This window comes from Planctomycetota bacterium (assembly GCA_035384565.1).
GTDB lineage: Bacteria > Planctomycetota > PUPC01 > DSUN01 > DSUN01 > DAOOIT01.
In genome coordinates this window covers 1-44,677 of the sequence record DAOOIT010000049.1, presented here as the reverse complement: position 1 = coordinate 44,677, position 44,677 = coordinate 1, and the positions used below count along the sequence as shown (strand labels likewise).

At 68.7% G+C, this 44,677-nt stretch carries 31 protein-coding genes and 1 rRNA gene; 10 read left to right on the top strand and 22 right to left on the bottom strand.

Going from position 1 to position 44,677, the window contains the following annotated elements:
- The 4 genes from PLE19_16985 to PLE19_16970 form a co-directional block, all read right to left on the bottom strand.
- Nucleotides 1-354: ribosomal RNA gene (locus PLE19_16985) — 16S ribosomal RNA — on the bottom strand; the annotation flags it as partial.
- A gap of 700 nt (nucleotides 355-1,054) precedes the next feature.
- Complete coding sequence (gene lgt / locus PLE19_16980; GenBank protein ID HPD16651.1) at nucleotides 1,055-1,891, bottom strand: prolipoprotein diacylglyceryl transferase; 837 nt, start codon at nucleotides 1,889-1,891, stop codon at nucleotides 1,055-1,057.
- A 27-nt stretch (nucleotides 1,892-1,918) separates the two neighbouring features.
- A complete protein-coding gene (locus PLE19_16975) occupies nucleotides 1,919-3,283 on the bottom strand; it encodes an MFS transporter (protein HPD16650.1) in 1,365 nt (454 codons plus the stop codon).
- A 182-nt stretch (nucleotides 3,284-3,465) separates the two neighbouring features.
- Nucleotides 3,466-5,202 carry an MFS transporter gene (locus PLE19_16970; GenBank protein HPD16649.1) on the bottom strand — a complete coding sequence of 579 codons (1,737 nt, stop codon included), beginning with the start codon at nucleotides 5,200-5,202 and terminating at the stop codon, nucleotides 3,466-3,468.
- Between the two features lie 411 nt (nucleotides 5,203-5,613).
- Here PLE19_16970 and tatC point away from each other — a divergent pair, with 411 nt between their 5' ends.
- Nucleotides 5,614-6,738: a twin-arginine translocase subunit TatC gene (gene tatC, locus PLE19_16965; protein ID HPD16648.1), complete on the top strand. Its 1,125-nt coding sequence runs from the start codon at nucleotides 5,614-5,616 to the stop codon at nucleotides 6,736-6,738.
- 92 nt (nucleotides 6,739-6,830) lie between these two features.
- Here tatC and PLE19_16960 read toward each other — a convergent pair whose 3' ends face one another.
- Nucleotides 6,831-7,703: a sugar phosphate isomerase/epimerase family protein gene (locus PLE19_16960; GenBank protein HPD16647.1), complete on the bottom strand. Its 873-nt coding sequence runs from the start codon at nucleotides 7,701-7,703 to the stop codon at nucleotides 6,831-6,833.
- A 23-nt stretch (nucleotides 7,704-7,726) separates the two neighbouring features.
- Nucleotides 7,727-8,821, bottom strand: coding sequence for a Gfo/Idh/MocA family oxidoreductase (locus PLE19_16955; GenBank protein ID HPD16646.1), 1,095 nt, complete (start codon nucleotides 8,819-8,821; stop codon nucleotides 7,727-7,729).
- A 167-nt stretch (nucleotides 8,822-8,988) separates the two neighbouring features.
- Here PLE19_16955 and PLE19_16950 point away from each other — a divergent pair, with 167 nt between their 5' ends.
- Nucleotides 8,989-11,256: an NPCBM/NEW2 domain-containing protein gene (locus PLE19_16950; GenBank protein ID HPD16645.1), complete on the top strand. Its 2,268-nt coding sequence runs from the start codon at nucleotides 8,989-8,991 to the stop codon at nucleotides 11,254-11,256.
- Here PLE19_16950 and PLE19_16945 read toward each other — a convergent pair.
- From PLE19_16945 to PLE19_16925, 5 genes are all read right to left on the bottom strand, one after another.
- Nucleotides 11,243-11,854: a DUF1080 domain-containing protein gene (locus tag PLE19_16945; GenBank protein ID HPD16644.1), complete on the bottom strand. Its 612-nt coding sequence runs from the start codon at nucleotides 11,852-11,854 to the stop codon at nucleotides 11,243-11,245. The two genes, PLE19_16950 and PLE19_16945, sit on opposite strands and share 14 nt — an antisense overlap.
- 85 nt (nucleotides 11,855-11,939) lie before the next feature.
- Entirely contained in the window at nucleotides 11,940-13,226 is a 1,287-nt protein-coding gene (locus PLE19_16940) for a Gfo/Idh/MocA family oxidoreductase (GenBank protein ID HPD16643.1), read from the bottom strand.
- A gap of 161 nt (nucleotides 13,227-13,387) precedes the next feature.
- Nucleotides 13,388-13,903, bottom strand: a complete 516-nt coding sequence (locus PLE19_16935; protein HPD16642.1) for a hypothetical protein — start codon at nucleotides 13,901-13,903, stop codon at nucleotides 13,388-13,390.
- Complete coding sequence (locus PLE19_16930; GenBank protein HPD16641.1) at nucleotides 13,878-14,390, bottom strand: zf-HC2 domain-containing protein; 513 nt, start codon at nucleotides 14,388-14,390, stop codon at nucleotides 13,878-13,880. Before PLE19_16930 ends, PLE19_16935 begins: the two co-directional genes overlap by 26 nt.
- 4 nt (nucleotides 14,391-14,394) lie before the next feature.
- Nucleotides 14,395-14,979 carry an RNA polymerase sigma factor gene (locus PLE19_16925; protein HPD16640.1) on the bottom strand — a complete coding sequence of 195 codons (585 nt, stop codon included), beginning with the start codon at nucleotides 14,977-14,979 and terminating at the stop codon, nucleotides 14,395-14,397.
- A gap of 928 nt (nucleotides 14,980-15,907) precedes the next feature.
- Between PLE19_16925 and PLE19_16920 the strand changes: the two genes are divergently transcribed.
- Complete coding sequence (locus PLE19_16920; protein ID HPD16639.1) at nucleotides 15,908-16,969, top strand: Gfo/Idh/MocA family oxidoreductase; 1,062 nt, start codon at nucleotides 15,908-15,910, stop codon at nucleotides 16,967-16,969.
- A gap of 140 nt (nucleotides 16,970-17,109) precedes the next feature.
- Nucleotides 17,110-17,919, top strand: a complete 810-nt coding sequence (locus tag PLE19_16915; protein ID HPD16638.1) for a redoxin family protein — start codon at nucleotides 17,110-17,112, stop codon at nucleotides 17,917-17,919.
- A 123-nt stretch (nucleotides 17,920-18,042) separates the two neighbouring features.
- Here the strand turns inward: PLE19_16915 and PLE19_16910 are convergent, their stop codons facing one another.
- The 6 genes from PLE19_16910 to PLE19_16885 form a co-directional block, all read right to left on the bottom strand.
- Nucleotides 18,043-19,101, bottom strand: coding sequence for a hypothetical protein (locus PLE19_16910; GenBank protein HPD16637.1), 1,059 nt, complete (start codon nucleotides 19,099-19,101; stop codon nucleotides 18,043-18,045).
- Between the two features lie 55 nt (nucleotides 19,102-19,156).
- Nucleotides 19,157-20,515 carry a TrpB-like pyridoxal phosphate-dependent enzyme gene (locus PLE19_16905; protein ID HPD16636.1) on the bottom strand — a complete coding sequence of 453 codons (1,359 nt, stop codon included), beginning with the start codon at nucleotides 20,513-20,515 and terminating at the stop codon, nucleotides 19,157-19,159.
- A 115-nt stretch (nucleotides 20,516-20,630) separates the two neighbouring features.
- Nucleotides 20,631-24,416, bottom strand: a complete 3,786-nt coding sequence (locus tag PLE19_16900; protein HPD16635.1) for a discoidin domain-containing protein — start codon at nucleotides 24,414-24,416, stop codon at nucleotides 20,631-20,633.
- 52 nt (nucleotides 24,417-24,468) lie between these two features.
- Nucleotides 24,469-24,702 carry a zinc ribbon domain-containing protein gene (locus tag PLE19_16895; GenBank protein ID HPD16634.1) on the bottom strand — a complete coding sequence of 78 codons (234 nt, stop codon included), beginning with the start codon at nucleotides 24,700-24,702 and terminating at the stop codon, nucleotides 24,469-24,471.
- 12 nt (nucleotides 24,703-24,714) lie between these two features.
- Nucleotides 24,715-25,206: a 3-isopropylmalate dehydratase small subunit gene (locus PLE19_16890; protein ID HPD16633.1), complete on the bottom strand. Its 492-nt coding sequence runs from the start codon at nucleotides 25,204-25,206 to the stop codon at nucleotides 24,715-24,717.
- Nucleotides 25,207-25,255: 49 nt separating this feature from the next.
- On the bottom strand, nucleotides 25,256-26,518 hold the full coding sequence (locus PLE19_16885; protein HPD16632.1) for a 3-isopropylmalate dehydratase large subunit: 1,263 nt from the start codon (nucleotides 26,516-26,518) through the stop codon (nucleotides 25,256-25,258).
- Nucleotides 26,519-26,635: 117 nt separating this feature from the next.
- On the opposite strand from PLE19_16885, the gene PLE19_16880 reads away from it, so the two are divergent.
- A complete protein-coding gene (locus PLE19_16880) occupies nucleotides 26,636-27,226 on the top strand; it encodes a hypothetical protein (protein ID HPD16631.1) in 591 nt (196 codons plus the stop codon).
- Between the two features lie 27 nt (nucleotides 27,227-27,253).
- Here the strand turns inward: PLE19_16880 and PLE19_16875 are convergent, their stop codons facing one another.
- Complete coding sequence (locus PLE19_16875) at nucleotides 27,254-28,375, bottom strand: MFS transporter (protein HPD16630.1); 1,122 nt, start codon at nucleotides 28,373-28,375, stop codon at nucleotides 27,254-27,256.
- Between the two features lie 141 nt (nucleotides 28,376-28,516).
- Here PLE19_16875 and uvrC point away from each other — a divergent pair, with 141 nt between their 5' ends.
- Entirely contained in the window at nucleotides 28,517-30,388 is a 1,872-nt protein-coding gene (gene uvrC / locus PLE19_16870; GenBank protein ID HPD16629.1) for an excinuclease ABC subunit UvrC, read from the top strand.
- A gap of 470 nt (nucleotides 30,389-30,858) precedes the next feature.
- On the opposite strand, the gene PLE19_16865 is transcribed toward uvrC, so the two are convergent.
- The 4 genes from PLE19_16865 to PLE19_16850 all read right to left on the bottom strand — a co-directional run bounded on the left by PLE19_16865 (nucleotide 30,859) and on the right by PLE19_16850 (nucleotide 38,399).
- A complete protein-coding gene (locus PLE19_16865) occupies nucleotides 30,859-33,162 on the bottom strand; it encodes a HEAT repeat domain-containing protein (GenBank protein ID HPD16628.1) in 2,304 nt (767 codons plus the stop codon).
- A gap of 320 nt (nucleotides 33,163-33,482) precedes the next feature.
- The gene (locus PLE19_16860) at nucleotides 33,483-35,069 is read right to left on the bottom strand and encodes a tetratricopeptide repeat protein (GenBank protein ID HPD16627.1); all 1,587 of its coding nucleotides are present in this window, start codon (nucleotides 35,067-35,069) and stop codon (nucleotides 33,483-33,485) included.
- Nucleotides 35,070-35,107: 38 nt separating this feature from the next.
- Nucleotides 35,108-36,508, bottom strand: a complete 1,401-nt coding sequence (rsmB, locus tag PLE19_16855) for a 16S rRNA (cytosine(967)-C(5))-methyltransferase RsmB (protein ID HPD16626.1) — start codon at nucleotides 36,506-36,508, stop codon at nucleotides 35,108-35,110.
- A 208-nt stretch (nucleotides 36,509-36,716) separates the two neighbouring features.
- On the bottom strand, nucleotides 36,717-38,399 hold the full coding sequence (locus PLE19_16850; GenBank protein HPD16625.1) for a hypothetical protein: 1,683 nt from the start codon (nucleotides 38,397-38,399) through the stop codon (nucleotides 36,717-36,719).
- A gap of 310 nt (nucleotides 38,400-38,709) precedes the next feature.
- On the opposite strand from PLE19_16850, the gene PLE19_16845 reads away from it, so the two are divergent.
- Genes PLE19_16845 through PLE19_16830 form a run of 4 tightly spaced genes read left to right on the top strand, consistent with a single transcriptional unit; the run spans nucleotide 38,710 to nucleotide 44,627 of the window.
- Nucleotides 38,710-40,869, top strand: a complete 2,160-nt coding sequence (locus tag PLE19_16845) for a glycosyltransferase (GenBank protein HPD16624.1) — start codon at nucleotides 38,710-38,712, stop codon at nucleotides 40,867-40,869.
- Between the two features lies 1 nt (nucleotide 40,870).
- Nucleotides 40,871-43,939: a GDSL-type esterase/lipase family protein gene (locus PLE19_16840; protein ID HPD16623.1), complete on the top strand. Its 3,069-nt coding sequence runs from the start codon at nucleotides 40,871-40,873 to the stop codon at nucleotides 43,937-43,939.
- A complete protein-coding gene (locus PLE19_16835; protein HPD16622.1) occupies nucleotides 43,936-44,223 on the top strand; it encodes a hypothetical protein in 288 nt (95 codons plus the stop codon). Before PLE19_16840 ends, PLE19_16835 begins: the two co-directional genes overlap by 4 nt.
- Before the next feature lie 14 nt (nucleotides 44,224-44,237).
- Complete coding sequence (locus tag PLE19_16830; protein ID HPD16621.1) at nucleotides 44,238-44,627, top strand: secondary thiamine-phosphate synthase enzyme YjbQ; 390 nt, start codon at nucleotides 44,238-44,240, stop codon at nucleotides 44,625-44,627.
- The last annotated feature ends 50 nt before the right edge of the window (nucleotides 44,628-44,677 follow it).

Sequence of the window (44,677 nt, the reverse complement as noted above, 5' to 3'; positions counted from 1 at the left end):
AGTCTGGGCAGTGTCTCAGTCCCAGTGTGCGGGGGCACCCTCTCAGGCCCCGTACCCGTCATAGCCTTGGTGGGCCGTTACCTCACCAACTAGCTGATAGGCCCTGAGCCCCTCCTCGAGCGGCAGGCCCCTTGCGGGGTCCCCACCTTTCCTCCCCGGCCATGCGACCGGGGAACGTATCCGGGATTAGCCCGCCTTTCAGCGGGTTATACCGATCTCAAGGGTAGGTTACCCAGGTATTACTCACCCTTTCGCCACTTTACTCCCCGATTTTCACCGGGTTTCTCGTGCGACTTGCATGCCTAATCCACGCCGCCAGCGTTCGTTCTGAGCCAGTATCATACCCTCCATTGAAAGGCTCAGCACACGCGCCGACACGTTTTGTAGCGTGTGGTCGTGTAACTGTCTTTTGAGCCGTTCGAGCTTCCCAAAAGGGCAGCTCCACAACCTCACACCACGGGGCTACCGACTTGTCAAAGATCAATCGCCGGCCAGAACGTTGTTCTCGCCAGCGCCTCACTAGTATAGCATTTCGAACAGCATTGTCAAGGGCTTTTTTTTCACCGCTTGCCTGTTTTTTGCCTCCTCAGGGTTCACCCATCCTGCCCTGGCAGCCGTCGGAGAGCGCTGGACGGGTCCCGCGCCGCCGGCGATGGCCACACCATAACCCTATGTGGCGCAACGCCGCGCGTTTCCCGCACACCCCCCTCACATACCTGCTCATCCCTCAGGTGAGCGGGAATGGCCGGAGCTGCGAGAATCGCCGATTCTCGCCCTTCCACCCATACTTGCTCACTTCCCTCCTCACGGGGTTGAGCAAGTATGGGCAGCCTCCGCCCGTCAGGCACCGGGCAGCGCCCTGCCGAGGAACCGCCGGGGCAGCAAGGGGACACCCGCCCCACGCCCTGTCCCAGGCCACTCGAGCAGGATCGCCAACCTCGGAGGAACCTGTTTCCTCGCAGGCCGCCGGAGGTCGTGGTGGCATCGGCATGCCCCACACTGGCAGGGCTTGCGCGCGGACCTCCAGCCGGAAGCCCGCTGCCGCCACGGCGGGTCACTCCGGAGAGCAGGCGGCGCGCTCGCCACGCAGCCGGCACCACAGGATGATTCCGATGCCCACTCCCAGGATGGCCAGCGCGCCCACCTGGCCAGGGTTCAGGCCCAGGAGGACCGACTCGGTATCGCGTCGCACGAACTCGACCCCAAGCCGCGACGCCGCGTTCAGCACGCACACCAGGCCGAAGAGCTCCCCTTGCCGACGCTTGTAGGGCGTGGCAACCACGATGAGAGCGGCGATCATGAACAGGCTCGCCGCCTCGTAGAGCTGCGTGGGATGAACGGGCAGCGAGGCTCCTGCGTTGTCGGCCAGGCCGTACTGCCGCACGTGATCGAGGAACGGCGCGCTCCCCACGGGCGCACCATCCTCGTTGAGGACGGCGGGGAAGCGCACCTGGAGCGGGAAGCTGGTGGAGCAAACGCCGCCGAAGCAGCACCCGTTGAGGAAACACCCCAGGCGTCCGAACGCCTGCCCCAACGCGATGGCGGGAGCCGCCGCGTCCGCGATCCGCCACACGTCCTGCCGCGTCAGGCGCAAGTACACATAGTCCGCCACAGCGGCGGCGATCAGCCCGCCGTAGAACACGAGGCCCCCCTTCCAGACCTCGATCAGCACCCACCACGAGTCCTTCGGGTCGCGATAGAGGGCGAACCACAGGATGCGCGAGCCGACGACCCCCGCCAGAATGGACAGGAGCACCAGGTTGCCGATGACGTCGGGGTGGACTCCCTCGGCCTTCGCCCTGCGCGCCCCGAGCCACCAGGCCGCGTAGAAGCCCACGGCGAGCATCACGCCGTACGAGTGGATGAACGGGAAGATGAGCGTCGGATGCATGGGGTCTCGCCAAGGAGCGCGGGTGCGTCAGGCGGGCGCGCCGCCCGCGCCGGAGGCCGACGAGAGGATCTCCTGCCTGTAGCCGCCGCGCGACTTGTCGTAGAGGAAGATGCCGCCGAACACGAGCAGGAGGACCACGGATAGGGCGGCCACGATCCGGAACGTGGTGCAGGCGGCAATCCGCCGCGCCTCCCTCACCGAGGCCCTCTCGGCTTCGGACAGGGCCGCCGCCTTCTCCTCGCTCACACGGCCATCCACCACCACCTTCGCGCTCACGGCGGGGGGCAGGTTCTTGAGCGTATAGTGGTCGTGCAGTTTGCCCATGCCCGGATTGGTGACGTAGCTCAGGAACAGCCCGGCCGCCGCGCCGAGAATGCCCAGAAGAAACGCCCCGCCCTTCGGGAATCGCTCGGACGTGACCCCGAGCATCGTGGGCCAGTAGTAGGTCACGCCCACCCCCCACACGGTGGAGGCCAGGAGCACCCCCAGCCAACTCGTGGAGTAGCTGAGCCAGACCAGCCCGATCCCGGAGAGCACGCTGGACGCCACCAGGATGCCGTTGGGCGAAATCCACTTGGCCAGCGTTCCCGCGAAGAAGCGCAGCACGAACATCAGGCCCGAGGTGTAGACCAGGAGCAGCACGCCCCGGATGCCAATCATGTCCTGGATGAACACGCCGACCCAGAGGTTGGGCCCGAGTTCGATGGACGCCGTGAGGAGCATGCAGAACACCAGCACGAGGAACATCGGGCGGAGGGCCTCCTTGAACATCGCCCCCGCAGAAACCCCCGCCTGCACCCGCTCGGTCTTGGGGAACTTCTGGCCGAGGATCAGAAAGGCGTAGATGGCGACAGGGATGAGCACGAAGGCCATCTTGATCTGCCAACTGATGTTCACCAGCCCTGTCGGGGCCTTGGCGAGGACAAGAATCTCGCTGAAGCCGTAGGCCACGAGCCCGCCGATGATCAGCCCGCCCGGCCACCACGCGTGAAGCACGTTGAGCACGTGGGTCTTCTGGTCGGGGTACATGGTCGCGGCGAGCGGGTTGATGGCGGCCTCGATCAGGTTGGTGGCGATGATGAGGAAGAACCATCCCGCGGCGAGGCTCCAGAAGCCCTGGGCGAAGAGCACGGTGCCCACGCCCGCCACGTGCGCCGCGCATGAAATCCACAGGGCCGTGCCGATGCCGATGAAGTCAAGGAGCGCGCCGCCGACGAACTGCACGATGATCCCCGCGAACCCGCCGAGCGACACGGCCGCGCCCACTTGCGCCATGGTGAGCTGGAACGCGCGGGCGTAGTCGCCCATGATGTCGGTCCGGATCGAGAAACACATCGCGTTGGCCACGAGGGCCACGCAGCTCGCCACGAAGAGCCGTCGCCGGTTGTCCAAGGGCGCTCCCTCGAAAAGAGGCGCGTTCAGCCGCGACCCAGCCGTGCGCGAAGTCTAGCAGACGAGCCTGGCGCATGCAAGCGGGGTCGCCGCCGCGTGTTGCTGCCATGTCATGGGCAGGGCCGCCGCTCTGCGAGGGAGCGGCGGCCCTGCCTGGTTCGAACCCTGGCGCGAGCGGGCGGTCAGTGTCCGCCCTTCTCCGCCATCAGGTCAATTGCCTTGTAGCCGCCCTTGCTCATGAAGTAGAGGATGAGCCCGAGATAGCAGGCGGCCATGATCGCCGGCAGCGTGGCCACGCGGCCCATGACGCTGCGCTTCGAGTTGGTGATCACCTCGTCCAGCAGCGCCTGGTCCTTGGCGACGGCCGCCTGGTCGTCCTTCGTGATAAAGGCGCCGGCGTCGGCCAGGGCCTTGTGCATGACCTCAAAGGACTTCTCCTCGACGTCGCCCGCCTTGCGCACCAGGTGGTCGTAGGCGTTGCGGACGAGGGTCTGGTACATCGGGTCCTGGGCCAGCTTGGCCTCGTCGGCGCCCTCGCGCTTGGCGAAGAGGGCCAGCTTGTCGCTGATCTCGTTCACCTTCCTCTGGTCGAGCGACTTGTAGTGGCCGAAGACGCTCCGCTTCTCCTCGCCTGCCATGAGGCGGGCGTGCGCCTCCTTGTTGCTGGCCAGGAGCTTTCTGTCAATATTCGTGTCCTGCCAGTAGCCCAGGAGTTGCGAGCCAAGGATGCCGACGCCCAGCATGCCGCACCCGCTCACGGCGTTCAGGGTGAGGGCGCCGCCCCTCGGGAAGCGCTCGGCGCACAGGCCCAGCGTGACCGGCCAGAAGAAGGTCTTGCCGATGCCGTACACGGTGGCGGCGATCAGGATGGTGACGCCCGCGGCCTGCGACAGGAAGAAGAGGCCGATGGCGGCCAGCACGGCGCAACTGAACAGCACGCCGAGCGGCTTGAGGGCGCGCTCGATCGGGCCGATGCAGAACCGGAGCACCATCATGATGATCTGCATATACATGAGCAGCAGGCCGCCGGGGAGGCCGAGCTCGCCCATGGGCTTCTTCATCAGGTCGGAGACCCACGAGTCGATGCCCAACTCCGTGGTCGCAAGCAGGATCATGACGAACAGCAGCAGGATGTACATGGGCCGGCCGAGCGACCGCGTGTACGCGAAGTACGCCAGGGTAATCACCACGATGGCAATGGTGAACGGCAGCGAGGGCAGCAGGTCGGTGATGCTGCCGTTCTGCGTGAGGTTCTCGAGGCGGAAGACGCGGTTGAGCTCCATGCAGATCATGTAGACGACGATCAGGCACCCGATCGCGCCCGGCTCGGCCAGCATCTCGCGGTACGACACGCCCGCGACGACGCGCTCGGAGACGGGGAACTTGGCCTTCAGCAGCAGGAGGCCGTAGATGACCACGGGGATGAAGATGATGGCCACCTTCACCTGCCAGGTCATGTCGATGAGCAGGATGGGGATGCCGGCGAAGACCATGCCCGCCGGCCATCCCGCGTGCAGGATGGTGAGCATCTTGGTCTTCTGCTTCGGGTAGGCCGATGCGATGGCCGGGTTGATCACGGCCTCCACCGTGCCGGCGGCCAGCCCGTTGAGGATCGAGCCGGCGTAGAGCCACCAGTAGTCCTTCGCCGTGATCAGCAGCAGCGCCGAGAGCGCGTGGCAGGCGAAGGCGAAGATCATGGACTTTCCGTAGCCGATCTTGTCAATCACCAGGCTGAAGAGCACGATGCTGAGGCCAAAGGGCCACATGCCGGCGCCGAAGATCTCGCCCTTCTGCGTCTCGCTGAGGCCGAAGCCCACCTGCCAGGCATCCATGCACAGGATGCGGATGATGAACGCGAACGACGTGGCCACGAGGGCCGCAAAGCACGCCACGAACAGCACCGAACGGTGTGCCGCCACGGCGCCTTCGTCTGGGCTTTTTCCTGGTTCCGCCACTTTCGCCATCCTCCGTAGCAGTGGAGCGCTGGGCCTGCGGCAGCCGTCTCGCCCGCATCGCCCCGGCCCATGGCTCCGACCCACGAGACTGCCTTACGACGGGCCGCCCCCGCCGTTTCGGGCCGACAGTCTAGCACAAGCCGCCGCCCTTTGCAAGCATTCCGTCGCTTGACTCCTCCGCGGCAATCCGATAGCATGAAGTAGGGTGGAGAAGCCGTTTCCTCCATCAGAACCAGGACGCTCCGTCGCCCTGCGACCCGCGGCGCGGCTGCTATCGGAGGCCCCGTCCCGCCCACCGGCGCCCTGTGCTGGCGGCGCGACGGCGACGCCGGCCCGTCGCACGGGTGACGCTGCCCCGCAACGGAACTCAGCCCGATGCCCGACGACCCCTTCGACGACGCTACCAATGAGGAAGACGAGTTCGGCATAGACCCGAAGCGCATGACCTTCCTCGAGCATCTGCTCGAGCTGCGCTGGCGCCTGATGATCTGTATCGGCACCGTGGTGCTGGCCACGATCGTCTTCTTCGTGGCGCTGCGAGGCACGATCTTCGAGTGGCTCAGGTACCCCATCGTTCGCGCCTGCCAGATCAACGGCAAGATCAATGCCGAGGACCTGATTTTCGTTCGCACCCCCACCTCGCTCTTCATGGCCTCGGTCTACTACTGCTTGCTTGCGGCCGTGGCCGTGACCATCCCCGTCACGGTCTGGCAACTCTGGGCCTTCGTGGCCCCGGGCCTCAAGCGCAAGGAACGGCGCGTCATCGGGCCGGCGATCGTCTCGGCCATGGTCCTTTTCCTGGCCGGCGCCGCGTTCGCCTACTACGTGGTCATCCCCATCATGCTCCAGTTCTTTCTCCAGGACACCCAGTGGATGGGGGCCAAGCCGCTGTGGGATATTGCCGAAACCGTGAAGCTCGAAGCCCTGATGATGCTGGTGCTGGGGGTGACCTTCGAGATGCCGCTCCTGATCGTCGCTCTCACGAAGATCGGCATCGTGTCGCCGCGGTTCCTCTCGAAGTACCGCCGGCACGCCATCCTGGTGATCTTCATCATCGCGGCCCTCATCACGCCGACGCAAGACCCTGTGACGCTTGGACTTGTGGCCGGGCCGCTCGTCCTGCTCTACGAACTGGGCCTCCAGGCGTCGCGCCTCTTCAAGCCGCGACGCGCGCGGTGGGACGTTCTCGAGGACGAGCCGCCGCCGCCTCCCAAGGCCCCCGAGCCGCCGCCCCCGTCGCCCGATGTGCCCAGCGCGCCGCCCGACCAGGCGCCTCCTCCGCAGGACGTGACCGGCGAGGGCGAGCCGCTCTACGAGGACCAGACCTATCACGCGGGAAGCGAAGTGCAGGAGGAGCCGTGGGCGCCAGAGGCCACAGAACCGTTGCCTGAGGAGCATGCCCCTGCCGCCGAGCCGCAGGAGCCCGAGCACAAGCCTCAGCCGGAGGCCGAGCCGGCGCCGCCCGCGGAAGAGCTGCCGCCAGAGGCGATGATGCACTGAAGAAGAAGCCGCGAGCCACGAACTGCGAGCGACGACCCTCAGGAGCCGGGCGATGTTCCTGCGGCTCGCGGCTTGTGGCTCGCCGCTCGAAGCTACCTTCCCGCCCTCACCTTCCCGATAATCCGCTGCATCTTCTCGAGGCAGATCGTGCTGGCCTGCTCGGCGTTCGACGAGTAGTCGGCGCCGCCCGGCTTGTCCACCTGCTCCTTCGACAACGCCACGGGCCGCCAGTGCGTCTCCAGCGAAATCCAGCCCTCATATTCGTCCTCGAACAGCGCGGCGAACTGCCCGTCGTAGTCAATGTCGCCCTCGCCGATCGGGCAGCACTCCTGCTCGCCCTTGGCGTTGGGCTTCGAGTCCTTGATGTGCACGTGGACGATGCGCGGCTTGATGGCCTCGTAGCCGTCGGGATAGGGCGTCTCGGGGTCGTCGGCGTCGTAGAGCACATTGCAGGGGTCCCAGATGGCGGCCACGTTGTCGGAATCGAGGTCCTCCAGGAAATCGGCCAGGCGGCTGCCCGTGCCGATGAAGGTCGAGGCCTCGTTCTCGATGCCCAGCAGGATGTCGTTCTCCTCCAGAATCTTCACAACCGGCTGGAAGAGGTCGAGGATGCGTTGCTTGTTATAGGCCCCTTTGCGCCAGAAGGTGAAGCCGCGGACGAGGCGGATGCCGAAGGCATGGGCCAGCTCGCCGCACTTGCGCAGAATCTCGTGGTGCTGCGCGATCTCCTCCGGGGAGTCCATGTTGCACTTGAAGAAGGGGGCCGCGATCGAGCACACGTCGAGGTCGGCCTCGGCCAGCATCGTCTGCATTCGCCTGACGTCGGCCGGCGGAATGTCCTGCGGCGCCTTGTGGCCCCACACGCTCCTCACCTCGATGCCCTGGAGGCCGAAGCGCTTGCACACGGCGATCACGCGGCTGAGGTCTTGAGACACTTCGTCGCTGAAGACGGCTTGCTGGAACATCGGCTTCGTCTCCTGTTCACCGGTCACGAGGGGTGGATCGTCTTGTCGCCGGGCCTGTATCCCGGGTTCAGCGGCAATGCCACACGCTTGCCTGTTTCGGCTGACTTGTAGGCTGCCAGCACGATCTCCACGCTCTTCCGCCCCTCGCGTCCATCCACGAGCGGCTTGGTGCCGCGCTCGAGGGCGCGAACGAAGTCGGCGAGCTGGCGGCGGTGGTTCTCGGGGCTGAAGGCCATGGGGTCAGAGGCCCCGCTGCCCATGTCCTCCGCGCCGACCTTGCCGGCTCGGATGAGTTCGTCGCGCTTCCGTTCGCGCCGGAACCTCCAGAAGGCCAGCCTGTCTTCCTCGAGGATGGCCGTGCCAGCGTCCCCCGAGATCACGATGCGGCGGTCGAGGCCCGGCCAGGCGGCCGTGGTGCCCTGAATGACACCGAGCGCGCCGGAGGCCCACTCGACGGCCACAATGGCCGCGTCGTCCACTTCGATGCCGGTGTGGGCCAGGCACCCGGCCACAGCCGACACGGCCTTCGCCGGGCCCATGTACCACTGGATCAGGTCCACGCTGTGAATGGACTGGTTGATGAGTGCGCCGCCGCCGTCGAGCTTCCAGGTTCCGCGCCAGCCGCCGCTGTCGTAGTAGCTCTGGGCGCGCCACCAGCGCACATAGGCGTCGCCGATGGTCAGCTTGCCGAAGCGGGCGGCGTCCACGGCCTTTCGCAGTTCCTGGGCGGCCAGGCCGAAGCGGGAGGGGAAAATGGTCGCCAGTTGCACCCCCGCCTTTTCGGCGGCGGCGATCATCCGGTCGCAGCGGTCAAGGGCGATCTCGAGCGGCTTCTCGACCACGCAGTGCTTGCCCGCGGCCATCGCCGCGAGGGCAGGCTCCATGTGCAGGCCCGACGGCGTGCAGATGTTCACCACATCCACATCGTCGCGCTCGAGCATCCTGTGGTAGTCGGTGTACCAGGGCACGCCGGCGCGCTCGCCGCAACGCTGGGCGCTGGCCTCGAACACGTCGCACACGGCTACGAGCCGCGCATTGCTCAGTTGCGAGATCGCCGTGACATGGTGCGCGCCCACGGCGCCGCATCCGATGAGGGCAAAGCCATACTTCCTGGCCATCAGCACAGGTCTCCGGGGGGTCGTTCGAAAGGCGCCGGCCTGCGGGTCCGACACGCCGATGGTAGCTGAAACCCGCCAGCGCGTCAAGCGCGCTTGACGCCGCTTCCAGGCGAATGCTACCGTATCCGCGTGCGACACCGAGAGTCGAGGGAATCGCCACGGCAACCATGCCCGCAACTCGAAGGAGGCGCGCCATCCTGCCCCTCGCCATCCTCGCCACGCTCGCGCTCGCTGCGTGCCTGTTCGCCGCCGTCCGGCTGTGGGCGCATCGCGGCCTGCGCCGCCGTCTCGCCGAGGCCGCGGAGGCCGTGGAGGGGCTCGCCGACCCGATGGTCCGACGCGACCTCAAGGCCCACGCAGCCTACCTCGACGCACGCCTGGGTCGGTTGCGCTTGCGCGACGTTCTCCTCGGCCGCCTCGATGACGAGGTCATCCGCGTCCACCAGGCCAGCCTCGGCAGGATCGCTGCCCCCCACCTCCAACCCGGCCACCACGTCCTCGTCACCGTGTCGGCCCTCGATGGCGCCGAGCTGCCCACCTCGGTGGCCGTGCCCGAGGGTTGGGACGGCCAGACCCCGCTGCCGCTCGTCCTGGACCTTCACGCGGCGGGCGTGCGCGAGATGGCCGATTGCTTCCCCGTCCGCCCCTATCCCGGGGTGCTATGTATCACGCCTCTGGCCCGCGGGAGCCACGACTACCGCGGGCCGCAGATGACCGCCGTCGAGGAGTGTCTGGCCGATGTGCGGCGACGCTACCCCGTTTCGACGCTGCTCGTCACCGGCGCTTCGATGGGCGGCACGGGCGCCTGGCTCTTCGCCCAGAGGCACGCTGGCGAACTGAGCGGCCTCGCGCCCTGGATGGGCAACGCCGACCCCGACGCGTGGAAGGGCCTGTGGGAGGACGACGAGCGCTCGGTCCTCTCCCCTGCCGGCCGCGCCTGCGAGCTGGCGCAGCGGGGGAGAATGCCGGTCGCCCGCGTGGGGCAACTGGCAGGGCGGCCCGATCTGCCCATCTACATCGGCCACGGCGTCGCCGACACCATCGTGCCGGTCGCCCACGGCGACTCCATGGCCGCCAAGCTCAAGGCATTGGGAGCTGGCAACTTACGCTATGACCGCTTCGACGGCGTCGGCCACGGGGGCTTCCCCGTCACCCGCGACGAACGCATCGCCTGGCTGCTCGCGAACCCGCCCGCCGAGCCGGGGGAGCTCGTCGCCGTCATCCCACCCCTCACATTTGTGGCCGACATGGCCGGGGCGCCGCCGCATCGGGTCATGGACCCGCTCCAGGAGGCGCGCCTCCTCATCCGCGACGGCCAGTTCGCGGGCGGCCAGAACGTCGTCGCGGAACACACCGATCGCGGTCCCAGCAAGTGGCGCTATCCCGGCCCGGCGGGCTTCGCCTTCGAGAACCCCTTCCGCATCGTCGTGCCGGAAGATGCGCCCGACCATTTGGCCGCCTGTGCCGCCCAGTTCGCAGCCACGTGGAAAGAGAGATGGGGCGGCACAGGCATCTTCCCAGTGACTCCGACAGCGGCAGCGCGCCCCCACACAGTCATCGCCCTCGGGTCGCCTGCCGAGAACCCCGCGGTGAGGGCGGCGCTCGACGGTCTCAACATCGCCGTTGCACCGGGCTCTGCGCGTCTCTTCGGCCGCCAGTTCACAGGGGATGACATCGGCCTTATCCTGTTGCTCCCCAATGCCTTAGACCCATCAGCCGCCACACTCGTCGTCTGGGGCTCGACGCCCGAGAGCTACAGGCAGCTCTGGGGCCGCTTCGGCCACGTGGTGCATCTCGAAGGCGACCGCGGCCGCTGGTACTTCGACTACGCCGTCTTCGACCGCAAGACGTCCGGCCCAGATTCCTTCCTCGCCATCGGCTGGTTCGACCACGAATGGCGCTTCGACCCGCAGCTTCTCTTCGAGGGCAGCGCCGAGCTTCGGGCGGCGATTCCCGGCGGCCACTGGGCGACCGAACCATCGAGAGATGGCCGCCTGTGGCTCTCAACCCTGCCACCCGACAGGCTGGAGTCGCGTCGCGGCCCCCTCGCCTTCGACCGCTCGGCAGGCGTGGACGCCGGCCCGCTGGTGATCCAGGGGCAGCGGTTCGAGCGGGGCATCGGCATGATTCCGCCCGCCACGGCGGCTTGGAGCCTCCATGGCCGCTTCGCCCGCTTCCGGGCGCGAGTGGGCCTCGAGCGGACGGGGATGAAGTACCCCCTCCGCTACGCGAACGAGCGCGTGCGGTTCGAGGTGTGGGCGGATGGCGCGTGCGTTGCTGCTTCGCCCGTCCTCTCGGCCACGGACGGTCTTTTCGAGCTGACCGCCGACATCCGCGGCGCCGGCCAGATCGAGCTTCGCGCCGTCAACGCCACGAAGTTCGTCTGGCATTTCGGGCCGGTGGGCTGGGGCGAGGCCGAGCTTACAACTCCTTGATCCGCAGGTTGCGGAACTCCACGCGGCAGCCGTGGCCCATGAAGCCGATGGGCGCCTTGGCCCGCTTCGCCACTTCCTCCAGCCCAGGCACGGTCGAGATATCCACGTCCACGATCACCTGGCCGTTCACCGTGACGGTCCACTGGGTGCCCTTCACCTTGATCTCCTCGGTGTTCCACTCGCCGGCGGGCTTGGTGGCGCCGCGCTTGGCGGGGTACTTGCAGTAGATCGAGCCGTGGTACTGGCAGGGCTTGAGGTTCTTGTGGATGTCGGCGTAGTCGTCGAGAATCTGGATTTCGTGCCCGCGGATGCTGACGCCATTGTTGCCGCCGGGACCGAACCTGAACTCGAAGCGGAAGATCATGTCGCCGTATTCTTTGGCGGTCATCAGGTTTCCGCCGCCCTTCTGCTGGCACACGAGCATGCCGTCCTCGGCCGTGTAGCCTTCGACAGAGCCCTTCCAGCCGTCGAGCGACTTGCCGTCGAAGAGGCTCACGAAGCCCTCCTCAGCCGCCGCGGGGCCTGCCTTGGGCTCCTCGCCTGCCCACGCGGCCGCTGCCCACGCGCACGCCATCGCCGCAATCGCCATCCAACGCATCGTCCCATCTCCTAAAAGCAGGCCCGGCCCCGCGGCGGTTTTCCCACATCACCGCGGGCAGGGTCAGGGGTTGCGCCGCAATGCTTCACGCCGGCAGCGTCCACGGCTGGCGATAGACGCGGCCGAGGAGGCGGTTGGCCTCGTCGTCGCCGGTGAACTGCTTCTTCGTCTCGTCCCAGTGCAGGGTGCGGCCGCCCAGGAGCAGGCTGATGCGGCCGAAGAACATCGGGGTGGTCATGTTGACTGCATAGGGCAGGTTGCTCTCGGTCAGGCCGCGGGTCTTGATGCAGTTGAGGAAGTCCACGTGGTGGCCGGGCGACCGCGGGAGCCACTTGGGGATGGAATCAACGTCCTTGACCCTCTCATTGCCGCCGATGGAGAGCCAGCGCTCGCCGTAGTTGCAGGTGAGCCAGCCGTCGGTGCCGTAGAAGGTGCAGGCCATGCCCCAGCCACAGTTCTCGGGGGTGGGCGGGGTGGAGCTGGTCCAGTAGTATTTCAGGCCGTCGGGGAACTCGAGGTCAACGTCAATCGTGCGGGGGGCGTCGGCGATGCCTTCCTTCTGGAGTTCGCCGCGTGCGGTGATGGTCTTGGGCGTGGTCTTGATGTCGGCGGCCCAGAACCCGATGTCGGAGATGTGGCACCAGAAGTCGGCGTAGTGGCCGCAGGAGAAGTCGAGGAAGGAGCGGAAGCGGAAGTGGACGTGTCCTGGGTCGTATGGGCGCCAGGGGGCTGGGCCGAGCCAGAAGTCGTAGTCGAGGCCAGGCGGCACCTGGGCGTTCGGCGTGCGGTCAATGCGCCCCACCCCGCCGCTGCTCCAGACGCGGAGGGTGTGGATTTTGCCGAGGATGCCGGAGCGGACGAGTTCCACGACGCGGTGGTAGTTTTCGCCGGCGTGGATCTGGGTGCCGAGCTGGTAGACGCGCTTGTAGCGGGCGCCGAGGCGCAGCATGGCCTGGGCCTCGAGGTAGTTGTGGCACAGGGGCTTCTCGGCATAGACGTCCTTGCCGGCCATGAAGGCGTGGGTGACGATCATCGCGCGCCAGTGGTCGGGCGTGGCGGTCGAGATGGCGTCAATGTCCGTGCGGTCGAGCACCTGGCGGAAGTCGCGGTAGCCCGTGCACTCGGTGTTCTTGTAGCGGTCGTGGACCTTCTGCACGTTTCTCCTGGCGTTGGCCTCGTCCACGTCGCAGATGGCGATGACGCGCGCCTGCGGGGAGCCAAGGAACCAGTCCACGTGCCCGCTGCCCATGCCGCCGACGCCGATGTGGCCGGTGACGATCTGCTCGCTGGGCGGCGCGGCGAGGGACCATCGGGGCACCACCAGGGCCCCCAGGCCCGCGGCCGTCCTCGTGAGAAATCTGCGTCGGTTCATCGCCTATGCCCTCGACAAGGGGTGGTGAGCGTCCGCCTGCGTGTCCTGCGGTCCAGGATGTTAGGCCGTTTGCCTCCGCTCGTCAAGCGCGGAAGGGGACGTGCCGCGTCGGGCCGTGCCGGTGGAAAGCCCGCGGGGCAGCGAACAGGGCCACCACGGCCTCACGGCTTGGGCGGGGCCTCGCCCGCCTTACGGGCCGAGACGCCCATGAGGATGCCGGTGGCGCCCTTGAGGCGCTGGAGGAAGAAGGTCTTGTCGTACGAGACGCGCATCGGGCTCACGAGGATTGGCTTGCGGCCCTCGTCGAGCACGCGGCAGCCCAAGCGTACGCGGTCGGGGCGGGCCTCGTCGGCGCTCGGCCTGATGGCCAGGGACTCCTTCTCGGGAAGGGCGAACAGGGCCTCGGTGCCGAAGCGTGTGGCCTTGCGCTCGTCGCTGACGAGGGTGTACTTCGCGTAGGCGAGGTTGAGGCCCTCGAGCTGCTTGCGGATGTCGCGCGGAGTGCGGGGGTCGAACTCGGGGCCGGCGGCCCGCCCGGTCGCCTCGATGACCACCACGTGAAGCTCTATCTCGGGTTTGCTCCCGGGCTCGGATTCGCCCCCCCCCACGGGCCCGCAGGCCGCAAGGCCGGCGAAACACACGGCGGCCACTCTAGAGAGCACTGCCGTTCGGCGCATGCGCAGGGGCCTCCGAGGAGGAGACGGGGCAGACCGTGATCAGCGTGACGTCTGAGTCGGCAGAGTACGACACGGAGGCGGCGAAGCCGGCGCCCGCCTCGATATCCTCGACGATGCATTCCCGCGCGGGTTCGGCCGGCCGGGCCGCTGGGCGCGGTCGAAGGGCGACAACGCCTCCAGCGATGGCCACGCACGCGGCGGCCGCTGCCGCGAACACGGCCACACGCCGCCACGGCGAGCGTTGCGCGACACGATGGCCCGGCGCAATCCGGGCGGCGATGCCAGCCCAGGCGCTGCGCCACTCGGCCGGCGAGACGGCCGGCGTCGGCAACTCCGCCACCAGGCGGTCGAGCGCGCGAATGGCAGCGGCCTCGCGCGCGCAGGCGTCGCAGGCGGCCAGATGAGCCTCGACAGCCGCGGCCTCGGCGGCATCGAGCTCGCCGTCCGCATAGGCCCCCAGTCGTTCCTCGGGCGGGCATCGGTTCATCGCGCTAGTCCTTTGCGAGCCAGTGTAGCAGGCCGCGCAGGCGTTTCCGGGCGTAGTGCAGGCGGGACATCACGGTGCCCATCGGGCATCCCGCCACCTCGGCGATCTCCTCGTACTTCAGGCCCTCGGCGGCGTGGAGCAGGAACACCTGGCGGTGCTCGGGCGAGAGCTGCGCGAGCGCCGCCTCGATGGCCACGCCCAATTCCTCGCGCTCGAGGCCCTCGCTGGGCGACGGCGGGCCGCTGCGTTCCGGCACCCGCAGGTCGCTGCTCACCGCCCCCTCATCGAGTTCGCCCGCCTGCCGCACCTTCGCCTGGCGCAGGTGGTCCACACACGTGTTCCAGGCCACGCGGGTGAGCCAGGTGGTGAACTTCGCCTGCCCCTTGAAGGCCGGCAGGGCGTCGAAGACCTTCACAAACACGTCCTGGCAAAGATCCATGGCGTCGGCCTGGTTCCGGACGAGGCGGTACGCGATGCGAAACACCCGCTCGCGGTGCCGCTCGTAGAGCACCGCAAAAGCGTCGCCACCGCCTGCCAAAGACCGCTCGACCAGTTCCTCGTCCGAAACATGGCTCGCGCCCGCACTCATGCAGTCTTCCCACTTAGTTGGACGCACCAGGCGTCCAGGTATTCAGACTGCGAAGCAGAATCGCCGCGGATTATAGCCCTCGCGCACGTCGCGGTCAAGGCGAACCATTGCCCCGTCTGAGCCGGGCGGTATGTCAAGCTGTAACCTACATCATGCCAAGCGTTTAGCACGACAATGCTACATTCCCTTGGCGTGCGTGACGTAACCTCTTGTCCACACGGGAGATAAGCCACGACACCATGTCATTCCGAGTGAAGCCCCCGTTCCGGCGGGCGGAGCGAAGAGTCTCTCGCGGGTTGCGCCCGCAGTCGGTGGCTTGACTCCGTGCCCGGACGCAAGCCGAAGATTGGCTCCTCAGGGTCTGGCGATCCTGGCTCGACTGAGCTGGTGCAGGGCCTGAGCATGCCGGTTCCTGGCGGGCCTGGCGGTTCCTCGGGAGGGCTCTGCCGAGCGGCTGGCGGGCACCGCCTGTCCATGCTGTATCAACCCTGTGAGGAGGGAAGTGATACAGCATGGGTAGATGGGGGAGAATGGGCGATTCTCGCAGCTCCGGCCATACTCGCTCATCCGCGCGATGAGCAAGTATGGGGGCGGGAATGGCCGGAGGGCGTAAGGCGTTGGGGCATAGAGGGTTATGATGCGGCCCCCGCCGGCGCCGCCGCACCGCTCCCACGCTCCTTACTGGCGGCTACATTGAGGATCGCCAAACCCTGATGAGTCCAGAGATTCTGCGACCTACCCTCAGGATGACACCTTCCTGCGGCCGGGGGCGGGGAAGGTGGCCTTGTCGTAGCAAGGTTAACCACGCCATTGGATACGGGCCGTTCGGCATGCCGGCCAGCCCCCGCTCGCGGACGGGTAAGGCGATCGCGGGCCGGAGCTTGACTTCACCAGTCGCGTCGGCTATAACCTTAGAACTGAGTGAGACATGGGCAATTGCTCGGAGGACTCTCCCCTGAACAGGCCTCTTCGTTACGCCGTGGTAGGGTGCGGGCGCATAGCCCCCCTGCATCTCGCTGCCCTGGCGGCCATGCCCGAGGTGCGCCTGGCCGCCACGTGCGACATCGTGGAGGAGCGTGCACGCGCCGCCGCCGAGCGCTTCGGAGCCGGGCGCTACGCGACCGACTATCGCGATCTGTTCTGTTCCGGGGGAGTCGACGCGGTGTCGCTCTGCCTGCCCCATCACCTCCATGCGGACGCGGCCATCGCAGCCGCGGAGGCGGGCATCCACGTCTTCTGCGAGAAGCCCATCGCCACGACGCCCGCCGACGCCGACCGCATCATCGCCGCCTGCGACCGCGCGGGCGTGCGCCTGGGCGTCTGCTACCAGAACCGCTATAACCTGGCCTCGCGGGCGCTCCGCAAGGCCGTGGACCACGGGCGCTTCGGGCGCCTCCTCCAGGCGGGCATTACGTTCCAGAACCGCAAGTCGCCCGACTACTACGCCCCTGGCGACTGGCACGGCCGCTGGGCCACCGAGGGCGGGGGCGCGCTCACCACCCAGGCCATTCACACCATGGACCTGATGCTCTGGCTGATGGGGCCGGCGGCCTCGGTGCAGGCGAGGATGGCCACGCTCGTGCATGCCATCGAGGTCGAGGACACGGCGGCCGCGGCCATCGAGTTCGCCAGCGGCGCCCTGGGCACCGTCGTGGCAACCACGGCGGCCCACACCTTCTGGTCCCAGCGCCTCGAGGTCACGGGCACCCACGGCAAGGCCGTGCTGCTCAACAACCGCATCGTCGAGTGGGACTTCGCCGACGGCGCGCCGGACCGCGCGGCAGTCACGGCCATTGACGAGTTGCGCGAGACGCCCGACGAGCGCGGGCGCTACGGCCCCGGCCACGAGCGCATCCTGCGCGACTTTGTGGGGTGCCTGCTCGCGGGCCGTCGCTTTGCCCTCGACGGCCGGGAGGGCAGGAGAATCTCCGACCTTCTCTGGGCAATCTACGAATCCGGCAGGACGGGGCAACTGGTGCGGCTTCGGTGATCGGTCGGCCCGGTCCGACCCATCAGGCCGGTTAGACTCGTCCGACTCGCACGAATCCGATTGATCTCCGCCCCCGGAAGTGCTATATGAGTGGGAAGGGCTGGAGAGTCCTATGACCCGCTCAAAGGAGGGCTCGTCAGATGATGCCTCGTGTGATGCGTTGCGTCGTGCTCGCAGTGATGCTAGCGCTGCTGGCCCCATCGGTCGCCCAGGCGCTGGACGTGGGCGACCCCATGCCCCCCATCAGCGTCAAGAAGTGGGTTTCCAACACGCCCGTCACCGCCGCCAGCGCGAAGGGCAAAGTCGTGGTCGTCGAGTTCTGGGCCACCTGGTGCCCGCCCTGCCGTCAGTCCATCCCCCACCTCAACAAGCTCCACGAGACCTATGAGAAGAAGGGCGTGGTCATCTGCGGCATCACGCAGGAACAGGAGAGCACGGTCACCGACTTCATGAAGACTGTGCCGATGAAGTACCATGTGGGCATTGACACGGGCTCCACGGGCGGTGTCTACATGAAGGGCGTATCGGGCATCCCGCACGCTTTCGTGATTGACCGCAAGGGCAAGGTGGCCTGGCAAGGGCACCCGATGGCGGGGCTGGACGACGTGCTGGCCAAGCTGGCCGCCGAGGGCGGCGGCGCCGTGAGCGACGACCCGCTCGAGGCCGCCCTGGAGCTGAGCACGGGGGCCGACCTGTCGCAGCGCGACCTGCCCAAGGCGCTCGCCCTGGCCCGCAAGGCTTATGAGGCCTCGGGCCGCAAGGATGCCAAGGCGCTGGGCGTCCTGGCGCGCGTGCACTATGAGATGGGGCACCTGCCCACTGCCGTGGAGGCGGCCCTCGCCGCCGCGAAGCTCGCGACAGGCGACGACGAAACCGAGCTCAAGGCGGCGGCTGATTTCTACAAGAAGGAACTCGAGCGCCGCCGCGAGGACCCCGCGGCGAAGTTCTGACAGCCCTCCGCCTGCGCGGCGGGCATCTCCCCACCGCAGGATGGCCTCTCGCGCCCAAAGCAGTGGGCGCAGCAGGCAAGGGTTGCTCCGCCGCGCCCACGCCGCGCTGCATCGCGCGCGCTCTCAGAAGGTCTTGCCCACCGTGAACAGGTGCAGGGGGCCGTGCCCGAACGCCTTCTTGGCCCCTTCGCCATAGTCGTGCATGTAGCCGTAGTCTATGCGGCACTGGCCCGGCAGCGTGGTGCCCACGCCACAGGTGGGGCCGTTGTCGTACCAGCCGCCGCGCAGCGAGATCGTCACGTCTTTGGCGACCTTGATCTGGTGTTCGACGCCGGCGCTGTCAATGGCGTAATGGGCGTCCACTCCCTGCCCGTGCGCTGCGCCCGTGGTGTACTGGACCATGAGGGTGGTGGACTTGAGAACGCGGTAGGCGGCGCCGAGGGTGAGCAAGTTGACGTGGTAGTTGCTCTCGAAGCGCCCGGGCACGCCAAGGTAGGTGGCGTGGAGCTTGTCCTTGATGTGGGTGAACTCGGCGCCGATGGACGCCTCGTCGGTGGGCTTGTAGAGTGCGCCGAGGCGGATGCTGCCGATCTGCGACTGGCCTCGGCCGTGCGCCACGCGGGTCGTGCCGCCCATGCCGTCGGGCATGGTCAGGGTGACTTCCGACGGGTCGTTCGGGTAGCCCGCGAAGCCGAGGGCCAGCTTGCCGAAGCCGTCGGGAATGGGCACCTGGACGCCTGAGGCGATGCCGATCTGCTGGCCCCAGAGCTCGGTGTTGGCGCCCATCATCTTCGAGGGGTCACGGTCCCGCGTGTGCAGGTAGAAGCCCATGAGCTTCGTGGAGCCGCCCAGCATCGGGGTGGGGATGACGACGCTGGAGTTGTAGATATCGAGGTCGGGGCCGCGGCGGAAGTCCAGGTTGCCATAGCTGGCGGAGAGGTCAATGCCCTTGAAGAAGCCGAGTGCGGCGGGGTTGTGGGAGTCTACCCCCTCGAGCGCCACGGTGGCGCGGCCGAGGCCGAGCGCCCGGGCCGAGGGGGGGTAGTATGGCAGCACGATGTCGAGCGTGCCCCGTGTGGCCCCCGCCAGGCTGGCATTGGGCGCGCCCGCGATGGCGAGCCGCGCCGCCCCTGCCCCCAGCGCCGCCGCCAGCAACAGCCTGAGCGCCATGCTCCGCTTCATCTTGCACGCCCCCTCACAAGAGTGTTGCGGCTCCGCCCGACGCGCCCCGAAAGGGTCACTCGACCACGGGAACGTCCTTCATCGCCTCCTCGATTTCGTGCTCGGGGTACTCGAAGTCCTCGAGCTTCTTGGCGAAGTACTGCTCGTAGGACGCGAGGTCGAAGTGGCCGTGCCCGCTGAAGTTGAACACGATGGCCTTCGACTGGCCGGCCTCTCGGCACCGAATGGCCTCGTCAATGGCCACGCGGATCGCGTGCGATGTCTCGGGGGCGGGGATGATGCCCTCGGTGCGCGCGAAGAGCACGGCGGCATCGAAGGCGGCGTTCTGGTGGACGGCGACGGCCTCGACCTGCTTGGCCTTGACCATGAGGCTCACGAGCGGCGCCATGCCGTGGTAGCGCAGGCCGCCGGCGTGGATTCTGGGCGGCACGAAGCCGTGGCCGAGCGTGTGCATCTTGAGCAGCGGCGTGGTTTTGGCCGTGTCGCCGAAGTCGTAGCGGTAGCTGCCGCGCGTGATGGTGGGGCAGGCCTTGGGCTCGACGGCCACCATGCGGATCGCCTTGCCCGCGGCCTTGTCGGGGTAGAAGGGGAAGGCGAGGCCGGCGAAGTTGCTGCCCCCGCCCACGCAGCCGATCAGGATGTCCGCAGAGTCGCCTGCCCGTTCGAGCTGCTTCTTGGTCTCGAGGCCGACGACGGTCTGATGCAGCAGCACGTGGTTGAGCACGCTGCCGAGCGAGTAATTCGTGTCGTCGTTGGTGGCGGCCACCTCGATGGCCTCACTGATGGCCATGCCCAGGCTGCCGGGGCAGTCGGGGTCCGCCGCGAGAATGGCGCGGCCGGCGTTCGTGGTGTTGCTGGGGCTGGGGAAGATCGTCGCGCCCCAGGTCTGCATCATCAGCTTGCGGTAGGGCTTCTGCTCGTAGCTGATCTTCACCATGTAGACGAGGCACTCGAGGCCGAAGAGGTTGCAGGCGAACGAGAGCGCGCTGCCCCACTGGCCGGCGCCGGTCTCGGTCGAGAGGCGGCGGATGCCTTCTTTCTTGTTGTAGTAGGCCTGGGCTACGGCGGTGTTGGGCTTGTGGCTGCCGGCCGGGCTCACGCTTTCGTTCTTGAAGTAGATGCGGGCGGGGGTGTTCAGGGCCTTCTCGAGGCGCCGGGCCCGGTGCAGGGGCGAGGGCCGCCACAGGCGGTAGATGTCGAGCACCTCGCCGGGGATGTCAATCCACCGCTTCGGGCTCGCCTCTTGCTCGATGAGACCCATCGGGAAGATGCGGGCGAGCGCGGAGGGGTCAATGGGCTGCTTCGTGGCGGGGTTCAGGGGGGGCGCTGGCGACTCGGGCGCGTCCGCCATGATGTTATACCATGCCGTGGGCATGTCCTTTTCGCTGAGCAGCACCTTCGTTTCGTCCGCCAAGGCTCTCACCTCCTGTGTGAAGTCGGGGCTGGCTTTGGGTGTATTCTGGGGATTTGGCACCAAAAGTCAAGCGGCACAGCCAGAGCGGGCGCCGGCCCCTCCTCGCCGGCACGCCTCAGGGAGCGGGGCGCGCGGCATGCGCCTCTTGCGCCTGCAATGCCCTGAGGTCGCGGCGCGGGAGCGCCCAGGCCCGGCGCGCCGCCGCTTCGACGAGTTCGCGCACCGCCTTGTAGTCGGGGTCGCTCGTGTCGCGGTACACCGCGTCCTTGCACTTCGCGGTTCCGCCGGCCTCCCTGGCCAGGGGCGCGGTGAGGAAGAGGCTGGCGGCGGGCTGGCGGAGCGCCACCCAGTCGAGGCGCGACACCTGGGCGGGTGCGTGGCAGGCGCCGCAGCGCTTCGCGTGGACCGTGGCGATCTGGTCGGCCAGTGTGCGGTCGGCCGCCAGGTCGTACGGCGGTTCGGGCTGGCGCTTGTTGATGAAGCCATCGTGGTACGGGCCGTTGGCGTCAATCCAGGTGACCAGACGCAGCCAGTCGTCCTGCGGCAGTTTCACGCGTTCGGTGTGCGGGGCCCTGCGCAGGACGGCGATGAGGTGGCTCTTGTGGGAGCCGAAGGCCAGGGGCGGCGTGACCTTGGCGTCGTCGCCCACGTTGGAGCGTGAGATCAGCTTGGCGGCGAGAATGGTGTCGTAGGCGCGGTTGTGGCGGGGGGTGAGGCCGCCCGAGAAGTCGAGGCCGCCCGCGGGCTTGAGCCCGGCGTGGCAGGCGACGCAGTGTCGGTCGAAGACGGGCTGCACATCGCGCAGGAAGCTGATCGGCTTGTCGGCGCCCCATGGCGGCGGGGTGGGCACTACAGGGTCGCGGCGCATGGCGAGCGGCGTGGGTGTGGGCGGCGGCGCCTTCTCCCAGGTGTGGTGGCAGCCCGTGCACGAGCGCTGCTCGCCGCTCTGGAAGCTGATGAACGAGCGCATCCGCCGCAGCTCCATGTGATTCTCGTCGAGGAGCTGGAAGTAGACCGCCGTGTCCACCGGCACCTGGAAGAAGGCCGAGCCGTCGCTCTCGACCGGCACGGTGCCCAGGATGCGCACGGGGTTCCAGTTGATCATCACGCCCTTCACGTCGGGCTCGTAGCGCTGCCCGCCATAGGTGTTGCAGTAGGGCCAGCCGAGCGGCTCGGCGATGCGGATGTAGCGAATGGCTGTGGGGTCCACGCCGTCCACGCCCAGGGCCACGTCGTTCACGGCGCACACGGCGTAGGGCTTCGCGGGGTCCGTGTTGTCGGGCAGGATCGGCGGCTTCTGGCGCGGCCGCAGCGGAATCGGGATCGAGCACGAGATCGCCGGGTCGCGGTAGACCAGTTCCTTCGTGCCATCCACCCCGATCAGATAGAGCGCGTAGCCCGTGGCATCCGTCTCCTTGCCGTAGGTGTACGACGCGAGGAAGTGGGCCTCGGAGAGGGGCCAGGGGGTCATGTAGAGGCCGCCCACGCCGCGCACCCCGCCCCCCGGCACAGGATTGCCCGACATGCCGCCCTCTGGCGGCCGCACGCCCGGGGTGACGATGTGAATGCCATTCGGGTCGTTCATGCCGGCCTGCGGCTCGATGAGGATGACGGGGCCGGCGGGCAGCGTGTGATGCCCCGTGGCGATGCCCACGAGCTTGTGCGAGCCGGGGACCGAGCGGCATTCCTCGACGGCCCACGGCTCATTGAAGTGCTGCTTGAACAGCGCGTCGGCCCCCGTGCCGTCGGGCCGCACGTACCAGAGCGACTGAATGTGCGCCCAGCCGCGCTCGTGGTATTCCCAGCGGGTGTAGCCGATCGTGCCGTCGGCGAGCACGTGGGGCAGGTAATCGCCGTCCTTGGTCACGGTGAGGCGGCGGATGCCCGAGCCGTCGGGCCGCATCACGTAGAGGTTGCACGAGGTCTCGTCCTTGTCCAGTTCGTTGCACTGGAGCGAGTAGCCGCAGCGCTCGGAGACGAAGACGATGTCGCCGCTGGGCAGATAGCAGGGGTCGAGGTCGCTCCACTCGCCCTGGGTGAGCTGGCGGAGGCCCGTGCCGTCAATGCCGATCTCGAAAATGTGGGTCGGCTCCTCGGAGCGGCGGAGGTCGAAGCTGGTCGCGCGGTTGAGCCAGCCTGGCGGCGGCTGGTCGCTCCTGGCCTTGGCGTAGCCGAACACCACGCGGTCGCCGCCATACCAGAGGTCCATGCCGTGGACGTGTCCCGGCCCGAGCCGGCCGTTGAGCAGGTTCCGCACCTCGCCGGTCTTGAGGTCGAGGACGCAGATGTCGCCGCCGGGCCGCGAGACCCAGGGCATGTGGTTCAGGCACACATCGGGGTAGCTCTCCTGGGTGAAGCGCTTGATGAACAGCAGCTTGTCGAAGTCGAGTGCGGACCTCATCGCGGCCTCGCGGGCGAGCCATCGGGCCTCGCGATAGAGAGCGAGGCGCGCGGCGGGGTCGCAGCCCTTCTCCCTCTCCTGGGCGGCGAGGGCCTCGGCGCGCGTGTGGACCTCGGCCAGGCCTGAAGGCGCAGCGGCGCCGGAATCGGCCAGGAGCCGCTGGGTGCGGGCAAGGACTTCCTTGACTGGGTGGACGAAGAAAGCCTTGCCTTCGTGGAGGCGGATGCCGGCCTGGCTCGCGGTGAGGACGATGGCGGCGGGGCCTTCGCTCGCGACCTCGAACTCCACGGGGCCCGCCCACGGGCCGTCGAGCTTGCGGCTCAGGAAGGTTCGGCGCTGAAGCTGGTCACGCTCGAGGACGAGCACTTCAGCGGTGACCTCGACCGGCGGGGTGAGCGGCGCGGCGGAACGGATTTCGATGTGGACGCGGTTCCTGCCGAAGCCGAGGTGGGGCAGTTCGTGCCAGACAAGCTGCCAGTCGCCGCCGACAACCAGCGCCACCTGTCCGCCTGCGTGGGCGAACGTGCCCCCCGCCTCGGAGAGGGGCACGGCGAGTTCGACCGAGGCCGCGCCGTCCCTTCGCGCGACACTCCCCTGCCCCGCGGGCACGGGCGCGCCGTTCAGCGCCACGGCGTCGCCGGCCAGCGTGACCCGGTGCTTGCCCACCGCGCACAGGCCGGCGAAGCCTGCCTGCTTCGCGCCGCGCGACCACTGGCTCAGGCTGCTCTGGCTCGCAGGCCGCTTGAGCGCGAGGTTCTTCGCCGCGTCGTCGGGGCCGTAGACCTCGACCTCGTCGAGATGGAAGTAGATGGGCGCGTCGCTCCTGATCTGAAGGCGGATGAACCGTGCCCTGACGCCCTCAAGCTTCACCTCGAGCGGCGGCTCCTTGCTGCCGAGGCCGCCGAAATGATTGCCTTTGTTGTCGTGGCGAAGGGTCCACTTCTGGCCGTCGTCGGAGGTCAGAACCAGCAGGTTGTCCGCGTTGTGAAGGCCGGGTTGGTAGTCGAGGCGGTTCCAGACCACGATGCGGGCGACGGCCACGGGCGAGCCGAGGTCCACCTGCCACCAGGGATTCGGCTCCTGACCCGTGTGGAACGCATACTTGCCGTCCTTCACGCCGTCCACGGCGCCGGCGGCGTCCTCAGCGGTCGGGTCAGAGGCAGGCGCCGAGGCGGGCACGGACGCGGCAAGGAAGAGGCGTTGGCCATCGTGACAGAGGAGGAACCGTTCGGCGCCGGGCACGTGCGCGGCGGAGGCCCAGCATGGGTCGCTCAGATCGCCGTCCAGCTTGGGAGGCGCGCTGCACCTGGGCACGGCGAGGCGCGGCAGGTCCGCCTGGCCGGGCTTGGCGGCGAGGAAGGGCAGGAGATCGGGCCTGAGGATTTCGGCGAGGCGGCAGTCGTCCTGCTTCGCCCAGTCGGCCTCCACCTGCTCGCGGGTCGGCTGCGCCGCGCGAAGCGAGGCGGCCAGGAGGATGCAGGCTAGGCTTGTTCGCCACATCGCACGTGGCCTCCGAGGCTGGGCCTCCCCGCGGGTTCGAACCCGCGGGAGGTCAGCCCTCGAGCATGGAGCACGAGCGCTTGTTGCAGCGGCCGAGTTCCTGGCAGGGGCTGGCGTCGCGGGCGCAGGGCGTCGAGGCCCCGCGTACGATGCCGGCCACGGCGCCGATCACCCGCCGCACGGGCCGGCCGCACTCGGGGCACTTCTTCACAGGTGCCTCGCTCATCCGCTGCTGTCGCTCGAAGGCGTGGCCGCAGGCGTCGCACTGGTAGTCGTAGATCGGCATGGCGTGTCTTCCCTATTTACTCCGGAGGCGTCGTTTGGCAAACTCGACCAGGCCGCCGGCATCGAAGATGGCCCGCATGAAGTCGGGCATGGGCTCGGCGCGGAAGGTGCGGCCGGTCGTGAGGTCGCGGATGATGCCGCTCGCGAGGTCGGCCTCCACCTCGTCGCCGGCGGCGATGGCTTCGGCCGCCTCGGGGCACTCGAGCAGCGGGAGGCCGATGTTGATGGCGTTGCGGAAGAAGATGCGGGCGAAGCTCTTGGCGACGACGCACGCCACGCCCGCGCCCGTGAGGGCGACCGGGGCGTGCTCGCGCGACGAGCCGCAGCCGAAGTTCTCGCCCGCCACCACCACGTCGCCCGGCCTCACCCTCTTCGCAAAGTCGGGCTGGTCGCTGCCCTCCATCGCGTGCGAGCCCAGCTCCTTGGGGTCCGTGGTCACGAGATACGGAGCGGGGATGATCGCATCCGTGTTCACGTCATCGCCGAACCTGAACGCTCTGCCCATTGGTCTTCGCTCTTCTCAATCGGCAATCGGAAATCGGCAATCGAGAATGTCACAGTTCGTCGGGCGAGCCGATGCGGCCGAGGACGGCCGAGGCCGCGGCGACCGCGGGATTCGCCAGGTAGACGAAGCTCTTGAGGTGGCCCATGCGCCCCTCGAAGTTGCGGTTGGTGGTCGAGACGCAGGTTTCGCCCGCGGCCAGCACGCCCATGTGGCCGCCCAGGCACGGGCCGCACGTGGGCGTCGAGAACACGCCGCCCGCCTCCACGAACACCTCGTCCAGCCCCTCGGCGATGCAGCGGCGATAGCCCTCGAGCGACGACGGGATGACGATGAGCCGCACGTCGCGGTGCACTTTGCGTCCCTTGATCACCGCGGCCGCCTGGGCGATGTCCTCGTACCGGCCGTTGGTGCACGAGCCGATGAAGGCCTGGTCAATCCGCACGTGGCGCAGCTCGCTCACGGGCTTCACGTTGCTCGGCAGGTGGGGGCAGGCCACCTGGGGCTCGAGGCTCGTGACGTCGAACTCGTGCGTCTCGCGGTAGGCTGCGTCGGGGTCGCTGGCGTAGACGCGCGGGGGCCGGCGGGCGCGGCCTTCGAGGAAGGCGGCGGTCTTGTCGTCGAAGGCGATGATGCCGCTCTTGCCGCCGGCCTCGATGGCCATGTTGCACATCGTGAGGCGCCCGTGCATGGGCAGGGCCTCGATGGCCTCGCCCGTGAACTCCATGGCGCAGTAGAGCGCGCCCGCCACGCCGATGCGGCCGATCGTGGCGAGAATGTAGTCCTTGCCGCCCACCCACGGGTTCCGCGGCTGGCCGTGGTAGACGAACTTGAGGCTCTGGGGCACCTTGAGCCACGTCTGGCCGAGGGCGAAGATGACGCCCACGTCGGTCGAGCCCATGCCCGTGGCGAAGGCGCCGAGGGCGCCGTTGGTGCACGAGTGCGAGTCGGCCCCCACCATCACGTCGCCCGCCACGCAGTGCCCCTCGTCGGGCACCAGGCTGTGGCACACGCAGGCGCGGCCGACCTCGTAGTAGAAGGGCAGCTTGTGCTGGCGGGCGAAGGCGCGGAGGACCTTCGCCTGCTCGGCGGCCTTGATGTCCTTGTTCGGCACATAGTGGTCGGGGATCAGGATGATGCGCTCGGGGTCGAACACCCGCGTCGCCCCCGTGCGCTCGAAGCACTCGATGGCCAGGGGGGCCGTGATGTCGTTCGCCATCACCACGTCCACCGGCACGAAATGGAACTCCCCGGGGCGCACCACGTCCTTGCCCACGTGAGCGGCGATGATCTTCTCGGTAATCGTCATTCCCATACCCATCACTCCATTGGGCCTGTTTCCTCTTATACCAGAAACGGCGTGAGTGAGCAACCTTGACAGGCAAATGCCCAAATGCTAGACTTTGCCGCGCTTGGGTAGGAGTGATGGCGAGTGTCCGAGCCCGTCAGCCCGTTCCACGACCTGATTCTCGACATCCAGCAACTGCGCGATCATCGGGACCCGGCCCCGCTCTTCGGGCGGCTCGACGGCGACCTGCTCAACGGCGAGTACCACTTCACGAGCTCGGAAGCGACGCTGAACTTCATGAGCCGGTGCATCGAGAACGCCTGCTTCGCAGACGTGGGCCGCTGCACGCTCTACTCGGTGTTCCGCCGCCTGAGCCTGCTGGAGCCTCACCTGGACCACTACCACAAGCTGGCCGCGGTGGCCCGCACCATCTACGTCATCGGGGTGCCCGATCTGGCCATCGAGCCCTGGGCGCGGAACGTGCACGTCATCGCCGACGACGCGCGCCGCCTGGCGAACAACTGGATCACCGTGAACATCAGCCGCGACATCCACATGACGCTCCTGGCCGAGGAACTGCCCGCCGTGGGCAAGCACCCGCGTTACGTGGGCTTCTACACCGACAGCCGGGCGCTCACCCGCCGCGTGATCCGCCAGCTCGTGGACATGAGCATCATCTGCCAACCCGAGCTCTTCACCGAAGAGCAGCTCGAGACGGGCGGGAATCCCGCCTGAGGCCGGCCCGAGCCCTCCCCTGTGCGGCTACCCGCTGGCGCCGGCCGCTCGGGCCGGCACGAACGCCAGGAACACGGCGGCCCCCCCCGCGAGCACCGACACGCCCTGGAGCGCGCGCTCCACGCCCCAGGCCTCTGCTGCCGCCCCCACGGCCATCAGCAGCAGGTTCGCCACGCCCCACGCCATCCCCATCATCACGCCGCTCATCAGGCTCGCGTTCCGGGGGTAGAGCTCCTGGGCGAACGCCACATTGACGGGGTTCGCGACGGCGTACACCAGGCCGGCCATCGCGAATGCAGGAACCGAGAGGGCTCCCCGCGACGACGCGTACACGAAGAAGAACGGCGCGGCCAAGAGGCACGAGGCGGCCATCAGGAGCCGGCGATCGGTCCGGTCGGCCAGATGCCCGCCGGCCAGGCTGCCGACGACCCCGCACCCGAGGAACCACGAGAGCGCATCGCCGGAGGCGGCGAGGCCCCAGCCGCGCTCCTTGCCGAGCACCGAGGCGTAGAAGGCGAAGGCGGTGATCGCGAGCGACCGGGCCAGCGCCATCGCGAAGAGCGCCCAGGCGGCGCCCGTGCCGGCCGCAAACAGGGCGCGCCAGTTCATCCAGCGCCCCGCCGCCGTCCCGCGGGCGTCGTCGCGCATGGCCAGATACAGCCAGGCCGCCACGCCGGCGCCGGGCAGCGCGATCAGCCACAGCCAGGCGAGGCCCAGGTGCCCCACGATGCGCGTGGCCACCCAGGGGGCCAGGGCCAGCCCCACCCCCCCGCCCGTCATGAACAGCCCCATGGCCATGCTCCGCCGCCGCTCGTCGCGCACCGTCAACACGGCCGCGCTGGGATGGAACATGGCCACCCCAAGTGCGCCGGCCGCGAGCAGCAAGGCGAGGGCCGCCACGTTCGGCGCCAGGCCGATCAGGCCGAAGAACACCGCCGACACGAGCAGCCCTGCCGCCGCCAGACGGCCGCGGTCGGCCCGGTCGCTCCAGACGCCCATCAGGGGCTGCATCATGGAGCCGAAGATACCCAGGAGCGCCCCGATCACCGACACGCCCACCACGCTGAGGCCCAGGCCGGCCCGGAACGTCTCGACCAGCGGCGTGAAGATCGTCGCATAGAAATCGCTCAGCGCGTGGCTCGCCACCATCAGCACTGTCCGGGGCCAGCCTCTGCCGGTCGCGCGCGACACAGCCATCCCCTCTTGGGCGAAGGGCGCCACCCGGAGTATAATGAGGGTGACGCGCGGGGGTCCCATCATACCACCCGCCCCCGACAGGAGCAATGCGCCATGTCGCTCCCGACCAGGGTCCAGGAGAAGCTCGCCGTCCTGCCCGAGGCCTGCGGCGTGTACCTGATGAAGGACTGCCACAGCAAGGTGATCTACGTGGGCAAGGCCGTGAACCTCCGGGCCAGGGTGCGGTCCTACTTCCAGGCGTCGGGCGACGATCGGGTCTTCGTCGAGCACATGGTGCCGAGGGTGGCGGACCTCGATTGGGTGTTGGTCGCCAGCGAGAAGGAGGCGCTGCTCCTCGAGAACAACCTGATCAAGCAGTTCAAGCCTCGCTTCAACATCCAGCTCAAGGACGACAAGACGTTCCTCAGCATCCGCCTGGACCGCCGCCACCCCTTCCCACGCCTGGAGACGGTGCGGCGGTATCAGGAGGACGGGGCCTCGTATTTCGGCCCCTATGCCTCCGCGGCGGCGGTGCGCGAGACCTTGCGGATCGTGAACACCGTGTTCCCCATCCGCAAGTGCCCCGAGGCCGTGTTCCGGAGCCGCACCCGGCCCTGCCTCTATCACGAGATCGGCCGCTGCGTGGCGCCCTGCGTGGGGTATGTGGACGCCGCCGCGTACGGGCAACTGCTCGATGAGGTGGAGATGTTCCTTCGCGGCAGGAACCAGGAGCTGGCGGAACGCCTCGCCGCCAAGATGCGCCAGGCCGCGGCCGCGCAGGAGTACGAGCTCGCGGCCAGGTACCGCGACCAGCTCGCCGCCGTGCAACGCACGATCGAGGCCCAGTCGCTCGCAGGTTCTCCGCGCGTTGACCGGGACGTCTTCGGCTTCCACCAGGAGGGCGAGGCGATGCTCGTCCAGGCCCTTCTCGTCCGCCGCGGCCGGCTCGAGGACGTGCCCACCTACGCCGTCGCCACGCGCGGCCACGACGCCGCTCATGCCTTCGCCGAGTTCCTCCAGCGCTTCTACGCCGCGAACCGCTTCATCCCGCCCGAGGTGCTGGTTCCCGTTGTTCTGGCCGGCGCTCCGGCGCTCGCCGACTGGCTCGCCGACCGCCGCGGCGGCGCGGTGCTGGTCCACTGCCCGCAGCGCGGCGAGAAGGCGCGCCTGGTGGCCATGGCCATGCGCAACGCCGAGAGCGCGTTCCGGGCCGCGCACGCCACGGAGCGCGACCGCTCGCGTCTCCTCCAGGGGCTCCAGGCCGCCCTCGGCCTCGCCCAGCTCCCCCACCGCATGGAGTGTTACGACATCTCGAACATCGGAGGCGCCGAGGCCGTGGGCTCGCAGGTGACCTTCGACGACGGCGCTCCCAACAAGGCACGCTATCGCCGGTACCGCATCAAGACGGTCCAGGGCGCCGACGACTATGCCATGATGCGCGAGGTCCTGCTCCGCCGGCTCCAGCGCGGCGTGGCCGAGCAGGACCTGCCCGACCTGATCATCGTGGACGGCGGAAAGGGGCAGCTCGCGGTCGCGCAGTCCGTGATGGCCGACCTGGCAGTGGGCGGCGTGGACGTCGTCGCCCTCGCCAAGGGCCGCGACAGGCGGCCCGCCTCGCGCGCCGGGCGCGCGCCGATGCCCACCGACGAGCGGGTGTTCGTGCCGGGGCGCGCCGAGCCCATCGTCCTGCCCCGCGATGCCGCGGAATTGCACCTCCTCGAGCGCATCCGCGACGAGGCCCACCGCTTCGCCATCGCCTACCACCGCAAGCTTCGGCGTCGGCCCTTCCTGGGCTCTGTCCTGGACCGTATCCCGGGCGTTGGCCCGGCCCGCAAGAGGGCACTCGTCGCCCATTTCGGCAGCGTGCGGGCCATCCGCGCCGCCTCGCCGCGGGAACTGGCCGAAGTTCCGGGAATCTCGGCCAGGCAGGCGGCCATCATCCACGCCGCGTTCCACGACCAGGGCGCCTCGCCGCAAGCCACCTGACGCCCGGGCGGATTCGGAGTGCTGGCCTCTTCAGGGTCTGGCGATCCTAGGAGCCTGTCCATGCTGTATCAGCCCTGTGAGGGGGAAAGTGATACAGCATGGGTAGATGGGCGAGAATGGGCGATTCTCGCGGCTCCGGCCATACTCGCTCATCTGCGCGATGAGCAAGTATGTGAGCGGGAATGGCCGGAGAGCGTAAGGCATTGGGGCATTGAGGGTTATGGGATGGCCCTCGCTGGCGCCGCGGCACCGGCCCCACGCTGCCCAATGGCGGCCACGTCAGGAGCGCCAAACCCAGAGGAGTTGGATTTTCCTCTTGACATGTCGTGCGCCGGGCGCTAGCATTTGTATAGGTGAGGGTCCAATCCCTGTCGGCCCCTGTGACTTCGCCGCCCCACGGTCTTCGTGCTCCTCCCCCACGGAGACCAGGCAAGTAGCAGGGGCCGGCTTATTCCCGGGGCCTGGGGCGCTCACTGGTCGCCGCCGGCACCCGCCACAGGGGATTCGGCAACCGACTGGATGGCGTCCCCCTCGCGCAGCGGCTCGCCGCGTCGCTCGAGGACGCGGGCCATGGTGAGGGTGGGCTCGACCTTCTCGGCCTGTAGCACCGCGATCACCTTGCCATCGCGCCGCACCTCGAAGCGCTGTCCCCGGTGCACCGCGGCGTCGCCGCCCACGTCCAGCACCACCACGTTCGGGGCCTGCTCGTCCACCACCAGCACGCGGCCGCGGATGCCGCCGGGCGGCGGTTGCGCCACTTCGCCACGCCACCAACGCTCCCAGAGTTGCACCGCCTCTTCGCGGTTCTGCGCCGAGGCGTCGGCGAGGAACCCGAAGCCCTCGCCGGTCAGCTTCCGCAGGCCCTGGATCGCGCGGTCCCGCACGACTCTCTCCGGGTCGCGCAGGGCCTTGATCAGGTGGGGGACAAACCGCTTGTCGCCGAACCGCGTGAGGCTCGATACGGCCTGCATCCTGGCCAGGGCGCTCACGCTCTCCAGTTGGCGCAGCAGGTCGGGCACCACGCGTTCGCATTTCTGATCGACCAGGACGCGTTGGGCCGTCGCCCGGGTGGCGGGGTCGGGGTCGTCGAGCGCGCCCACCAGCAGGTCCTGGGCTCTCGGGGTGTTGAACGAGCCGAGCAGCAGGAGCGCCCGGCGGCGGGTGGCGTCGGAGCTGCGCACTCGCGTCGCCTTCTCCAGCACGTCCAGGGCGTCGAGGGCCCCTTCGCGGTAGAACGGGAGATAGCGATAGTAGACCTCCAGGGTGAGCGCGTTGAGCGCGGTCGTGTAAACTCGGCCTCCGGCGGCATCGAAGCCTCGGTCGGGAGGGTCCCAGCTTCCTTTCCTGTCGCCGTCGGAGCACTGCCGGGCGATGAGCAGGTCGCGCAGGTGCGCGTTCCATCGGGTCCACCAGTGCCCGCCCATCTGGAAGAGGGCGAGCGTGCCATAGTACCAGTAGTACATCGTGTGGAGGCAATCCGCGGGGTCGCGGGGGTCGTTTCGGTTCATGTCGGCCCAGTCGGGCAAGTTGGCCAAGAGGAGGTCGGCCTGCTGCTGTGCGAGGGCGCAGTCCCGCGGCCAGCCCAGCGCGAGGTACGAGAAGAGGCCGACGGCCACCATGCCCGGCCCCCGCCGCCACGGGCCGGGCTCGCGGTTCGCGTAGATCACCTCGCCGGCGGCGCTGGTGTTGAGGTGGAGGTGGCGCATGATGCCGAACAGCGTCTCCCACCCCACCTCGATACCCGCGGCGTGGGCCGACTTGAGGGCCATGACCTGCCAGCCGGTCACCGACGTGTCGTTGCGGCCCGTGGGCGCGTCGCCGTAGTCCCACCCTCCTGCGTCCTGCTGCGCCCGCTGGATGAACGCGACGGCGCGCCGCACGGGCTCGCGTAGCGCGGGGTCGCGCGTCATCGCATAGGCCTCAGCCAGGGCCATGGTGGCGATGCCCTGGTGGTACATGAGGTACCTGTTGTTCTTCTCGGCGCCCACCAGGTAGGGTTCGCCGAAGCGCCCCTCGGGGGTCTGTATGCTGAGCAGATAGCGAAGGCCGTGGGCCACCGTGTCGCGGTATCGCCCCTCGTCGGTGTGGGTGTGCCCCTTGCCCAGGAACGCCAACACGGCCAGCCCCGACAGCCCAGGGGCCAGCTTGAGCTGCGGGTCGCCGTCGTTCCACCTGCCATCGGGCTCCTGATGGACGCGGAGCCATTCGAGCGCCGCGTCCACTGCGCGCTCCGAGGCGGCACTCCCTCCCCATTGCCTGACCGCGGTCTCCCGCGCGCTGGGGCCTCTGGATGCGAAGACATCGCGCGCGGGGGCTGGACCGCCGGCCACTTCGAGCACGGGGGTGGCCTGGGCGGCCGCGGGCTCGTCGCGGCGGGCCGGCTCGGGCGCCGCCGGCGGAGGCGCAACGGGCGGGGGTTGCTCCTCTGGCTCCGCCTTCGAGGGCGGGGGCGGGGGCTCCTCCACCTTGATGGGCGGCCGCTCCGGTTCGCGGGGCTTGGGCACCTCGGCCGGGCTCGGCCGCTCGGCGAGCAGGCCCACCTCGAACACGTGGCCCGAGACCTCGGCCACGGGCACCGGGCGGCTGCCGAAGATCAGCGCGGTGAGCACCAGGAGGCAGGCGTGGATCAGGCAGGAGAGCAGAAACCACGGCACGCGCCGGAGCCCACCGGCGGCGCGCTCCGCCGGCTCCTCGCGCTGCGCGCGTTGCGCCACACGGCGCTCGCGCAACGTGGGGTGCACTCCCGGCGGCGGTCGAAATGGCAGGTTCGGCATTCTGGGCCGCCTTGTGTCGCCAGACGCCCAAGCCGCGCCGGCTCGGCGAGCCCGGGCGAAGCGGCGAGACGCGCACGCTGACTGCCCCGGCCGTGCATCAGTCCGCTGTGTCAAGAGCCACGCTGCGTCGGTCAAGGCTTCTGACGTAGCCGCAGGCGTCCGGCTCGCGGTGGTTTTGGACAAGCGAGACGCTGGGCGCTACGCAGGAGAAGGCAGACAGATTCGTGGCCGAAGCAGTACCCCGCGCCGAACATGAACAAGCCCGGCCAACGGGCCAGGGGCACGCGGCCGGGCTCGTCGGCTTGTGTCGCTCCTCTTCCCTAGAACTCCTTGCCGCCACCGACCACGTCGTCGGACCACGTGCCGGGGGCGATGGTCTTCTTGATGAACTCCACGAGGCTCTCGCCTGTGAGTTTCTCTTCTTCTTTGTTCTCCTCGTCGCCGCCGAAGAACTCCTGGGCCATTTCGCCGCCGCCGCCGCCCCCGAAGCTGCTGCCGGTGGAGGCATAGCCGCTGTCGCTGGCGAGGGCCTGCTGCCGGCCCTGGAAGTTCTTGATGTCAATGGTGAGATCGGTGACATCGTACATGCGGAGGACGGCCTTCTCCATGATGGCCTCGGCCTTGGAGATGAAGACGGCTTCGTCCTTGAGCGTGTACTTGAGGGCCACGAGCTTGAGGATCCAGTTCAGGGCCGACTGGAGCCGCATCTCGTTCACGCGCAGGGTCACGTTCGGCGCGTCCTTCACGGCCGCCGTGTCGAGCACGATCGTCACGTCCACCAGGCTGCTGAGGAAGTTCACCACGTCCTGGAGCGGGGTCTCCACGAAGTCGAAGGTCACCTTCTTATTGAGGGCCTCCTTGATGCGGCGCTCCCACTCCTGCTCCACGATCTCCTGGCCAATCGAGGTCTCGGCCTTGCGGGCGCGCACTTCCTCGAACTTCTCGCGCGGAATGTAGGGCCGCACGAGCGTGTAGGGCACGCAGTAGGCCTCGGTCTCCTGCCAGTGCCGATCGGTCTCCTGGCGGCGCTCCTTCACCGCGCGGTCAATTTCGGCCTGCCGGCCCGCGGTCTTGGCGGTCTCGAGCAGCGTCTGGGCGGCGCCGTTCGACGGATCCTTGCGGAGGATTTCCTCACAGATTTTCTGGACTTCGCTGTACCTGCGCTCGTCGAGCAGGGTGGTGGCCTGGCGATAGAGGGCGCGGGTGCGCTCGTCGAGCAGCCGTTCGCGCTGGGCCACCAGCTCGCGGGCCTCGCGGTCGGCCTCCTTGCGGCGGGCTTCCTCGGTCTCGGCGCGCTTCTTTTCGATGCCGACCATGGCCTTCTGGATGTACGCCTCGGAGTCTTCGACGATCTTGCCGACCTCGATGTTGGGCGACAGGTAGCGGCCCCTGGCGGCCGCGCGGGTGAAGCCCTCGATGGCGTCAATGAACTCGCCCTTGTCGAACCGCTCCTTCGCCGCCTCGAACATGTTCTGGAGCTCGGTGCGCTGGACCTCCAGGGCGATGGCGCGCTGCCGCGCGTAGTCGCCGGCCAGGTCGCCGAACTTCGGCTTGATCACGCCCAGCAGGCTCTGGGCCTTGCGCAGGCCCTCCTGGGCGTCCTTATTCGTCTCGTCCAGCTTGAGGGCTTCCTCGAACTGACGGCGCGCGTCCTCGTAGGCGCCGTTGTTCAGGTGCGCCTGACCCAGGGCGACGCGCTGCGCGGCCATGAAGCTCTTCTGATCCTCCTGGACCTTGCGCTCAACTTGGAAGCGCTTGATGAGGTCCTGGGCCGCCTGCTCCTCGGGGCTGAGGGCCGGCTTCGCGGCTTCGCCCTCGGCCTTCGGCGCCTCCGCAGCCCAGAGCGCCCCGGCCAGCGCCGCCACCAAGAGCCCGCAGAGCAGCCCCAACTGCAACCGTCCTCGCATGGTTCGACCCCTTTCGCCTCCCACCGTGGTGGTAGCCTTCAGCCCCCAGTGGAACCGCGCCCCGCACGTTGCAGGAGCGCCACGTACCCGCCGTCGTCGTTCGTCTCCGACGGCAGTATACATCTTGAGCTCACAACTTTCCAGTCTGCCTGCTCGGCGCAGAGGCTCTCGACGACCAGTTCGTTCTCCTCCGGCTCCAGGCTGCACGTGCTGTACACGAGCCGCCCTCCGGGTCTGGCGACGCTGGCAGCCGAGCCGAGCAGACGCCGCTGGAGCTGCGCCAGCTCGCGGATCCGCTCGGGCGTGATCCGCCAGCGGCTCTCCACCCGGCGCGAGAGCACCCCTGTGTTCGAGCACGGCGCATCCACCAGCACGGCGTCAAACTCCGCGCGGAAGAGCGCCGCGCACGAGGCCCCGTCACCCGCCACGGGCCACACGGTGCGCGCCCCGAGGCGTTTGACGTTTTCGGCCACCTGCTTCAGCCGCTTGGGCGACAGGTCGAGCGCCACGACCTCCGCCTGCCCCTTCGCCAGCTCGGCGATCTGGCAGGCCTTGGAGCCGGGCGCCGAGCACACGTCGAGCACCCGCTCGCCGGGTTGCGGGTCGAGCAGGGGCGCCGCGGCCGACGCCGCCACGCCCTGCACCGTGCACAGCCCGTCGCGGAGCGCGGCCAACTCGTCCAGAGCCCCGCCCTGGTCCACGAGCACGTGCTCGGTGCCGATGGGCCGCGCCCAGCGCCCCGAGCGAATCACCTCTGCCACCAGGTCGTCGCGCGTCGTCCGCAGGCGATTCACCCGCAGGACCACCCCTGCGTGGGTGTTGTCGTGGTCGCACAGTTCGCGGGTCTTCGCCTCGCCGAGACGGGCGAGCCATCGCTGCACCAGCCACTCGGGATGCGAGTAGGCGGCCGCGAGGTACTTCGCCGGAGACGCCGTGGGCGACGGAAGGAGGGGTCTGTCCAGCACGCACCACGCGCCCTCGCCCACGGGCACCGCGCAGCGCGGGTCGCTGCCCTGTTCGCCGCGCTTGGCCACAATGGCTCGGGCCAGGGTGCGCAGGCAGGCGTTCACGAACCCCGCGCCTTTCGGCGTGGCGACCCGCCTCGCGATCGTCACCGCCTCGTTCACCGCAGCCGAGGCAGGCACCTTGTCAAGGAACAGCAACTGATAGGCGCCGATCCGCAGGATCTCGAGCACCCGCGGCTGTATCTTCCTGAGCGGGATGCTGCTCACGCGAGCCAGCAGGTGATCCAGCGTCCCGCGCCGTCGCACCGCGCCGTAGACCAGTTCGGTGGCCAGGTCGCGGTCGCGTCGGTCGAACTGGCTCCGCTCGAGTTCGTGCTCGAGCAGTTCCCTGGCGCGCTGGTCGCTCCCGTTCACAACGTAGCAGACGAACGTGGCAACCGCCCGGGGGCTGCTGCCGAAGAAGTAACGCTTCATCGGTGACCTTCGACGATCTCGGGCCGCCCGGAGACTGTCGAAGGGCGGCGCGGCTTTCACGCGGCCAGGCTTCCCTGTATCGCGACTGCCGCGCCCACGGATTATATCACTTCGTCACGTCAGTGCAAGCGCATTTTTGGCCGACCTAAGTGCTTCACGCTGCTTGCACTTACACCCGTCGCTGCCCGGGCAGGAGGCCGGGGCGGCGCTACTCGCGGCTCTTCACGCCCAGGAACGTCCTCCCGCCCACGACAATGCTCACCAGGTCGAGCAGCTCCTGGCCCTTGCCGGGACGCTCGTCGGCCGGCAGGCCGACCACCTGGCGCACGCGGTCCATGCCGTCCTCCGTGCCCCAGCCGTCGGGGCCGACGATCTGGCGGAGGAACTCGATCATCTGGCTGCCCGACATGGGCTTCTCGTGCTCCGCCTCGTCGTCGCCGAAGAAGTCGCGGAGGTTGCCGCCCTGCCCGGCGGGTCCGATGCCGCTGTCGGTGGCAAGGGCGCGCTGGCGGCCTTTGAAGTTCTTGATCTCCATCGTCAGGTCGGTGATGTCGTAGATGCGCGTGACGGTGGCCGAGGGGATTCGCTCTGGCTTGGAGAGGAAGACGGCCTCATCCTTCAGGCTGAATCGGAAGCCGACCAGCTTGCAGATCCAGTTCAGCGCGGCGCCCAGGGTCATGTTTTCGACCCGGAGGCTGATCGGCGGCACGCCGCCCTTGGCGGCCTCGCTGTCGAGGACCATGTTCACGTCGGCCACGTTGGCCAGGAACGAGACGACGTCGGGCAGAGGCGTCTCCACGAAGTCGAAGGTCACTCGCCGTTCGAGCGCCTCGCGGAGGCGGCCCTCCCAGGGCTCGGGCGCCTTCAGGTGGGCGTCGAACATCGGCTCGCCCTTGCGCCGGCGCAGTTCCTCGAGCCGCTCGCGCGAGATCGAGAGGATTTCGTTCTGCACCGTCAGGCAGGCCGTCAGTTCGTCCAGGCAGCGGCGGGTCTCGGCGTCGCGCGAGCTCAGCGCGTGTGCGAGGGCCTCGGTGCGGGCGGCATCGGCCGCCTGGTCGCGCAGGGCGCTGGCCTGCGCGTGGCCGGGCTCGCCGCGGAGCACTTCGTCGCAGACCTTCCGGGCCTGCTCGAAGCGCCGCTCGGCGAAGAGCATCTGGGCCTGGTCGAGGAGCGCCCGCTGGCGCTCCCGCAGGAGGCTCTGGCCGTTGCCTCGATGCTTCTCGGCCTCTTCCCGGGCGCGCCGCTCGAGGTCCTGCTGGGCCTTGCGCCGCTCGGCGTCCATCCCCGCCTTGCACTTCTCGATCATCGTCTCGGCCTGGCCCAGGGTCTGGGCCGTGTCCAGGTGGGGCGCCAGGTACTGGGCGCGGGCCTTCACCCGCACGAAGAGCTCCAGGGCCTCGACGAATTGCCCCTTCTCGTAGGCGGCCTGGGCGCGGGCGAAGAGAGTCTCCAGCTCCGCGCGCCGCGCGGCCACCCGCACTTTCTCCTGGCCAATGTAGTCCTCGATCAGGCCGGCGCCGCCTTGCTGGAGGCCGAGGAGCCCGGCGGCTCGCTTGAGATTCTGCTGTGCGTCCTCGCTGGAGGGGTCGAGTGCAACGGCCTTCTGGAAGTGCTCGTAGGCGAGTTTCCAGGCGCCCATCTCGAGGTGGGCCTTGCCGGTCTTGAGATGCTGGGCGGCCAGTTGCTGGCGTTCCTCCTGCCGGACCTTGGCCTCGGCCTTGTAGCGATCGAGAAGGTCGCGTGCGGCCTGCTCCTCGGGCGAGAGCCGGGGCTCGGCGCGCGGCGCGTCGGGCTTGGGGGCGGGAACCGCCTCGCCGCTCGTCGCACAAGCGGGGCACATCATCAGCAGGCCGGCCACCGTCGCCCACGCCGCCGCTCTCGCTGGTGTCATCTGCGGCCTCCTGCGGCATTCCGCCGCTCCCACCGGGATTATACCGCGGCGGTGGCCGGGCGCAAGGGTTTTGCGCCCTAGTTACGTAGCCGTTACACACTCCCCTCGCGGCCCGCGGCCGCCTTGGTCCCGCCTCGAGGGTCATTCGGAATGGGCTTTGTGACGCCGATTTCGCCGTGCTTCCCGCACTTCGGCCCCCGCCGGAGCCGGAGGCCAACACCTTCCTTGACTCGCCGCGCAGGCGACAGTATAATCCCGCGGTCGCGCGCGCCGGATGCGCCATCACGGGAGGATGCGACAAGGGGGCTCGATGCCTGCCAAGCTGTTCCTCATCTCGGGCGCCAAGATCGAGCCGGAGTCGCCCTTCGTCCTGCCCCGCGATTCCCGCGTCGTCGTGGGCCGTGGCAGCGACGTGCATCTGATCCTCCTCGACGAGCAGGCCTCTCGCGCGCACTTCTCGGTGCACCACGACGGCGCCGAGTATCTGCTCGAGGACCTCCAGAGCGCCAACGGCACCTACGTCAACGACGAGCGCGTGCACGGGATCGTGCCCCTCCATCACGACGACACGATTCGCGCGGGCCGCACGGTGCTGCGCTTCTCCACAGGCTCCGAGGACACCCCGGTCCGCCTCCTCGCCGGGGCCGGCACGAGCACGGGGTCCTCGGTCATCGAGGTCGCCCCCGACGGCGGCGCCTCCATCGTGCGCGTCTCCTTCGCGCCCGTCGAGGGGGCGCCTTCGGGGCCGCGGCCGCACTTCTTCCTGCCCTGCCGGTGGTGGAACCTGCCCCTCCAGGTCCTGCTCCTGCCCGTGCGGTTGCTTCTCTTGCCGTTCCTGGAGTTCCGCCGGGCGCGGTGGGACAAGGCTTTCGGCCTCGCCCACCCGGACCACACGGTGCGCAACTTCGTCGCGCGGCACCCGAACGAGGCGGCCAACCGCGTGGTGGCCTTGCACCAGAAGCTCTGGTACCTTGCCCTGCTGTTGGGCGCGCTCTACCTTTTCAACTGGCACGTGCTGCGCTTCCTCCATGTCTTCCACGTCTTTTGCAGCTTCTACCTGATCGTGATCGCCTACAAGCTCCTGGCCGTGATCCTGGCCCTCATCAGCCCAGCCGAGGTCAAGGTCACCGACGACGAGATCGCGGCGCTCAAGGACGACGAGCTGCCCATCTACACGATCCTGGTGCCGCTGTACAAGGAGACCGAGGTCGCGGGGAAGATCATCCGGTACATCCGCCGGCTGGACTACCCGCAGGACAAGCTGGACGTGAAGCTGCTGCTGGAGGCCGACGACAAGGCCACGCTGGAGGTCTGCCGCCACGCGCGGCTGCCGGCGACCTATGAGCTGGTGGTGGTCCCGGACGCGATGCCCAAGACGAAGCCCAAAGCCTGCAATCACGGCCTCGAGCGCGCCAGGGGCGAGTACCTCGTCATCTACGACGCCGAGGATCGCCCCGAGCGCGACCAGCTCAAGAAAGCCATCGTCGCCTTCCGCAAGGCCAACGCGCCGCGCGGCCTGCTCGGCCGCCTCCTCTTCCGCAAGGCCCAGACCGTGTGCCTCCAGGCCAAGCTCAACTACTACAACGTGGACCAGAACCTGCTGACGAAGTGGTTCACCATCGAGTACAGCACCTGGTTCGACCTCTTCCTGCCCGGCATCCACAGGCTCGGTTCGCCCATCCCGCTCGGCGGCACCTCCAACCACTTCCGCACCGACGTGCTCCGGGCCATCGGCGGCTGGGACCCGTTCAATGTGGCCGAGGACTGCGACCTCGGCATCCGTCTCCACAAGATGGGCTACCGCACCCAGGTGCTCGACTCGACCACCTGGGAGGAGGCGAACTCGAAGCTCTGGAACTGGGTGCGGCAGCGCTCGCGCTGGGTCAAGGGCTACATCCAGACGCACCTCGTCCACATGCGCAATCCCCTCCGGGCCATGTGGCGCCTGGGCTTCACCGGAATGCTCGGCTTCCTCACCTCGGTGGGCGGCCTGTCGCTCATGCTCGTCCTCAACCCCATCTTCTGGCTCCTCATGCTTTTCTACGGCGCCTGCTGGGTCCACGACCTGGCCCTCCAGGGCTGGTCCTGGTCGGCCGCCCGGGCGTTCCAGGCCAGCTTCCAGCCCGGCGACTGGCCCTGGGACCGCTGGCTGAACTGGGACGGCCCCTGGGTGTGGCAGATGTGGTTCGCCGACCCCCGCGGCAACCCGTTCTGGAACACCTGGTCCCAGTGCTTCTTCGTGATCACCGTCACCCTGTTCCTGGCCAACTTCGTGTTCATCTTCATGCACGTCTGGGCGTGCGTCCGCCGCAGGCTCTACCGCCTCATCCCCCATGCGATGCTCTCGCCCGTCTACTGGGTGCTCATCAGCCTCGGAGCCTGGAAGGGGTTCCTCCAACTGTTCTCCAACCCCTTCAAGTGGGAGAAGACCCATCACGGACTCGACACGTCGGCCACAGCGAAGGACTAAGATGCGCGTTGCCGCTCACTGGCCAATCGCCGCCCTGATCGCCCTCGCCGGGGTCCTCGCCCCGCCCGCCCACGCCGGCGCCCCGGACGGGTGGTGGAACCCGGCGTGGTCCCATCGCACCCAGGTCCGTGTCCGCCTGGCACCCTGCGAGCCCCTGGGCTTCCGCTACAGACCCCCGAACGCCGGCGACGACCTCGTGGCCGCCGAAGCCAGGATCCCCTGCCTCGCGAAGCTCCAGGGCAGCGCGCAGCAGGAGGTCCGCGTGCTCGACGCCGGCGGCAACCTGCTCCCCTGCGTCGCCGAGGGGCCCGACGGGCGCGGGCTGCTCACCGTCACCTTCCCGGCCCGCCGCACGATCACCGGCCAGCTCGCCACCGCCATCCAGGACGCCACGAAGACCGTCCCCCTGAACATCGGGGCCGACAAGGCCGTCACCCCGGGAACCCGCTTCTACGCGTTGGCCGGCTCCGGCCGCATCGCCACCCTCGAGGTGGACTCCGTCGCCGAGAAGACCTGCGTCGCCCGCGTCGTGGACAAGACCACACCGAACATCGCGCAGGGGATTCCCGTCGAGTCGGACGTGCTGACCTCGGCCGACTACTTCATCTACTACGGGAACCCCAAGCCGGAGGGCGAGGCGCCGCGCTGGACGCCCAAGGCCGCCACCGTGAACCTCTACGGCTGGCGCGTGACCGACGGCAACCTGCTCAACGCGCTCGAGGAGGCCCGCGGCACCTACCGCAAAGTGCCGGTCGAGCAGATTCGCGCCGCCCTGCGCAACAGCCCGGCCTTCGTGGGCTCGGCCAGCCTCACCCAGATTGACAACCGGGCCAACCCCCTCGAATACGAGGGGGCCTACCACCTCAGCGTCTACGAGAGCTTCGTCTACTGCGACATCGCCGGCTACTGGCGCTTCTCGGTAGACAGCGCCGCCCCGGCCTACCTCTTCCTCGACGGCAAGTTCACCGCCCAACGGCCCAGCTTCTACTACCAGGTCGCCGGCAACTTCGAGCACCGCGGCAAGATCGAACTGTCGCAGGGCTACCACCATCTGCTCATGATTGCGGCCGAGACCGGCAAGCAGAACACGCGCCTCGGCTGGCAACGCCCGATTGACACGGTCTTCGAACTCGTGCCCCCCAGCTTCTTCGTCAACCGCATCGCCGCCGAGATCGTGGCGGCCGAGGCCCAGTCGCTGACCTCCCAGGTCTTCTTCACCTACGAGCTCTCCCCCCTATCGGTCACCGCCGAGAACGGCAAGCGGTACCAGTTCGTCCAGTTCACCAATCTGAGCCGGCTCGGCCCCGAGGCCGCCGCGGCCTACTCGTGGGACTTCGGCAACGGCACCCAGTCTCACGAGGGGTCCCCCGGCTGCCTCTTCGAGGTGCCGGCCGGCCCCACGGTCGCGGGCTTCCCCGTGACCCTCCAGGCCAGCGTAGGCGGCAAGCCCGCAGGGCAGTACCAGCAGACCGTCTACTGCGACCCGCGCCCCACCGAGAAGCTGAACCTGTCCCTCGACATCGTGAGCTTCTCGAACATCGTTTACTACGACGAGCGCACCAGCATCGCCGTCCGCCTGCGCAACACGGGCTTCAGCCCTGTCATCGTCCGGGCCACCGGCCGCCTCGAGAACCGCGACGGGCGCCAGATCATCGTGAGCCAGGACCTCCGCATTGACGGCAAGGACGAGAACTTCTGCATCCTGCCGGTCGACATGAAGGAGCTGCCCGACAAGACGGCCCTGCTCGACCTCGACGTGCGCCTCGGCAACCAGACCGTGCTCGAGACCGCCGCGCGCATCGTGCCGTTCACCACCCTCGGCACCCCGGGAACCGTCGCCGTCAAGGACGGCCAGATCATCCTGGGGCCCGGCGGCCCCTACACAGGCGTCGCCTGGACCGGCGAATTCCCCACCCTCAACTACGTGGTCTCGCTCGACGCCCAGTGTCTCGCAGGCCACAACCTCTGCCAGATCACGTTCCCCGTCGGCAGCGCACACTGCACGCTGCGCCCACGGGCCTGGGATGTCCGCTTCACCCCGGGCCGCTGGCACGAGATTCGCCTGCGCGTGACCGACGCCAAGGTGGAGGCCTGGCTGGACGGCAAAGCGGTGGTGGACGTGCCGCGCGCCAAGGCCGACAACGCGCTCCCCCTGGCCTTCGACGCGCTCACCCCCTTCGGCCTCCACGCGGCCCTCAGCGCCCAGGTCGCCGTGCGCCGCGTCGCCCTGAGTCGCATCCCGCCGGCCCCCGCGCCCCCGCCCGCGCCCGAGGGCCCGCCGCCGCCACCCCCGGCCGAACTCTTCGACGGCTCGCTGCGCAACTGGAAGGTCGTGGCGGAGACCGACCTGAACCTCCTCCAGCGAGGCCTCGGCAGCCTGCACGACTACCTGGGCCGCCGCGTCATGCTCGCCTCCGAGATCGAGGACGCCGATCGCCACCTCGAATGGGTCTTCGCCCGCTGGTTCCGCGACCGCCACCTCGCCAGCCGCCGCCGCGTGCTGCTGTTGGGCGACCGCATGGCAGGCCCGCCGCAGCCCGGCCAGAAGCTCGACGACTATGTCACTCTCCTCGACCAGTCGCTCGCCGCCAGCGGACGCGCCTTCCAGTTCGTCCAGCGCACCACAGGCCTCCTGCCGACCCTCCCCGACATCATCCTCCTCGCACGCACCCTCGAGGCCCTGCGGCCGCTGCCCGACGTCATCGTCCTCAGCCCGGGCCTGGCCGACGTCCAGCAAGCCGTCGGCGAGCGCGACTTCGCCCGCTCCTTCGACCTGATGATTGACGCCGTGCGGGCCACGGGCAGGCCCATCAAGATCCTCATCGTCTCCCCGCCCCCCTGCCCCCGCAACGTCCGCCTCTCCCGCCTGTACACCGAGGCCGCCGCGCGGGTGGCGCGCCAGCATCACGCGGGGTTCCTCGACCTCCACGCGCTCCTCGCGCCCGAGGGCGCCGACTGGCTCGAGGCCTGCTACGCCGCACCCTCGGCGGAGGGCCTCTACCTCGATACCCCCAACCAGGCGGCCCACCGCCGCATCGCCGAGGCCATCGCAGGGCAGATCAAGCCATGACCCAGCCCCCTTCCCCCGGCCCTCTCGATGCCTTTCTCGGCCAGCAGGTCGTCCTCGACACGCGCTCATCCTACATCATCCTTGGCACCCTCACCCAGGTCGCCCCCGAGTACCTCCATCTCGAGAACGTGGACGTCCACGACACCTCGGACGGCTCCTCGACCAAGGACCACTACATCATGGAGGCCCACAAGCTCGGCATCCGCACCAACCGCCGGGCGGCCACCGTGCGGATCGCCGAAGTCATCAGCGTGTCGCTGCTGCGCGACGTCGAGATCTACTGACCCAGGAGCGTCCCATGCACGAGTTCATGGTGCCCACTCAAAGCCGAACCGAGATGGTAGACATCACGGCCGAGGTCAACCGGGCCATCCGAGCAGCGGGCGTCACCGAGGGCCTCTGCCACGTCTTCGTGCCGCACACGACGGCGGGCATCACCATCAACGAGAACGCCGACCCCGACGTGGCGCGCGACATCCTGACCACCCTCGACCGCCTGGTGCCCCGCGCGGGCGACTACCGCCACTCCGAGGGCAACTCCGACGCCCACGTGAAGGCCAGCCTCATGGGCTCCTCGGTCACGGCGCCCATTGCCGCCGGCCGCCTCTCGCTCGGCACCTGGCAGGCCATCTACCTGTGCGAGTTCGACGGCCCCCGCCACCGCCGCTGCCTCGTCGTCACCACCTAGGAGCCTGTCCAAGAATCCGCGTGGGACTGCGACGCCCGCGATTCTGGCCG

Coding starts and splice junctions, on each gene's coding strand:
- lgt (HPD16651.1), bottom strand. CDS start 1,891: ATGCATCCGACGCTCATCTTCCCGTTCATCCACTCGTACGGCGTGATG.
- tatC (HPD16648.1), top strand. CDS start 5,614: ATGCCCGACGACCCCTTCGACGACGCTACCAATGAGGAAGACGAGTTC.
- PLE19_16960 (HPD16647.1), bottom strand. CDS start 7,703: ATGTTCCAGCAAGCCGTCTTCAGCGACGAAGTGTCTCAAGACCTCAGC.
- PLE19_16955 (HPD16646.1), bottom strand. CDS start 8,821: ATGGCCAGGAAGTATGGCTTTGCCCTCATCGGATGCGGCGCCGTGGGC.
- PLE19_16950 (HPD16645.1), top strand. CDS start 8,989: ATGCCCGCAACTCGAAGGAGGCGCGCCATCCTGCCCCTCGCCATCCTC.
- PLE19_16945 (HPD16644.1), bottom strand. CDS start 11,854: ATGCGTTGGATGGCGATTGCGGCGATGGCGTGCGCGTGGGCAGCGGCC.
- PLE19_16940 (HPD16643.1), bottom strand. CDS start 13,226: ATGAACCGACGCAGATTTCTCACGAGGACGGCCGCGGGCCTGGGGGCC.
- PLE19_16935 (HPD16642.1), bottom strand. CDS start 13,903: ATGCGCCGAACGGCAGTGCTCTCTAGAGTGGCCGCCGTGTGTTTCGCC.
- PLE19_16930 (HPD16641.1), bottom strand. CDS start 14,390: ATGAACCGATGCCCGCCCGAGGAACGACTGGGGGCCTATGCGGACGGC.
- PLE19_16925 (HPD16640.1), bottom strand. CDS start 14,979: ATGAGTGCGGGCGCGAGCCATGTTTCGGACGAGGAACTGGTCGAGCGG.
- PLE19_16920 (HPD16639.1), top strand. CDS start 15,908: ATGGGCAATTGCTCGGAGGACTCTCCCCTGAACAGGCCTCTTCGTTAC.
- PLE19_16915 (HPD16638.1), top strand. CDS start 17,110: ATGATGCCTCGTGTGATGCGTTGCGTCGTGCTCGCAGTGATGCTAGCG.
- PLE19_16910 (HPD16637.1), bottom strand. CDS start 19,101: ATGAAGCGGAGCATGGCGCTCAGGCTGTTGCTGGCGGCGGCGCTGGGG.
- PLE19_16900 (HPD16635.1), bottom strand. CDS start 24,416: ATGTGGCGAACAAGCCTAGCCTGCATCCTCCTGGCCGCCTCGCTTCGC.
- PLE19_16895 (HPD16634.1), bottom strand. CDS start 24,702: ATGCCGATCTACGACTACCAGTGCGACGCCTGCGGCCACGCCTTCGAG.
- PLE19_16890 (HPD16633.1), bottom strand. CDS start 25,206: ATGGGCAGAGCGTTCAGGTTCGGCGATGACGTGAACACGGATGCGATC.
- PLE19_16885 (HPD16632.1), bottom strand. CDS start 26,518: ATGGGAATGACGATTACCGAGAAGATCATCGCCGCTCACGTGGGCAAG.
- PLE19_16875 (HPD16630.1), bottom strand. CDS start 28,375: ATGGTGGCGAGCCACGCGCTGAGCGATTTCTATGCGACGATCTTCACG.
- uvrC (HPD16629.1), top strand. CDS start 28,517: ATGTCGCTCCCGACCAGGGTCCAGGAGAAGCTCGCCGTCCTGCCCGAG.
- PLE19_16865 (HPD16628.1), bottom strand. CDS start 33,162: ATGCCGAACCTGCCATTTCGACCGCCGCCGGGAGTGCACCCCACGTTG.
- PLE19_16860 (HPD16627.1), bottom strand. CDS start 35,069: ATGCGAGGACGGTTGCAGTTGGGGCTGCTCTGCGGGCTCTTGGTGGCG.
- rsmB (HPD16626.1), bottom strand. CDS start 36,508: ATGAAGCGTTACTTCTTCGGCAGCAGCCCCCGGGCGGTTGCCACGTTC.
- PLE19_16850 (HPD16625.1), bottom strand. CDS start 38,399: ATGACACCAGCGAGAGCGGCGGCGTGGGCGACGGTGGCCGGCCTGCTG.
- PLE19_16845 (HPD16624.1), top strand. CDS start 38,710: ATGCCTGCCAAGCTGTTCCTCATCTCGGGCGCCAAGATCGAGCCGGAG.
- PLE19_16840 (HPD16623.1), top strand. CDS start 40,871: ATGCGCGTTGCCGCTCACTGGCCAATCGCCGCCCTGATCGCCCTCGCC.
- PLE19_16835 (HPD16622.1), top strand. CDS start 43,936: ATGACCCAGCCCCCTTCCCCCGGCCCTCTCGATGCCTTTCTCGGCCAG.
- PLE19_16830 (HPD16621.1), top strand. CDS start 44,238: ATGCACGAGTTCATGGTGCCCACTCAAAGCCGAACCGAGATGGTAGAC.